Genomic DNA, 54929 nt, shown 5'->3' with positions numbered 1-54929 from the left:
GGCGCTGGCGCTGGCCAGCGAGGCGCAGGCCCAGGGGTTTACGTTGATGCTGGGCTGCATGCTCTGCACCTCCAGGGCGATCGCGGCGGCGTTGCCGCTGGCCTCCCAGGTGCGCTTTGCCGATCTTGACGGACCAACCTGGCTGGCGGTGGACGTTGAACCGGCGCTGCGCTTCAGCACCGGCCAGCTTCACCTCTGATCAGTCCAGCGCAGCAGGCGCGTCATCGCCTGCAAATAGCGCTCGCTGGCCTCATCGTTTGAGATCGGCGGCAACTCGGCGGTGATGCAGGGCAGGCCAATATCGGCGCACCAGCTGCCGAACGAGCCGGGCGTTTCGTAGCCGACGCTGCGCACCAGCGGCAAGGCAAACGCCCCGGCGAGCCAGTTACCCAGCGGGCTTTGGGTGGGATCCTCAATGCAGGCCAGCGGATCGTGAAACGACACTACCCAGGCCGGGTGCAGGCGGTGAATAAGCTGGCACAGGCTTTGGGTTTCCGGTTCTGAGCCCGGCGCATCACCCGCCAGTAGCACCACGTCCCGGGCGCTGGCGGCGCTGTTCCAGCGATAGACGGTCTCCCCGGCCCGCCAGTTAGCGGCGGGAAAGTTGCGGTTGAGATCGACCCCTTGGGCGTTGGCCCGCAGACCAAGCTGGCAGCCGTCGGGATTCACCGCCAGCACGACGTGGTGATGGCGCAGGGCAGGCTCAAGCGTACGCAACGCACAGGAGAGGGTGACAACAGCCGCGCTCTCGTCCCCGTGAGTGCCGGCGAGGATCAGCCCGCTCTCTCTGGAGGGAACGGGGGCGGGGAACCAGACAAGCGGCGCGCCGAGTCGCGAACGACCATAGTGCTCCATTACCGTAGCAAAAGCGCCCCGTTCGGCGCGTGGGCGTGAGGCGGTCATAGCAATCCTTTCAGACAGGGGATAAACAAAGTGTTAGGCAAAGCGCAGCGCTTTTCAAATTGTTTCATTCAGGATGCGAGCGAGGCAGTAAATATCACCTTATCTTGCTAAGCCGTTTGCATTTCTCCATGCGAAAACAAATAATTATCCCATCTTTTCTCTGGGCATTTGCTATAGGGTCATCTCATGAAATATCCCGTCTCCCTTCTTTGCGCTGCGCTGTGGCTATCCGGTCTCTCTTCACCCTCCTTTGCCGCAGACGTGCCTGCCGGAACCAGGCTGGCGTCGGAGCAGACGCTGGTGCGTCATATTAAAGATGAGCCTGCCACCCTCGATCCTGCTAAAGCCGTTGGGCTACCGGAGATTCAGGTGATCCGCGATCTCTATGAGGGGCTGGTAAACCAGAATGAGAAGGGGGAAATTATCCCCGGCGTGGCAACCAAATGGAGCACCAGCGATAACCGCAGCTGGACCTTTACCCTGCGCAAAGACGCCCGCTGGTCAGACGGCTCGCCGGTAACCGCCCAGGACTTCGTCTACAGCTGGCAGCGGCTGGTCGATCCTAAAACCACATCGCCTTTTGCCTGGTTTGCCGCGCTGGCAGGCATCGGCAATGCACAGAATATTATTGATGGCAAAGCTACGCCGGACACGCTGGCGGTGACGGCGGTTGACCCGCATACCCTGCGCGTACAGCTCGATAACCCGCTGCCATGGTTTGCTAACCTGGCCGCCAGCTTTGCCTTCTACCCGGTGCAAAAGGCCAATGTCGAGAGCGACAAAGCGTGGACCCAGCCGGGCAAGCTGGTGGGTAACGGGGCCTACGTGCTCAAGGATCGGGTGGTCAATGAGAAGCTGGTGCTGGAGCCTAACGCTCACTACTGGGATAATGGCAAAACGGTGATCAAATCCGTCACCTTTATTCCCATTAACCAGGAGTCGGCGGCAACCAAGCGCTATCTGGCAGGGGATATCGATATCACCGAGTCCTTCCCGAAAAACCTCTATCAGAAGCTGCTCAAGGATATCCCCGGTCAGGTCTATACCCCGCCGCAGCTGGGCACCTACTACTATGCCTTTAACACCCAGAAGGGCCCGACGGCCGATGCCCGCGTGCGCCTGGCGCTGAGCATGACTATCGATCGCCGCCTGATGGCAGAGAAGGTGCTGGGCACGGGCGAGAAGCCCGCCTGGCGCTTTACCCCCGAGGTGACCGCAGGCTTTACGCCCGATCCTTCAGAATTAGAGCAGTTGAGCCAGGCCGAGCTGAACGTGCAGGCTAAAACGCTGCTGCAGGCGGCGGGCTATGGGCCGAGCCGTCCGCTAAAGCTGACCCTGCTGTATAACACCTCTGAGAACCATCAAAAGATCGCTATTGCCGTGGCCTCAATGTGGCGCAAAAACCTTGGGGTAGACGTGAAGCTGCAAAATCAGGAGTGGAAGACCTATATCGACAGTCGCAACACCGGCAACTTCGATGTTATCCGCGCCTCGTGGGTAGGGGACTACAACGAGCCGTCCACCTTCCTGTCGCTGCTAACGTCCACCCACACCGGTAACATCTCCCGTTTCAACGATCCGGCCTATGACAAGGTGATGAAGCAGGCGGCGATGGAGCCGACCGCCAAAGCGCGCAACGTGGATTACAACGCGGCAGAGAAGATTCTGGCGCGGGAGGCACCCATTGCGCCAATCTACCAGTACACCAACGGGCGACTGATCAAACCGTGGTTGAAGGGCTATCCGATCAATAACCCTGAGGACGTAGCCTACACCCGGACGATGTATATCGTGGCGCACTAGCCGTTGCTGACTCCTGTCTGTAGATAGAGTCGATTAAATAAACTCCTCAAGCCAGGATGCAATATCCTGGGTTGGGAAGTTGTTGAGCGTTAGTCAAGAGGTACTCAACCGCATCGCCAGCGGGCTACGCTTGACGGGGCCTGAACGCGAACATCTGTTCATTCTGGCGTTTGGCCATCCGCCAGAGACCTATTTCACGCTCTCTACGGATATCACGCCGCGCCTGCAACGGGTGGTGGAGGCGTTTCGCTCTGACGTAGCGCGAGCGGGTGAATCGGCGGAAACGGCCAGCCTGATTGGCGAGCTTTCCCGTCAGAGCCATGAATTTGATGCGCTGTGGCGCAGTAACGATGTCGCCAGCCATGGGGAGGGTGTGAAGCGAATTAATCACCCGCAGGCGAGGAAGATAGAGCTGGAGTTTTCAACGTTTATGGTAGAAGGGCGGCCCGATCTCGCGATGTTGGTTTTTAACCCGGCCAATGAAGAGAGCCGCCGTAAAGTTGACGAGCAGGTAAGACAATCCTTGTCTTACGGCGGCGCTTCAGACCGCCATTACGCCGCCATCCACGAATAGCTCATCCCCTGCAACGAATCGGCTCTCGTCAGAAGCCAGGAACAGTACGGCGCTGGCGACTTCATCTACCTCACCCAGCCGGCCGAACGGTGCCATATTTTGGAAAACCTCTTCCATGCCGTCATTGGCTTGCAAGTAGCTCTGCATCGCCGGAGTAAGGATCATTCCCGGCGAAACCACGTTCACCCGGATGCCCCGCGCTTTCAGATCGGTGGTCCAGGTGCGGGCAAATGAGCGGATGGCGGCTTTTGTCGCGCTGTATACCGACAGGCTGCCGATGCCCTTGCTGCCCGCCACCGAACCGGCAAGGATCACCGTACCGCCGGTAGTCATTAGCGGAAGCGCTTTCTGCACCGTATAGAGCGTACCTTTGACATTGACGCTGAACACCCGGTCAACGTGGGCGTCGTCTATCTCATCAAGCGCTGCAGATTCAGAGATACCGGCATTGGCGAAAACGACATCGATCCGGCCACGCTCGTGTGCGATGCGCTCATAAAGTCGATCGAGGCTGGCAGGATCGGCGACGTCTCCCTGTATGCCAACCGCCCCGTGACCAATCTCCTTCACTGCGATATCCAGCGGCTCCTGACGTCGCGCCGTCACGTACACCTGCGCACCCTCTGCGGCAAAGCGTTTTGCTGTCGCCAGACCGATCCCGTCGCTGCCCCCGGTAATTACCACGACTTTATTGGCAAATTTTTGGCTCATTTCATCACCTTTTCATTAAGTGGAGGATTGTTCCACTTAATAAAGGGTAGTAGCCTCCGCTTAGCGTACAACCACGAGGGCACAAAATGGATAACGAAACGGGATTACGTGCCGATGCACAGCGCAACCGCGAGCGCATTGTTGCTGCCGCCGAAACGGTATTTCTTGAGCAAGGCGCAGGCGCGTCGCTGGAAGAGGTGGCCCGACGTGCAGGGGTTGGCATTGGCACGCTCTATCGGCGCTTTCCCTCCCGCGAGGTACTGCTGGCGGCTGCCTGGAATGTACGTCTTCTTAATTTTGCACAAGTGAGCCGCGCAGGAGATGACGCGCGCGATCCGTTCAGCACGATGTGCGCTTTTTTGGAAGGACTGGTGCGGAACACACAAATCTGGCGGGGGCTGGCGTCATCCCTTGGCACGGTTCTCCAGAGCGGTACGCCGGGCTGTATGGCGGTAACTGAGGAGGGGCGCAGACTGCTGATCCGCGGGCAAGAGGCCGGTTCCTTCCGGAGCGATATCACTTTTGACGATATTGTTTACATCGTCATCGCCGTTTCCCTGGCAGCTGAACAGGAGAATGCCTCAACAACGCGCATTGCCCATCTGGTCGATCTGTTCCTGAATGGGATCCAGGCGCAATAAATGCTTTGTCATGGAACGACCCTATACATAATCTGGCCCTAAAAGCGCCTGCCTGCAGGCAAACAATCAGGCAGCGTTAACCATTTTCACTATTAAAATCAAAGGCCTCTAACTCTATGGCATCATGGCTGCAAAAGAAGGTAATCTCTTGCTTATAGCGACCAAACAGCTCCCGTAACTGCTGTTGCGTACGGTGTCTCGTGCCGTTATCCATCGCCATCATCCACTGATAAAAACGCAGGCCGGGCGTACAGTGCGGTTTTTGCAGGTCCATTTCGCCGCGGTAGAACCAGGCGTCACCCCCATGCAGTAGCCACCCGTTTGGCTGGCTTACGGCAATACCTGCATGCCCGGTGGTATGGCCTGCCAGGGGGACGAGCAGGATCTCCGGGGGCAACCCTTGCAGGGCCGTAACCGCCTCGAAACCGTACCATGTTTCCCCCTGCGGTTTGTAGCCTGTCCAGCCAGATATCCCGCCCCACTGGCCGGGCCGATAGCGCTCGCGTGCCAGCCAGCTGTGCCGCTGCTGTGCGGTATCGATCTCTGTTTGCAGCAGGTGTATCCGTGCGTGAGGAAAATCCGTCAGCCCACCCGCATGGTCAAAATCAAGATGCGTAAGGATGATATGCCGGACATCATCTGCCCTGAATCCCAGCGCTTCTATACGCGAGCGGGCCGTCAGCATTTCCCGTCTTTGAATATTATTCATTACCCGGAAAAAGCCTGACAGCCGTTTTTCCGGCTGACGGACATCGTCCCGGCCAAACCCTGTATCAACCAGCACTAATCCGTCCCGGTCAGTTTCAATAAGCAGACAGTGGCATACCAAATGGGCAAACACGCCTTTACTAAAACCATCAAATAGTGCGCCGCCTACCGGACACATACACCCGCAGTTAAGATGATGAACTTTCATATTTTCCTCTCGGTTATGTGTGATGGCCTACTTAATCATGTTAGGACATACCTCTCTTTCTGCGCGAAGTATCGGTAGGGGCGATATCTGTTTGCGCCCCAGATGACAATATTGTCATCCTCCTGTCAGGTAGTCAGGACAACCGGACGGGTATAACAGCAGGGTGATTAACTCAGGAGAATTAAAGATGAAAAAGCCTATCGCTGCCCTGTCCCTCGCCATGCTGCTTGCTGCTCCGGGCGTGGCGCTCTCAGCCCAGCCAGCGGCGGTCTATGACATGACGCAGGAGCTTGGCAGCAAGCTGGTTACAGAGGCACTGTCTGTCTGTCATGGTATGAACCGTCAGGGGGTAGCGGCCGTCGTGGATCGTGGCGGAAACCTGGTTGCGCTGATGAGGGATGATAACGTGGGGCCGCATAATACGCAGGCTGCGTGGCGAAAGGCTTTCACGGCATTGTCGACGAAAACACCGACTAAACAGCTCGCTGTTAAGGCGCAATCCTCCCCGGACTCCGTTAACCTTAATACCGTTAATGAATTACTGCTGCTGGGCGGCGGCGTACCGGTTAAGTATCGCGGTCAGGTCATTGGTGCCGTTGGCATGGCGGGAACCGGGGGCGCAGAGTCTGACGACCAGTGTGGTGCCGACGCCATTAAAAAGGTATTGGACGAAAACCACCAGGAGTAACACCAGCAGAAGAGGAGACCGGCGGGCGAAGGGTTAGCTCGCCGGTGGGTGTTCCAAACGGGATTTTTATGACGAAGGCAGTTCCAGAACTTCTCCGCCTTCCTGCGCCAGGCGTGCCAGATAGCGCGATGCATCCAGGATCTGCCACGGGAAATAGAGGCCAGACGCGACTGGCGGCATGCCATCCAGGCCGATAAGCCGCTCAAGGAGCAAGGCTATCCCCATTCCCGTCAGCGGTGCCGCGCCGCCCGGATGCACGACCGCGTGTCGGGTGTGAAGGGCCTGCCCAGCGTGATCCAAACCAGAAATATCCAGCAGGATCTCCGTTGATAATGCGCCGCCTTTACGTCGGCTTGAGCTGACCCCCTGACCCAAGTCGAACTGAACGCTGCGCGCGCCGGTCGCGGCGGCCAGACCCGTCACGTCGATTGAGGAGAAGCCGGCGGCATGAATTTCAGTGCCGTCCAGCGCGGAGAAAACGGTTTTGGCATCATCGCCCTCGCGCCAGAGCCAGATACCCTCCCGGAGCGTGAGTGCCGCAGGCAGAAGGTGATTCAGATGTTCGAAATCTGCGGCCACCGCCGGACCGCCGGTATCCTCTTCATCAACCAAAGCACCAATGCGGATCTCCTCTACCTGGCTGAATGATTTCGCCAGATGGAGCGCAGGCACCGTGGTTGCGCCTACCAGCCACTCGTAGCCAAGCACGATCGCCGAGGCCGTTGGGGCATGCATAAAGCTGGCGATTTCCGGGGCTATCTCGAATATTCCCGACGAGATACTCAGATGCGGTACGCCGCGTTTCTGGGCGAAGCGGAGGCTGGCAAGGGTGTGATCCTTATAGAGAACGACCACCGCGCTGACGTTTTGCTCACCCAGGCCCAGATCGTCAGAGGCCGTGTCGATTACAACACCTTGCGCATGACCCATTTCTGCCGCTGCGCGCTGAGCCTTGCTAAGATCGCGTCCCCCTATGAGCAGAGGAACATCAGGATAAATGGCCTGTATTGCCCGAGCGGTCTGGTGACCAATAGCGCCGGAACCGCCCATTAACAGGATAGGATCGAATGACATAAGCGTTTCTCCTCGTTTACGTGACAAGCTACGAACGGCCAGGGATGCGGGCAATTACCTTGATTTCGAAATCAAATCCTGCGAGCCAGGTAACGCCAACGGCTGTCCAGTTTGGATAGGGAGGTTGTGGGAAAATAGCCTGTTTGACCTGCATGATCGTGGGAAACTGATTTTGTGGGTCAGTATGGAAGGTGGTGACATCGATAAGATCGTCAAAGGTGCAGCCCGCAGCCGCCAGCGTGGCCTTCAGGTTATCAAATGCCAGCTGCACCTGAGCAGCAAAATCCGGCTCCGGCGTGCCATCGGCGCGGCTTCCCACCTGGCCAGAGACAAACAGCAAATCGCCGGAACGGATCGCGGCAGAGTAGCCGTGCTCTTCATAGAGCGCATGGCGGCTGGCGGGGAAAATCGGTTCGCGCTGAATCATAGGGTATCCTTTACTTTTGTTCAGGGTGAAAAAAACGTAAAGCGCAGCACGGATATATGGTTTAATATACGCGGCGTATGTGAAATTAAGCACACATACGCCGCGTATGTCAAATAGATATGGAGAGGGTATGGTTGCCAAGCGACGCAGCGAAACGATGGAAGAGAACCGCGAAAAACTGATCGCGGCAGCGCGGAAATCCTTTGCTGAAAAGGGGTTTGCCGCTGCTTCAATGGATGAGTTAACCGCCAGCGTTGGGCTAACACGTGGCGCGCTCTATCACAATTTTGGCGATAAAAAGGGGCTGCTTGCCGCCGTGGTAGCTCAGATTGATGGTGAGATGGCAGAACGTGCCAGGGCTGATGCCTCTCATGCCAGCAACGACTGGGAAAGGTTGTTGGCCGAGGGCGTTGCCTACATCAAGATGGCGCTGGATCCAGAGGTGCGGCGCATCGTGCTGCTTGATGGCCCGGCGTTTCTGGGCGATCCTGCCCAGTGGCCTGGGCAGATTAGCTGCCTTGACGCCACCCGCCAGACGGTTAAAAAAATGCTTGAGGACGGCGTGCTTAAGGCCGTAGATGCCGATGCCGCAGCGCATATGTTAAACAGCGCTGCGATGAACGCGGCGATCTGGATCGCGGCCAGCAACGAGCCGGAGAGGGCGCTGCCGAAAATTATTGACGTGTTTACGCAACTGGCAAGTGGCTTACGCCAAAGCTCGTAAGAAGCATAATCATATTAAACACACACATGATGGCTAGAAAGTGCGTTGCTGACGTAGCGGTGAATCATTAACGCAGGTGGATCACCTACCGGGGGGACGTTTTCCGTTCCAAACCATACTGGATTGGCCGGGCAGACGGAGCCACAGATATAAGCTGGAATGCCTGCAAACGTGCCTGCTACCGGCCTGTGCACGTGGCCAGAAGACAGGGCGAGCAGCCTGTTTGGGGTATCTCGAATAAGCGCTTCCAGCTTGCCCAAACCTTTGCACAGGGTTTCATCCAGGGTCGGTATGCCGGAAGCGAATACGTGATGATGCATAAACAGCAGCGATGGAGAGTTTTCGGCGTCGCTAAATTGTTTATCCAGCCATGCGAGGTGGTCAGTCACATTACCATAGTCCTGATTATCCACCGTAGAATCCAAACCGATCAACCGCAGGCTGCCAGCGTCATGAATGAAGTGCAAAGCTTCCGTGGATGCATCATTTGTCCACGGACTCTCACCCCATACCGAACGTATCAGATGTCGATCGTCTGAGTTTCCCGGCAGTATCAAGGAGGGGTAACTCTGCTGATCTAAACGCGCCGCTATCTGTTTATATCCTTCAAGCCAGTGGTTATCCGTTAAATCACCGGATAGTACCAAAACATCCGGTTGCAACTGCGCCAGCCATGCAAGCACACGGTCAAATCGAGACAAGCAATCATTTTCAGGTGAGGCGTGAATATCTGAAACCTGCGCTATCAACATTGGTTTTTCCTTATCATGAGAGTCGGAACAATAGGCGGCTCCTAACACAGGCTCAGGAATTGGCTCATCTCATCACGGCTGGAAAGGCTAATCTGTTTTGCCGGACTGGCTTTTGCAAACACCGCCAGATGTCCCTGATAGCTGCTCGATCCCGTTCGCGTCTCATACGCGGCCGCCCAGTCCAGAAGCGCCGCAAAATCGGTCGCGGAGCCGCTGTTTCGTATTCCCCGGGCCTTGATATTATCTACGCATTCGGTGGGGGCAGGGGTTAGCCAGATAATATGCGTAGCGTAGGCAACAACGCTCTCGGCAATCCAGCCATAGACGCCCTCTATAATCCAGCGCGATTCACGCGCGATCGCCAGCGCGTCCTGCAAAACAGCTTCTTTTGCTCGAGCCTTACCGTAACCGCCTGGTTCCCAGTTAAGTGTGTCTAAATCCGTGACAGGCAGTGCGATCTTTTCTGCCAGTCGCATAGCCAACCAGCTTTTCCCCGATCCGCTATTGCCTATGATGAGCACACGTTGTATGTCACCAGGCATCGATCAGCCTTCAACCAGCGTAGTGTTAAATTCCAGGCCGGGCATCATCTGCGTAAGGCCGTCGGTGAGCATGTTGCCTGCGGCGTGCAGCGCATCAAGGGGCATCTCCGGCAGGCTTTCCAGAATAAACCACATCTCTCGATCGGATGCGCTTAGACGGGTGCGAACGCCCTGACGCCAGTTCCAACGGCGACAGGTTACGCCGATATCGTCACGCCAGATAACTTCCCCCGGCTCCGGCGACTCGGCGGTGGGCAAGCCCTCCTTGAAAGTATCGAACGTTTCCGTACCGTCGGCAATGACCAACCTCGGCAGGCCGCTGTAGGCAGCGAAATTTTCTCCGCCCACCGGCACAGCATAGCGCAGGCTAACTGCATTATAGAGATCGACAACCGGATCCAGCGCCGCCATGGTGCCGTCCCGCAGCACCCGCTTACGCAGCGCTTCAGCAGAGCAGGGTGTACGTTTGGGCTTGGCACCAAAGGCTTTGAACACCTCACTCCAGGCGTTCAGATGACTTTCTGCCCACGCGGGTTGACCGTCAAGCACGGCCTGACAGGCCTCTTTCAACGCTCGCTCCCCAAGCTGAATATCACCCAGCGGCGCGGCTTTCACATAGATACTTAACGCACGAAAGCCGGGAGCGATACGTGCCAGCTCCGGGCTGATTGACGGTAACGGTATGGACATCGCATAATCCTTTAATGACTGATTTATTCCATGATATCGACCGATGACCAAAAAAGTCAATATAGCGACCACAAGCGGTGCCGACGTTAGCACCATCAATCAAGCGGTTTCCCAGCGCATCAAGCTCTACCGCAGCCAAAAAAAGCTGTCGCTCGACGAGCTTTCGCGCCTGGCCGGCGTCAGCAAGGGGATGCTGGTGGATATTGAAGGCTGTAAGGCTAATCCCAGCATTGCGTTGCTGTGCAAAATTGCAGCGGCAATGAACGTCTCCGTTGCCGACATCGTGAACGTTGCCAGTGAACCGACGGTACATCTTATCGACCGGAGTGATATTCCCGTGCTGTGGCAGGGAGATAAGGGCGGAAGCGCGAAGCTGCTGGCGGGTACACGCGGGCCGGATATGCTGGAGCTGTGGCAGTGGGTGATGCAACCCGGCGAAGCGTTTGCCTCATCGGGCCATCCTGCCGACACCTGCGAGCTGCTGTTTGTCAACCGGGGCCAGCTCACGCTTCAGGTTGATGGACGTGATTATGTTATTAACGAAGGGTGCTCGGCGGTGGCCAGCACCGACCGGCCCCATGCCTATAAAAATAACACCCGCGACGCGATTGAATTCACCATGACGGTGTATGAAAAAAGCCGCTGATAGTGACCGGAAAATAATTAGCGTGTAGGCCCGGTAAGCGCAGCGCCACCGGGCTTGTATGTGTTCATCCTCGTAAATAAAGAGAGTGTTCAGTCTTGCCTGGCGGCGTCGCTGACGTCTGAGCCAACCCCTCTCCACCTTCCTGACCCAGAGGCGCAACCCTGGACAGAGGCGTGGCCCAGTGCCAAACCTGATTATGACCGGGTTAACAAACTTCTCAACAAGTCACCTGTAAACCAGCAGAACCTGCCAGGGAACCACCATAATTAGTAGGGATACACACATCTAGGAGACAATCATGAACGAGTTACCAAAGAACAATATCGACGAGTTCAAAACCCACTTTCATGGGAAAGTGATCCTTCCTGACGATGCCGGTTACGACGACGTACGCCAGATCTGGAATGCCATGATCGACCGCAAACCCGCCCTGATTGCCCGCTGCGTGTCGGCTGAGGATGTCGTCCAGGCTATCGAATTTGGACGTACAAACCATCTCCTTATCTCAATCCGAGGGGGAGGACATAATATCGCCGGTAATGCGGTATGCGACGACGGGCTGATGATCGATCTCTCGTTAATGAAGGAAGTGCTTATAGATCTGAATACTCATAGGGCCAGCGTCGAGCCAGGCTGCACGCTTAACGATTTTGATGAAGCAGCACAGGCTCATGGCCTGGCCACACCCCTGGGTATCAATTCGACGACGGGTGTCGCTGGCCTGACGCTCGGCGGCGGTTTCGGTTGGCTAAGCCGGAAGTACGGGATGACGATAGACAATCTGCTCTCCGTCGAGGTTGTTACGGCAGATGGCCGTCAGCTGCATGCCAGCGAAGCTGAAAATGCGGAACTCTTTTGGGGGCTACGGGGTGGGGGTGGCAACTTTGGCGTGGTAACTCGCTTCGAATTCCAGCTTCATCCTGTTGGACCGAACGTGCTGAGCGGACTCATCGTCTTTCCGTTTGAGCAGGCAAAAAGCGTTATCTCGCAGTTCGCCCGATTCACTGAGACGATGCCGGATGAGCTAAATGTCTGGATGGTCACGCGCGCGGCGCCTCCGCTACCTTTCCTGCCCGAGGAGGTGCATGGGAAAGAGATGGTTGCGCTCGCGCTATGCTATGCGGGCGACCCCAAAGAGGGTGAGAAGCTGATCGCGCCGCTGCGTGAGTTTGGCACCGTGCTCGGCGAGCACATCGGTGTACAGCCCTACGTTGCCTGGCAGCAGGCATTCGATCAGCTGCTGGTAAAAGGAGCTCGTAACTACTGGAAGTCACACAATTTCTCGCAGCTCAACGAGGGCGTTATCGATGCGATCGTCGAGTCCGCAGCAAAATTGCCGTCACCGCATTGTGAAATATTTATTGGGACAATTGGCGGCCAGACGGCCAGCGTAGCGCCCGACGCCATGGCCTACTCGAACCGGGATGCCAACTACGTAATGAACGTGCATGGTCGCTGGGAGACCGCCGCCGAGGATGAGCGCTGCATCGCCTGGGCGCGCGACTTTTTCGCAAAATCACAACCCTTTGCCAGCCGCGGAGCCTATATCAACTTCCTTACTCAAGATGAGACCGACCGCATTGCCTTTGCTTACGGTGCAACGTGGGATCGACTGGTAGAGTTGAAGAATAAGTACGATCCGACAAACCTCTTCCGGATGAATCAGAACATCAAGCCGGAATAGGCCAGGTAGCGCGCCTGACATAGCATTAAACCAATGCAAAACGTCAGGCGCAGTTCCAAATAGCTTTCAGGTAGTAGGGCATTTCCGGCAGGGTTTCCAAAATAAACCCCATCGCGCAACACCATATTGCTGATAAATGAAATATTAAAAAGTTATTTTTCAAAGGGGTGTCATATTTAATCTGCCTGGGGTTGATTCTTTGACGTTGGCACCGTTCCTATATCCCTCCGACTACTAATTTAAGCAAGGCTACACTCTATTTTAGGTTTGTGATTGCTTCTTATTATTAAGGAATCTTAGGGTTGCTCTGTATGATATATTTTGCTGAAAAATAGAGCAAATCGAGCGGGCATCTAACATATAATCCTGCTTTTACAGTAGTGAGTGGTACAAAATTCCACCTTGGTACAAATTGATATCACTTAACAGCAAACACATTATAGGTTAAGAATAGAGGTGAAAAAGCGTATTTCCGATGATATAAAGCTGTTATCTCCTGCTGATGTACTAGGGTGCTTTTTATGTTCCGAAATATGAGTGTGCGCACGTTCATAATGATATACTTGTTTGCTTCATTAGGGCTAATGAATATATTAGTGATAGCTCTCACAAAAAATAATACCCTGATGCTGCTAATTTGCGCGGTATCCGTTTTAACCCTTTCTTTTATGTGGCTATATCTTACAACCTATCTTGTCTCACCTATTAATACGGTGAAAAAAAGTATCGATGAGGTCACGGCGGGAAACCTGTCTGTGACAATCCCTGAGTTTGGCAACAACTGTGCGGGGCGCCTGATCCCCGGTATTAACAATCTTGCCAGCAACATCTCCACCCTGGTGCGTGAAATCCGTGCCTCCTCCCAATCTGCGATGGATCTCTCCGAACAGCTCGCTGCTCGCAGTACCGAACTGTCGGTGAAAACCGAGGAGCAGTCTGCGGCGCTTATCCAGACGGCGTCCAGCATGGAGCAGATGGCTGCCAGCACCAAAAATAACGCGGGTAATACCCAGCTTGCCAGCCAGCAGGCAGATGAGGCGACCCGCTGCGCACGTCAGGGGGGCGAGCTGATGACGCAGGTGGCGGCCAATATGCAATCCATTACCGACTGCGCGCGCCAGATGACGGAAATTATCTCTCTGATTGATGGCATAGCCTTCCAGACAAATATTCTGGCGCTCAATGCGGCGGTAGAGGCAGCGCGGGCAGGGGAGCACGGTAAAGGCTTCTCGGTGGTAGCCGGTGAGGTACGCCATCTTGCTCACCGCAGCGCTGAAGCGGCAAAAAGCATCAAATCACTGATTGACGTTACTGCGCAGAACGTCTCCCAGGGCGTCACCATCGTTGATGAGGCGGAGAAGAACATGCTTGAGATCGTCTCCGGCTCCGGACTATTGAGTAAGCTAATGGATGAGGTTTCCGTGGCGACGCTACAGCAGGAGAAGGGTATCGCACAGATCACCCAGGCACTCTCCGAGCTGGAACGCGTCACGCAAAGCAACGCCACGATGGTTGACGAGCTGGCTGGATCCTCCGACGTGCTTAAGCGTCAGGTGATTGAACTGCAAGGCAGAACGCGTAACTTCCGCCTGGCGGGTTCTGCGCCTGCGGGAAATTCACCTTTTCCCCTGCAAATTCAGTGTAATGGCTAATTTTCAGATTACTTACTGACGCCGCCCAGCTAGACTGTCACTATTAGCATGCTAAATGTGGAGGAGCCGTGGAGGCGATTAAGGGATCGGACGTTAACGTGCCGGATGCGGTTTATGCATGGCTGCTGGACGGCAAAGGGGGCGTAAAGCCGCTGGGCGATGATGACGTTATTGACGGTGACCATCCTTGCTGGTTGCATCTCAACTATACCCAGCCGGAGAGCGCCCAATGGCTGGCATCTACGCCGCTGCTGCCTAATAACATCCGCGATGCGCTGGCTGGCGAAAGCCTGCGCCCGCGCGTTACCCGTATGGGCGAGGGAACGCTAATCACGCTGCGCTGCATCAACGGCAGCACCGACGAGCGTCCCGATCAACTGGTCGCCATGCGTCTCTATATGGATGAGCGGCTGATTGTCTCTACCCGCCAGCGGAAAGTGCTGGCGCTGGACGACGTGGTCAAGGATCTGGAGGAGGGAACCGGGCCGGTGGACTGCGGCGGCTGGCTGGTGGACGTCTGCGATGCGCTAACCGATCACGCCAGCGAATTTATCGAAGAGCTGCACGATAAGATTATTGACCTGGAAGATAATCTGCTCGACCAGCAGATCCCGCCCCGCGGTTTTCTCGCCCTGCTGCGCAAGCAGCTGATTGTGATGCGCCGCTATATGGCTCCCCAGCGTGACGTCTATGCCCGGCTGGCCAGCGAGCGTTTTCCGTGGATGAATGACGATCAGCGTCGCCGGATGCAGGATATCGCCGACAGGCTGGGTCGCGGCCTTGATGAAATTGATGCCTGTATTGCCCGTACCGCTGTTATGACCGATGAGATCACCCAGGTCATGCAGGAGTCGCTGACGCGCAGAAGCTATACCATGTCACTGATGGCGATGGTCTTTTTACCCAGTACGTTCTTAACTGGCCTGTTTGGCGTGAACCTGGGCGGGATCCCCGGCGGTGAGTGGCATATGGGCTTTCCGCTGTTCTGCCTGATGCTGGTGGTGCTGATCGGTGGAGTCACGTGGTGGCTGCATCGCAGTAAATGGCTGTAAAATTTCACATTTTTAACAAAATATGAACATGGAAACGCCGTTTTATTTGCGCGAAATCAATAAACAAAAAGGCCAATCAGGGCAATATCTATCTCGCAGGTGAATGCAACGTCAAGCGATGGGCGTTGCGCTCCATATTGTCTTACTTCCTTTTTTGAATTACTGCATAGCACAATTGATTCGTACGACGCCGACTTATAATAGTCGGCTTTTTTTTGCCTCTTGTGCATCAGCTTCTACCCTTAAAGAGAGCGATGCCATCACCCGGAGGTAAAATATGTCCAGCCTTACCTTATTGAATCCCACTGACTCTCTGCCCGCCGATCCCGTGCCGACCGATCCGGTCCCGGTTCCTGAGCCTATTCCCCGGCCACAGCCGTTGCCCGATCCGCCGCCGAACGAGGAGCCGATTAAAATGTCGCGTTAAAGAGGCAGATCTGAGAGGATACGCGCCTGCTGACGTAGCCTTTTACCGCGAGAAAATATTGTGACCGCTTTTTCAACACTGAACACCCTGCCCACAGCCCAGCTCGATAATCTTAACGAGCTGGGTTACCACACCATGACGCCCGTGCAGGCTGCGGCGCTGCCCGCGATCCTTGCCGGTCAGGATGTGCGCGTGCAGGCAAAAACCGGCAGCGGTAAAACGGCGGCGTTTGGCCTGGGCCTGCTGCAGCACATCGATGCCAGCCGCTTTCAGACTCAGTCTCTGATCCTTTGTCCTACCCGTGAGCTGGCCGATCAGGTAGCGAACGAGATGCGTCGACTGGCGCGCTATATGCCAAATATCAAAATTCTGACCCTCTGCGGCGGCCAACCCTTTGGCGCGCAGCGCGACTCGTTGCAGCACGCGCCGCATATTATTGTTGCCACGCCGGGTCGCCTGCTGGATCACCTGCAGAAGGGCACCGTCAACCTCGACGCTCTGCAAACGCTGGTGATGGATGAAGCGGACCGGATGCTGGATATGGGCTTCAGCGACGCCATTGACGAGGTGATCCGCTTCGCGCCTGCATCACGCCAGACGCTACTCTTCTCTGCTACCTGGCCTGAAGCCATCGCGGCGATCAGCGGCCGCGTACAGCGTTCGCCGCAGACTATTGAGATCGACACCGTTGATGCGCTGCCTGCCGTTGAGCAGCAGTTCTTTGAGGTTTCGCGCCAGGGCAAAATCGGCCTGCTGCAGAAGCTGCTCAGCCAGCACCTGCCTGCCTCCTGCGTGGTCTTCTGCAATACCAAAAAGGACTGTCAGGAAGTCTGTGACGCGCTGAACGACGCAGGCCAGGAGGCGCTGGCCCTGCATGGCGATCTTGAGCAGCGCGATCGCGACCGGACCCTGGTACGCTTTGCTAACGGTAGCGCCCGCGTGCTGGTTGCAACCGACGTTGCCGCCCGTGGCCTGGACATTAAAGCCCTTGAGCTAGTAGTGAACTACGAGCTGGCATGGGATCCGGAAGTGCACGTGCACCGCATTGGACGTACCGCTCGCGCTGGTAACAGCGGCCTGGCTATCAGCTTCTGTGCCCCGGAAGAGGCGCAGCGCGCCAATATCCTTGCTGAGATGCTCCAGATCAAGCTGAACTGGCTGAACGCGCCCGCCAACGTCAAGATCGTGCCGTTGGAAGCGGAGATGGCCACGCTGGTCATCGACGGCGGTAAAAAAGCCAAGATGCGTCCGGGCGACGTGCTGGGTGCGATGACCGGAGATATGGGATTAAACGGGGCGGATATCGGCAAGATCACCGTGCATCCGGCGCATGTCTACGTTGCAGTGCGGCAGAGCGTTGCTCGCCAGGCGTGGAAGCAGTTACAGAGCGGTAAGATCAAAGGCAAGAGCTGCCGGGTAATGCTGCTGAAGTAGGGCAGAGAAGGGCAGGAATAGGGCTCTCCGGGGATCGTCCACCGGAGAGCCAGTGCGTTATTTCACTTCCACTACGTTGAGGCGCAGGGCATCCAGCGGCGTCTCGTCCTCTTCCGGCTGCCAGCCCGCGGGCTGCAACGGAATAGGTTCACGATCGAACGCCAGATCGCCGCCGTCTACCACTTCCGAACCGTGGGTAATGCCTTTAAAGTCAAACAGCGAGATATCGTTCAGGTGCGACGGCACCACGTTCTGCATGGCGCTGAACATGGTTTCGATGCGGCCCGGGTAGCGCTTGTCCCAGTCGCGGAGCATGTCGGCAATCACCTGGCGCTGAAGGTTTGGCTGGGAGCCGCACAGGTTGCAAGGGATGATCGGGTAGCCTTTAGCCTGGGCAAAACGCTCGATGTCTTTCTCCCGGCAGTAGGCCAGGGGACGGATGACAATATGCTTGCCGTCATCGCTCATCAGCTTCGGCGGCATGCCTTTCATTTTTCCGCCGTAGAACATATTCAGGAACAGGGTCTGCAAGATGTCGTCACGATGGTGGCCAAGGGCGATTTTGGTCGCGCCCAGCTCCGTTGCGGTGCGGTAGAGAATGCCGCGACGCAGGCGTGAGCAGAGTGAGCAGGTGGTTTTCCCCTCGGGGATCTTCTCTTTCACGATGCCGTAGGTATTCTCTTCGACAATCTTATACTCAACGCCTAACTGCTCGAGATAGGCAGGCAGAATATGCTCCGGAAAGCCCGGCTGCTTCTGGTCAAGGTTTACCGCTACCAGCGAGAAGTTAACCGGCGCGCTCTGCTGCAGGTTACGCAGGATCTCCAGCATGGTGTAGCTGTCCTTACCGCCGGAGAGGCACACCATGATGCGATCGCCCTCCTCAATCATATTGAAGTCAGCAATGGCTTCGCCCACGTTACGACGCAGGCGTTTCTGCAATTTGTTTAAGTTGTACTGCTCTTTCTTGTTAACTTCTTGATTTTGCGACATTTATTAATCACTCAAATCTTCAATGGGGCATAGACGGGACAAAACGAATTAAAACGCGAGCTTATCGTTAAGCATGGCCACCTGCTCAGTGTTCAGATCTTCAATCCAGGACGCGTATATCTCGTAAACCATCTGCGCGTTTTCGTGCCCCATCTGATTGGCTATAAAAGACGGGTTTGCGCCTGCGGACAAAAGCCAACATGCAAATGTGTGGCGTGTATGGTACGGATTACGGCGACGAATGCCAGCACGTTTTACACTGGCGTTCCATCTTGACCCGATACTGGACAATGAATAATAAGGCTTCTGCTTTCCCTTTGCTGGCCGGGGCATAAAAACGAAACGAAGTTGCTGCTTCTCAGTCAGGCCGTATTCACGATGATAGAAAACGATCTCTGTTTCAGGAAACCCGGTTGTCAGCTTCTTTTGTTCTTTCAGAGCATCCAGCGCTGGCGTTAGCAGCTGCAGTGTCCGGATGCCTGCCTGCGTCTTGGGTGGCCCAAACATTCCCAGGGTGTTCAGGTTCCTGGAGACGTTAACCGTACCCGCCTCGAGATCGATATCTTCCCATGCAAGCGCAGCGATCTCACCATGCCTGAGCCCGGAATACACAGCGAACTTCCACATATTATGGCTCTGGCCGCTCAGAGCTGACATTAGCCTGGCAAACTCCTCTCGCATCAGAGGATCCGGTTTGGGGTTGCTCTTCTGTAGCTTCTTGACGCCTTCAAATGCCTTGCTCTCAGTGAATCCAGATTTATAGGCAAAGCGCAGTAGAGAGCAAAGCAAAGAGATGTAATTATCGACCGTACGCACAGTTCGGCCAATTTTATTTGAGCGCCTGTCCAGAGGATACAGGGTTGAGCCATGCAGTAGCTCACTCCGGTAGCGAAGCACATCGTTATAGCTAATCTCCCTGATGACTGTGCTCTTCCCTATGACTGATTTAAGCGTTGATATCTGCGAGCCAGTTTTGCGCAGGGTGTTTGCACAGAGCTCAATTTCACGATTTTTTAGCCAGGTATCAGCGAGCTCGCCGAACGTGTTAATGATGAGCGTATTTTGAACGGTCTGCGCCTGCTTCGAGTCAGGAAAACGCGAGCGGTAATTGAACTGACCGAGGTTGATCTCGCTAACGACCAGCATGCGCAGCTGACCCGCTTTTTTGATGTTTGCAGGGGTGATAAGCCACCCCTTGAGTACTTCGCGACAACGCTTACCTTTATACATGAACCAGATCCGGATGCTTTGACCTCTTATCTCCACGCCCTTGGGCAAATCAGACATCCTATGCATCCTGAATCATTTGGTTGATCTTGGGGTAGTTGTACCAGGTAATGCCGCGCAATGTTTTTTCCCCTGATGGTGAGACGCGTTTAAAGTGCACGCCTTCAATCCAACACCCTTGACGATATTTTTCGATCTGACGGTTATCGAGGCCCGTTCTGGCAGTGAGCCTTTCCTCAACAACCCACTCTTCATTGAAAATTACTTGTGCCATATGAAGTACCTGGCGATCAGCACGAGTATAACTGTGCTGATCGCGCGTTGATGATATTTCGATATCAAGACATCCGACCGGCCAGGTGGCGCAACCGTCGCGCGCCGGTGATCGCCGTGGCCACGTAGCTGGCGCTGCGGTTTTGGACTTCCACCTTCACCTTCATTCCGTCGACCAGCACCGTGTATTCGCTACTGGAGGCCCGGCTGGCATAATCGCCGAACCGTTCTACATGACGCGCCAGCGCGGCATCGCAAGCCCGGCGCGCCATTGGCGATTCTTTCTTACTACGGTTGATTAGCCTCATTCAGCACGCTCCGGATCAAACACGTCCCAGCAGTTCCGTTCGATATTCGCCAGCAGCCGGCGATCCTCTACCTCAACCAGCGGGCGGCCGGTCAGCTCTGCGATTTGCTGGTTATTGTGCGTCAGCAGCAGCTTCAGCTCACTGATGCACCAGCGGGTTTGTTTATCGCTCATCACGTTACCGGGAGAGTTGCCCCTCCCGCCTCCCTTAGCTCACGTATTCCGGCTTCATATCGCCCAAGGTAATGGCGAACTGGTCATACAGCTCGTCGCTCAGGTGGCGCTTAACCGACACCAGCAGGCGCTCGGTCTCCGCGAAGCGCTCAACAGCATCCTGTTCGCCAGGCTGGGGCAGGGAGTTAATCGCCGCGTCAACCGCATTACGGTGCTTCACCAGGTGATAACGGCGCGTAGCCTTGTTCTTTAACTCAGTAAACAGCGCAGTTCCGAGTGCGTTTTTTGAGGCGTTAATTTCGTTGCCGACGCTGGTGGCTTGATCGAGAGTTTCAGCGGACTCAATTCGATCCCGGAAATCATCAGCCAGAGCATCAATATTGGTTGCCGATTCCTGCGCGCTGTGTGTGGTTGTTACGCCGTCACCTTTGATATCAGCCAGGCTCACGCGCTGGACGGATGACGGGTTGATCTCCTTCTCTGCGCGCTGCTCCACTTCATCCGGGCTGTAGACACCGAGGATGACCTCAGGGCAGTACAGGCGTGCCCAGTACTTCACTGCGAGGTAAGCGATCTGCTGCTTGGGTGCAGTTTTCCACAGCGGTGAGTTCCGGGTGGTGATGTCAGCCAGGTAGATGTCCTCGCCCCAGGTGATATCGGTTTCGCCGCGCAGGACCGCACCGACCCGGATAAACAGGCCAGATTCATCCCGACCATCTTTCTTGCCGGCGATCTTTTCCCAGTCGCCACCGTATTTGTAATGGAAGCGACCCACGATGGCGCTGGAGCTGGAGATAACCGCGTTTACCAGCTGTGCTTCGTAACCCAGCACGCCGTTGACCAAATGTGTTTTCTGCGCGACGGCGTAAGGGTTCATACCCCACTGCATAGCCTGCATGACGATCGCCATGCAGTCGGCAGGTTTCCCCGCCAGGTGCTTTGGTACAGTTACAGCAGACTTCGCCATCAGTTCGGCAAAGGCGGTCAGCTGGCCGAGCGCCTGCACGTTGAATACTGCGTTGCTGGCAGAAATGGTGTTAGGAGTCTGCTCAGCGGCGACAATATTGGTGTTTTGCATAGTCATTCTCTCCATTAAGCCAGGCGCAGCGCTTCAAGGCGGCGCAGGTCGAAGTCGTCAAGTTCATCGGTATAGTCTTCGGTGATCGGCGCAGGCCACTCTCCTGTGTCGAACCCGGTAGCGATAGCACGCATGGTTTTGCGATATTCCAGCATGCCCAGTTCCAGCAGCTCTGCAGATGCCTCGATAATGGCGATCCAGTGGTAGTTCTCGTCTTTGTTAACGAAAATCCAGAAGAACTGATCCAGCGCCGCGGTTTCGCAGTACATGGCCGCGCTCAGGTGATAGTCACGCATCCGGATTTCACGACGCAGGCGGGCTTTAAGCGCATCTGCTTTCACATCCCACATGCTTATAGTCTTGAGGTCGGCACCGATGCGGACGCCGTCCAGTTCGAGCTCGAGGTCCGGGCGCACGCGGATTTCTAAACCTGTCTCTTCGTCAATGCCGAAATAGCTGGTCTCTACGGCGCGGCTCGGATGTGTCAGCAGCATGCCGGAGGTCGGGTGCGCCAGTAATGCAGACTGAATGGCGCGTGCGGTCGCCAGCTGCTGGCGGTTCACCAGTACCTTTCCTTCCGGGTTGTCGCGCCAGGCGTCCAGCAGCTCGTCGGCGAATACGGCATCCGGGCGGACTGCCTTGAGCGCCTGGATCATGTCGGCTTTGGTACCGGACACTTTCAGCGGCGAGGGCTTCTGTGCTTCCTGTGCAACCATGTCAGGATTGACGATCGCCAGCTGCTCGATGAGTGCGTCACGGCTGCCGCTGGTTTTCGCCTGAGCGGGCAGGGTGGCGTTGAACTCTTTGATGCACGCTTTCATAGCCGTGGCGGTGAAGTTTTTATCGTCGCCAACAATCCGCTTAAACTCGGCTGGCAGGCCGACATAAGCGAGACCAATAGCCTCTTTGTCACCGGTTAGCGGCAGCGGCGCTGGCAGGGTGGCGTTATGCGCTTCCAGCAGTGCTTTTATATCGTCAGCACTCAGCAGCGGCGGTAGGCTGGCGTTGTATTCGTCGATGCAGGCGCGGATCGTCGCCGTGGTAGTGAGCGCCCCTTCAGGGATTTCCGGCTCGATGCTGAACTCGGCGGCCAGCGTCTCCGGCTGCAGCGCCAGCGCGTGCACCAGGTTGCCCATGTCGAGCACTTTTGACCGCTCCTTCTGGATGGTCTTAGAGACGTGGCGTGCTTCGAAATACATCAGGCTAACCCTGGCGTCTTTCACCATCGTGCTGCTGATGCCGTTTGCCGCGTGGTAAACGTCGTTCGGCAGACCCTCATAACGGCCCGGCTCAAAATAGGCTGGCCACTGCGGTTTTTCTTCTGGCTCATCCTGATGCACTTTTTCGGCATTTTGATGCGTGTTTTCGGCATTCTGAATCGCTTTTTCGACATTCTGATGCACGAATTCGTCGTTCTGTTGCAGATCTGCAGCGACGTCGCGTGCCAGTTCCGGAGCTCGGGCTGCCAGAATCTCCGCCGTGCTTAAACCGCCTGCTTGCGCAGTAACTGCATCAGCACCTTCGACCGCTGGTACCGTAGCACCAGCTTTGCCTTCGCTCTGGTCAGTCTCTTCCATCTGCACATTTACGACTCTCTCCGCTTCCTGTTTTGCGACCTCATTTGAGGGGGTATTGATGACCGGTTTTGATTTTTCACCCAGCTGGCCATCGATAGAGAGTATGCCGCTGCCGAGGTTCTGAACCTCAGGCTGTGCTGGTTCACCAGCGCTGGTATCTTCTGCAGCTGGCGCAACAGCACCAGGGGCGATCAGCAACGACTCTACCGCCTGCCAGCGCGCTTCGCTGTCGTCCTTCCCGGTATCAGGAATGAACGCAACTTCCTTGCCGTTATGGGCGATATAGCTGATCAGCTTTGGCGTCTCGTTATGGATGCCTTCCGGTGCATTACGGATCAGGACGAAAACGGCAGCACGTGAAAAGTCCAGAATGCCCGGCGTTTTGCGCAGCTGGGCACTCCATGAGCTCCAGGGCTCTTCTTTGTTGGCGATGATTTCTTTCGCCCGACGCAGTACGCCACCCGGGATCTCGTAGATGTTGTAATCCATCGGCAACAGGGCGGCCGCGATTTCAATATCGAGGGTATCGAGCGTATGTTTCAGATCCGGATTGCGATCGGTAGGGTTCCCGCCGCCAGCATTGTTGCCAGTATCAGTGCGCTGGATAGCTGTCTTGCCTGCTTTCTTAAGCCATTTAGCAGTGACACCATCACGATCAATTTTTTTGCCCGGTGCAGTGATAGATGAATTGCTGTTGTGTGCATCAATCCACTCTTTGAAGAACGAGACAAGCTGCGCCAGCTGAGGTGCCGGGCCTTCAGCTGTCCAGACAGACTGGACATCAATAAACAGATCCGCCAGGGTTTCAGGAAACACATGCTGCAGTTGGCGCAGATCATGATTACGGCAGGCCAGCAGCACGTTCTGCGGATAGGTTGCGTCCATGTCCAGACTGACACGAGTGATCTCGGCTTTTTGTTCGGCGCTCAGTTCATTGAACAAGCCAAATAGCCAGATGCCCAGTACACGCTGATCGTAGGTATAGTTCTGATGAATGGTTACATCGGTGTCAGTGGTACCGCTTTCTGCCGCCGGGGCCTGCTGGGTTTCAATCCACGACTGCACGATATGGTTTCGTCCATCCTCCGTAGCAATTGAGTATGCGCAGGCAAACTGACGAACCAGATCTGCGGTCATGCTATCCCGATAGCCTTCTGGCCATACCTGCCGGATTGCACGGATCACACCCGCAGTTACCCCGCCAGTTAAATTTAATACCGCCGGATCAGTTAGCGCGGCAACAACAATGCTTAAGGTTTCGCCGTTGTCTGCCAGTACCGCTTCTTTAACCTCGCTCAGTTGCTGACGGTCAATGTGCTGCTGGTCAAATAACCACGCGGCAGCAATCTGCTGAGGCAAGGAAAGCTCACGAATAGACGTCCACCCGTCATCCTTTCCGGCATCATCTTCATCATGTAGTTCAGAGGCAGGCAGTTCGCCGCTAAGCCAGGCCTCAACCAGCTGGGCGCGTTCGCTGGCTTCAGCTGCTACCCAACCTTTCACGAAAAGAGCGATGCGTTCGGCTTCGTGGCTCTGGTCCTGAGGGAATACCGCTTTTACCGCTTTGATCAGTTTCCATTCCACGTGCGCAGAAAGCTCACGGATTTCCGGGGTGTCTTCGATGGCCTGACGCAAGCCCAGGACGAAGCAGTTTTCATCCTTGAACTCCATTACGCCGATCTCCATGTGCTGCGCCAGAGTAATCTGGTCCAGCTCTTTATCGTGCATCAGATGGGCGATGAGGCGTTGGATCAGACGCAGGCGGGACAGTGGGCGAAGCTCTGCATCGGCAGCGGGCTGGGTTTCCATGTTCACCACCGGCGCAGCAGCTGCGCCAGCGTCGCCCGGTACCGGGCTCCATGAACGGCCATCTTCACCAAGGGTGTAGCGGTCGCACCAGGTATCATCCAGCACGCCTTCTTCCGGCAGATCATCCACGACATGCCAGTCGGTGCGCTGCGGCAGCTGGTGGTCAGCACCACGGCCAACAGCAATATCAGCGTCGTCGAGAATGTTGAGCATCTCGCGTTCGGCGCGAGAGTCGGATTTTGCAGAGAACCAGCAGAAGAGGTTTTTCTTCTCTGATTTCGCCTTGGCTTTAACTACAAACGCATATGTGTTCATTGCGTCTTAGCTCCTTTGGGTTGTAAGATCCCCGGCGCTGTATAAGCCGCCATTGACTGGGTGGTTTAAATTTCCGGTGTACTTTGGTCGGTCACCGGACGGAGAGCCCGCTTCGGCGGGTTTTTTCGTTACAGGGTCACGGCTGGCTGCTCGCCGTTACGGATGATGCGCTCTACTTCGAAACACTCGCCCGCAACATGCTGCTCAACGGCAGCCGCTTCACACTGGCGCTGGTCTTTATACACGCCCAGCACCACGTCCTGAAAATCGCCGTTGGTCATACCCACGGTCAGCACTAACGCGAATAACGTATTCATCAGTGCGTCCCCGCCGGCACCAGGTGCGGCTCAATGTTGCGGGCGGCATACGGGCGGCGAATGTGGCGCAGGTTGCCCTGCGGCTCGTGCCAGTAGGTGCCATCGGTGTAGTTAAACGAGACGAGCCAAGCTGCGCCGGTGCGCTGGTTACGCATTGCTACTGCTTTCCCGCTGTTTGGTACTGCCTGATTGGTGGTTGCCATTTCATCCTCCCGGTCTTTCCCGGCGTCAGAACGTAAAACCTGCTGCGTGTTGATAACTCCACCTCACCCGGTGCTTCGTATGCCGCCGGTAGCTACTGCGTGGGCTCCATGCCTTGGTGGTCGGTACTGCGTTTTGTTGAAGTGATATTAAGTCTCAGGCTTAACAAAAGTCAAGCCTGAGGTGTTAGTTGATTTAAGTTTTAGACTTAAATGGGAAAAGTGACGGCAAATTTCAGGCAAAAAAAATCCCGGCGCTAAGGCCGGGAATGAGGCAGGGATAGCTTTGAGATAGAGAACCTGTCAGCAGATACTACTTTAAGACAAGCTCGTTAAGCGCATCGATGATTTTTGCGACATAGGAACCAAACACGTAAGCACAGAATACGAAAACGACGCTTACTACAGTTCCTGCAGCTTTAATGGTTGATTTTAATGAGTTAATTCCATTTTCTATATTTGATAATCGAGAATCTATCGATTTAACATCTACCTTCAGTTCATCAATATCACGCCTGATATAGGTTACATCTGACTCAAGCTTAGCCACTCTAGCATGCATACCATCACCGCCATCACTACCGCCACCGTGACGATCACTATGAAACATTTCATTAGCTGCATCAAGTGATCCGTTGGGTAGAGATAGATATTTGCGCTCAGCCATCGATTTCTCTTCTCCATTCAGCTGAAATAGCAAAGCAAGATTTTTTGATGTCTATAACTTCCCAAACAGACTCAGGATTTGTATCTTTGAAAAGCAAATGTGCATCAATAAAATAGTATCCAGGGCCATTTGCAGTAAAGTTTTCAAAAACACACATATCAGCTACAAATTCACCGTTAGATCCCCATTGGGGTAAATATTTCAATACTCTACTTTCTTGCGATTCTATAGTAACATCTTGATTTTCATAGATAATATGAAACTCAATTGAATAGTTATCAATCCCATTGAATCCAATTACGCCAAAATTAATTGAAAGAGTTAGATCAGTGGGAAAACGTTCACACCTCAAACCTATTCCAGGAGTGGGATCTCCCACGACTACACCAGGCTCGATTAAACTTGAGTAAACATATGCAATTTTTGCATCGTTATCAGTAAGCATATAAAGTCCCTAATTTTATAGACTGGATGCTTTTTATCACTTCAATCTTCACTGAACTTGATCCGCCCTTTCATATACTTCTCATACAGCTCGTCAAGCTCCTTCAGACGGATAGAAAAAATGCGAAGCATGTTTTCCTGCTCTGCCTGCGGCAGCTGCCTATAAAGCTCAAGCATGCGCTGTTCATCTGGTTTTAATCCGTCCTTTTCGCCGACATCCTCACCCAACAACCAGGGCATAGACACGCCTGCAGCATCTGCGATCGCTAGGGCAGATTTCTTACTGATAACCCCTTTTTTGAACCAGCCGTTTACAGATTGCGGAGTAACCTGCGCAATCCGAGCCATGTCTGATTTTGTCATGCCGCGCCCGTTCAATTCACTAAGGCGTTCAACCAGTATCGGGTTTAGTAGTGATTTCTCTTTCATGTCCAAAAGAATAAGCCTTTTGCTTAAACTTGAAAATTCGTCTCAGGCTTGACAATTTATTAAGTCTAAGGCTTAATCTGTCCTATATTAAACCCGGAGACAACGATGAACGGATTAACAAAAGCAATCAAAACAGCGGGGACTGCATCAAAGCTTGCTGTCATGTTGGGCATAAAGCCAATGTCAGTAAGTCGCTGGAAAAACCGCTATCAAGGCATGGTACCAGCAGATCGCGTGCTGCAAATATATAGCGTTACAGGAGTCACTCCACATGAGCTACGCCCTGATCTTTACCCTAACCCAACCGATGGTTTGCCGAAGCAAGAGGCTTAATCATGCAAACACTTACTTTTCAACAGAGTATCCCATTTACACAGGCAGCGATGATAAATCGCTCTCAAGCCGTTGATACCTTGCCGGACCCCGGCGACATCCGCGACACAGTGCGCGCCTGGGCAGCAACAGCCGGGCAGGACGTTGTCGCCGCTCATATCGTGGATCAGTGGCGCAACTGCGGCGGGCAGGGGATCGAGTTTTCCGCAGATATCAGCCGCGCCCGGCAGAAATTATTCCGCTGGCTCGATAACCGTTTTGACACAGAAGACTGCCGGGAGCGGGTGCGCCAGCTGACGCCTGCGATCATGGCCGTTCTACCGCTGGAGCATCGCAGCGCGCTGATGGGCGGTGACTGCAAAATTACGCGCCTGGCGCATGCCGAGAAAGAAGTTGCAGAGGCCAAGCGGGCGGTGCTGCTGGACGCGCCCAGGCATCAGAAGCTGAAAGAAATGAGCGAAGGAATAGCTGCGCTTTTCAGGCTTGAGCCGGATCTCGCCGGGCCGCTGATGGCAATGGTCACAACGATGTTGGGAGGAATATGACAGGTATGAAAATGGTGAAAGCCGCGGTGCTCGAACACCAACGGCTTTCGGGTGCAAAAACGGTAGGTAATTGCGGAGAGCAGTATGTCAAACACCGCTGAAATATACAAATTCCCAGCGCCTCCTCCGGCGCAACAGGAGAGCCGTATGGCTGATCTGGAAAATGGCTATCTGCGTTTAGCCAACCAAATCCAGGACGCCTTATGTATCGTCGAGTTATCAGGGCGTGAATTCCGTGTGCTGAATGCGATCGTCCGGCTGACCTATGGCTGGTCAAAGAAATCAGACCGGATCGCCAACAGCCTCATTGCAGACAAAACGACGCTGAAGGTGAAGCACGTTTCTGAAGCCGTGCTGAGCCTCGCTTACCGAAACATCATTATCCTGCGCCGCATCGGGCAAACCAGATACATAGGGATTAATACCAGCCTGGATAAGTGGGCGTATACCAAGCCGAACTGCATGAAATGCCCGGTGGATTTCCCGTCCGCTGAAGCTGACACATGGGTAATTACCATCCCTGAAAACGGGGACAACTATCCCCAAAAACAGGGAAGAACATCCCTGAAAACAGGGACGGCTATCCCTGAAAAAGGGGATGGTGAAAATACCCCTCAAACCATCCCTGAAAACGGGGATGGTTATCCCCAAAAACAGGGAAAGGCATCCCCGGAAACAGGGAACACCAAAGACATTCTTTCAAAAACAAATATAAAAGATCTAACCCCCTCTAATCCCCCAGGGGGGAAGGTTAAGTTCGATCCGCTGAGCATACCGGTTCCTGAATGGCTGAATGCATCGTCCTGGAATGAGTGGGTCGCGTATCGCCGCCAGTCCGGCAAGCCCATCAAGACCGAGCTGACCGTCACCAAAGCGTTCAGCCTGCTGAAGCAGTGCCTGGACGAGGGACACGATCCGGTGGACGTGATCAACGCCAGCATTGCCAACGGGTACCAGGGTTTGTTCAAGCCTAAATTCGGCCTCAACGGTCGCAAGGCGGGCCGGGATGTGAATCAAATTTCTCAGCCAGGTAACGACATTCCAGACGGATTCAGGGGGTAGCTTGAAAAATATTATTGGTACCGGCAGCGCCCTTGAGCGCCTGAAGAAAATCATCCCGGCCAATGTGCAGCCAAAATTCCGCAATGCTCAGGAGTGGCAGGCATGGCAGCAGGCGGAGGGTCGCAAACGCTCTGAGGAAATCGACCGGCTGAACCAGCGGGCGCGATCAGAGAAAATTTTTGGACGGGCTGGCATACAGGCCCTTCACCGCAGCTGCTCGTTTGCAAACTACGACGTGTCATGCCCGGAACAGCGCCAGGCGTACAGCATGGCGAAAAGCTACGCCCAGAACTTCGGCGGCGGGTTCGCAAGCTTCGTTTTCAGCGGCGCGCCGGGCACCGGGAAGAACCATCTTGCTGCGGCCATTGGCAATCACCTGCTGGCAGCCGGGCACTCCGTTCTGGTGGTGACTATCCCTGACCTGATGCTGCGCGTCCGCGAGTGTTACGACGACGGGCAGTCTGAATCGTCACTGCTGAATGAGCTCTGCAGCGTCGATCTCCTGGTGCTGGACGAAGTAGGGATTCAGCGCGGCTCCAGCGGCGAGAAGGTGATCATCAATCAGGTTATCGACCGCCGGCTTTCAGCCATGCGGCCCGTGGGCATCCTGACCAACCTGAATCACGGCGAGCTGGTCACCACCCTGGGTGCGCGCGTTATGGATCGCCTCCAGATGGACGGCGGTATCTGGGTTAATTTCGGTTGGGCGAGTTACCGCAAAAACGTCAGCCACCTGCGTGTCGCGAAATGAGGTGACTATGAGCAACCGTTTAAAACCGAAACAGAAAGCCATCGTGGAGTTCATTGCGGCAAATGGACCGGCAACGCCCCGCCAGATCCGCAAGCTGCTCGGCTGCGACATCCGTGAGGCCTATGACCGTCTCAAGCGCCTGCGTATGGCCGGGATCGTCAAGAACATCGGCAAACCGAAGCATCCGGAATACCAGCTGGTGCAGCGCTGGCAGAAGAAGATCACACGAACCAGATCAGCACCTACAGCGCCAGCAGCAAAAGTAAAGCCGCCAGCGAAAGCAGTGCAACCAGCGCCTTCAGGGCCATCCATCGCGGACGTTTGCCGCCAGAACTGGCAGGGTTACGAAATTCATAAAATTTTTGGGAGTGCACGGGCATGAGTGAATTACAGAACAACAAAGAGCTGATCGCGGTTGGCCACGAGTTTGCTAAGGCGCTGAGCAGCGACACGCCAATCATCGAGATTGCAAAAATGATGTCTCGCCTGGCCGAACGGCTGGACTGCACAACAGCTGCGCTGCGTGAAAAGACAAAGCAGTGCGATGCGCTGACGGTGGATAGTGTGGCCCGTGCCGAAATCATCGGCCAGCTGGTCTGGCAGTACAGCGCCAGCGGCATCAAGCCAGTGCAGGGATCGCTAAATCCAGCCTCCGCGCTGCTGTTCGACGCGCTGGAGGTGCTGCGGCAGCCTGTGACAGCAGCAGCGGTTAACGAGCTGAAAGCGCAGGGCGTTGAAACGGCTGCGGCAACCTACCACCCGCTAGTGGTCACCGGCGGCAGCGATGATCCCCAGGAAAACGGGCTGTGTATTCGGGAAGACCTGCTGAGTATCGCCAGGAAGCTGCGCGCCGGGGAGGTTCAGCCATGAAATGGGGTCATAACGCACTGGCTCACGATCTGGCTGAGCATCTGCGCCAGAATACCGCCCGCATCGTCTGGGAGGACATGCAGCTCGGCCCAAGCGGTACCGCGCGCCCGGACGTCTACGCGCTGCCGTGCTCATTCAGCAAATTCTGCCCGGTGGTCTATGAAGTCAAAGTTTCTGTTTCAGATTTCCGCGCTGATGTGACTGCCGGTAAATTCACAAAGTATTTTGCGTACGCCAGCGCCGTAGTCTTCGCTGTGCCCGATGGGATGCTCAAGAAAACGGACATCCCTGAAGGCTGCGGGCTAATGGTTCGCAAAGAGGGCGGCTGGTATACGGTGAAAGGGCCAACTATGCGCCAGATCGACACGCTGCCCCGCGATGCCTGGGTGAAACTGGTCATCGACGGGATCCGCCGTGAAACTGAGCGCACCCGGTTATCTCTGCGCAGCGCTCCGGATTACGTCCATGAAACCCGGCTGGACCGGCGGCATGGGGAAGAGGTCGCCAGACTGGTCTCGCAAGCCTATAGCGCAAAAACCCGGCTCGAATCGGCTATTGAACAGCAGGAAAAGCGCCGGGCAGAAGTATTCCAGCAGACTGAGCAGGAAGCGCGCTGGCATCGCGAAAGTATGGAGCGGCAGGCCGAAAGCCTCAACAGGGCGCAGGCCGAACTGGCAGAAGTGCTGGGGCTTTCCGCTGATGCAACAGTGAATCAGCTCACCAGAGCGATCAACGAGGCTAGCTATCGGCTGGACCACGATTCGGAGATTCAGCGCCTGCGTGGGATCTTCATAAACATGGAAAAAATGCTCGCCAAAGCGAATGCGAAATTGCCGGGTGAGTCAGTAACGGAGGACGCAGCGTGAGCATTCGCCTTTACAACACTAACTGCTTCGATGTGTTACCTGTCATTCCCGACGGAAGCATAGATCTCGTTTGCGCTGATATCCCCTACGGCACAACACAGTGCCGGTGGGATTCTGTCCTCGATCTGCCAAGGATGTGGCGCGAGCTGTACCGGGTATGCAAGCCGAGCGCGGCCATCGTGCTTTTCTCCGCGCAGCCCTTCACCAGCGTGCTGGTCAGCAGCAACCTGAGCGACTGGCGCACAGAGTGGATCTGGGAAAAAGGTAACGCGACCGGCTTCTTGAACGCCAAAAAGCAGCCGTTGCGTGCGCATGAAAATATTCAGGTGTTTTATCGCCGCCAGCCGACGTATAACCCACAGATGACTGATGGCCACATCCGTAAAACCAGTAAGCGGAAGACCGTTAATTCAGAGTGCTACGGTAAGGCGCTGTCGCTGACCGAATACGATTCGACAAAGCGGTACCCGCGGGACGTTCAGTTCTTCTCAAGCGATAAGCAGACCGGGAATTTTCACCCAACGCAAAAGCCTTTGGCTCTGGTGAAATACATCATTGAAACCTACAGTAACCGCGGCGACGTGGTACTGGATTTCACGATGGGAAGCGGTACCGCGGGCATTGCCTGCCAGCAGACAGATAGGTCCTTTATCGGGATCGAAAAAGAGCCGGACATTTTTGAAGTGGCTTGCATGAGGATGGGTATTAGCCGAAAGGAGCGTGCTGCATGAACAATATCGACCCGCTCCTGCGATACGCTACCAGCCGCATAATTGAGCTGGAGCGCCTGCTGCTGGTGGATGTGCCGGAAACAGTCTGGCCTGCCGAGGTTGGACTGGTTTACGCACAGGTTGAAAGCGCCGGAGATCTCCCGGTGCACCACCAGCGCCGCCTGAAGTTCCACATCAACCGGATGTGGCTGGAGAAGATGCCGGTACCGGCGATCGTAACCGCTGCCCGTTCGCTGGCTATTGCCATGGAGAAATACGTGTGAGAGAAATTATCGTTGATAACTTTGCCGGGGGCGGTGGGGCCAGCACCGGGATAGAACTGGCCATCGGGCGCAGCGTGGATATCGCTATTAACCATGACCCCAACGCGGTGGCGATGCACAGCACCAATCATCCGGACACGTTGCATTACTGCGAGAGCGTCTATGATATCGACCCACGTACGGCGACTGCTGGCCGCCCGGTAGGTTTGGCCTGGTTCAGCCCGGATTGCCGCCACTTCTCGAAGGCGAAAGGCGCGAAGCCCGTTGAGAAGTCCATAAGGGGCCTGGCGTGGATCGTCATTCGCTGGGCGCTGGCGGTGCGGCCGCGCGTGATGATGCTGGAGAACGTCGAAGAGTTTAAAACGTGGGGGCCGCTGCTGGCTGCCGAGATGCGCCCTGATCCGGCGCGAGCCGGGGAGACGTTTGAGGCGTTCTGCGGGATGCTCTCCGGCGGCGTCCCAGCGGATCACCCGGCGCTGCTCGAGTGCTGCGAGTTTCTGGATATTCCTGCGGACGGTGAGCTGGCGAAGCAGCTGGTGGCCGGGCTGGGTTACGCTGTCGATTGTCGGGAACTGCGCGCTTGCGACTATGGCGCGCCAACGATTCGCAAAAGATTCTTCATGGTGATGCGCTGCGATGGCGTGCCGGTGACCTGGCCGGAGCCGACGTACGGTGATCCCAAGACGCCAGCGGTGCAGAGCGGCAAGCTGAAGTCATGGCGCACCGCGGCGGAATGTATCGACTGGTCTATCCCGGCACCATCCATATTTGACCGCAAAAAGCCGCTGGCGGAAAATACGTTGAAAAGGATCGCCCGCGGCATTCAGCGGTTCGTAGTTGATAGCGCATCGCCGTTTATCGTGAAATGTAACCACACCACCAGCAAAGGCAGTTATGACTGTTTCCGGGGCCAGGCGCTGGCGGATTCACTGCAGACGATTACCAAAAAACACGGCTATGCGATCGCCACGCCGGTTATGGCTCCTCTGTTTGCCGGGACCGGCGGATCGACATTCCAGATGAAGCCGCGTCCGGTAGAGAAGCCGTTCTTCACTCTGCTGACGCAGAATCGAACCAATGTCATCGAGCCCGTGCTGGCCCCTTTAATCGCCCGGCAGTTCGGTGCCAGCGTCGGCCACCGCGCCGACGAATCGAGCGCAACAGTCACTGCGGGCGGTGGCGGTAAATCGCAGCTGGTATGTCCAACGCTGATCCAGGTTGGTTATGGTGAACGTGTGGGACAAGCTCCTAGGGTACTGCAGCTGGACAACCCGCTGGGAACTGTTACTGCGGGCGGGAATAAATTCGCTGCGGTGAGCGCGTTCCTAGCTAAACACTACGGCGGGAACTATACAGGGCCGGGCGTCGGTCTTGATGAGCCAGCGCACTCGGTCACCACGGTAGATCATCATGCGCTGGTGGCCTCGCACCTGGTGAAATTGAGGGGCACCTGCCGGGACGGACAGCGCACAGACGAGCCGATGCCGACCATTACGGCCGGCGGCCAGCACGTCGGGGAGGTTAAGACCACCCTGGCCGTTGAGGCGTACGACCAGCAGCGCGCAGATGAGGTGTTGACGTTCCTACAAGAGTATTGCGGTGCGGACTGCGACGGGCTGGTGACGATCAGCGGCGTAGTTTACCGCATCGTTGATATCGGTATGCGCATGCTGCAACCAGCGGAGTTGTACCGCGCCCAGGGTTTTCCGTCCTGGTATATCATCGATCAGGATTACGCCGGAACGCGTTACGCCAAAGCCGCGCAAGTAGCGCGCTGCGGCAACGCCGTTCCGCCGCCGTTCGCTGAGGCGCTGGTGCACACAAATCTTCCGGAACTCTGTAAGATAAAAATTCAAGCAGCTTGAAAAGGCCTGACAGGGCCTTTTGAGGCTCAATAAAACAATCAATAGAAGGTTTTTAATTACATCTTTAAAGATTAAAGTAATGTTATATCATATCAATCACTGGAAGGTAGAGTTGTTTTAAATGAAACTGCAAATTTTAATTCAACATGAAAGATTCGGAATTTATGTGCAAGTGTACGAGATTTGATAGTTGTCAATTAGTTTGTTCTGATATAAATTCTTATGCTTGCGGATTAAAACTTTGTTAACAATAATGGTGTTTAAAAATGATTAGTAAAGAGCACTATCCTATAGAATCTTTTAGAATGACCGGCGTTCATGGCTACAAGGATATAGTTATGAATATGAAAGGTAAAACAACTGTCTTTGTTTCTGAAAATGGTGCAGGGAAAACTACAATTCTCAATGCATTAAGACTTGTTTTGGAACAGGATTATTTGAGTTTGATGAGAATTGAGTTTAAATCAATTTTTATAAAGATCTCAGATCATGATGAAATTGAAATAAAAAATGAACGCGATTCTCTGATACCTGTAGAAGATATCAAGTCATTTCTTAGTGAAAGATTTTCGTTAAATGATCCGTTTTGGGTTGAGCATGATGTTTTAAAATTTGCAAAGGGATTAATTTATTCTAAAAATAATGATCATTCTGAAGATTCTGTGGTAAATGAGATTTATAATGCTGTTAAATTTCCAAAGGAATATGTTGATCATTATCTTAAGGAACTAAAGGAAGTAATACTAAATAAAGTAAAAAAACAAGAGCAAGTCAATATCAAATGGCATTATGCAAGAAATGATGGATTTAAAGTTATAGTCAACGCACTGAGAGATGTTGATACGGTGTTTTTACCAACATATCGCCGGGTTGAAAAAAGTTTTGATACTGTAGTCCGAGATGAGAGAGAAATTTCCGGTAATAGGCTTTATAAAAAGAGAGGCATGAGATTACAGCGCGATGGAATATCTTATGGCTTAAAAGATGTTGAGGATGCTTTAAAAGGGTTAACTCTCGATATAGAAAGAACTTCTAACTTGGGGTATCGCTCATTAAGTGCTAAAATGCTCGAGGATTTAATTAAGTACGGCAATAACGACAGGATTTCCAAGGGGAAAAATGATCTCCCTTCAATCGAAGATCTGGAAAGATTTTTAAATCGAGTTGAAGAAACAGGCGCTACTATACGCGAAAGAAGAGCCTCTGTAACCAAGAAAAACTCGCTTATAGAGGCTTTAAAAAATCTCTATAATAAAAATGCAATCAAAGACATTACCTATCTAAATTATTTTTTGACGCAGCTCAATTCAGTTATTCAAGAAACTAAGGAGCAAGAATCCAAGATTGAAAGGTTCGTTGCAGTTTGTGATAAGTATCTTTCTTCTGCTGGTGATTCAAAATCATTAAAGTTTGACCCTCAGAGTCTTGAAGTAATTGTTAGGGATAGTCATACGGGAGATCGAATATCTTTAAATGATCTGTCCTCAGGAGAAAAGCAAGTCATCTCATTAATGGCAACTATATACTTAAGCGACAACTCCTCAAAAATAATATTAATTGACGAGCCTGAGTTATCATTATCAATCGACTGGCAGAGAATGATATTGCCAGATTTGAATGCTGGAGAGAATGTTAAACAAGTTATAGCTATAACTCATTCACCATTTATCTTTGATAATGAATTAGAATCATTCGCGACTTCTATGAAGGTTCGCAAAGGTTATGTCTCATGAGCGAAAACCTCTTAAATAATATGAAAAAAGAAATTTTCTCCAGAAATCCACTTAAGCAAGAAATTCTGCTGAAAAGTTCTTCTTTCGATAAAATTTTTGTTTTTGAAGGTGTAGACGATTATCCTGTATATGATGAGTGGATGAAGCGTAATTCCACTTACAACAACTCTGGACATTTAATTGCAAAAGGTAAAAAACAAATAATCGAGCTTTACGAACACGCTTTGGAAAAAGATGATCAAGAGATATTATCTGGCTGTTATTTCTTTGTAGATCATGATTATGATATTAATGAGCACAATTCCAAATGCATTGTTACTCTTTCTTGCTACTCTATTGAAAATTATATTATCAACTCTTGCTCAGTAAAGAGCTATTTAAAAGATGAGTTCAAGATGGATATTACTTGGTCAGACTTATTTGAGAAAGTTAAACATGATTTTGAAGCTGATTTGATTAAGTTTAATGAGTTGGCTAAGCAATTATGTAAGCCGTTATTTGTTAATCATAATATCAATGGTAAAGCTAAGTTTTATGACAAAATATCATCAGTTATTAATGTTGAGTATAAAAATATAAAACTGAAAGACGCTTCAAGAATAATAGGTTATGAGGTCGATGAAAAAAGCGCTGATGCTAAAAACTTGATCAAGTTATTTGAAGAATTACCATATGAAAGAGCAATTAAAGGGAAGTATCTATTCGAATTTATAAAATTATGGTTTTCTTCTTTGAAAATATATCTCTCTAGACATAAGGAATTGAGAATTACAAAAGATCCACTTATGTTAGAAAGGCGCAGGTTGGCTTGTGCAACGCCTGTACCTATAGAGCTTTTGAGATTTTCTTGATTATATTTAACCCGCTAAGGCGGGTTTGTTATTAGTGGGAGGTTATTTCTTTTTTATTCAGTGGGTTAACTATAGGGTAAGAAGTTGGCATAAGGTCTTTTACATGCTTAACAAGTTGATCATTCTCGCTATTGCGTGTACTGTTTATTTATACAGTAATTCCAGTGGGAGGGAGCATTATGCGTGTAGAAGTTACCATAGAGCGTACAAAAAAACTGCCGGACGGCGCTATGTCAGCACTTGAGAGCGAGCTATCAAAACGATTAAACAATCAGTTCTCAGGGTGCAAACTTACTGTGCGCCGCGCATCGACCGACAGCCTTAGCGTCATGGGCGGTGACAAAGATCATAAGAAAGCAGTAGAGACGATCTTGCAGGAAACCTGGGAAAGCGCTAACGACTGGTTTAACTGATTTGCGCGAGCTACGTTTTACGGCTGAACAGGGGGGTAATGTGGGTGACAGTGCTTTAAATTCATCAGACGCTGACTGGTATGACGTTGTCAGGCGGACTGATGGAGCAGTGATGTGTAGCTTTCCGGCGGGTGACCGCTTTCTGGTCTATCGCAGCGGCGGGATGATTTCCATGCGCCCGCTGCTGGACGAAGAAATAATTTTTACGCCAAATGCCGTTGTGCAATTCCTCACGGGTCTTGGCTATCGTATTGATGGCCCATCTGATAATATGATCTCATCGGTCTGAACAGCCGGTAAACCTGCTGCGCCACGGAGTGAACACCATGGCGCAATTACAACTCATCAAGCAGTCCTCAGGAATCCTGATCCCCGCTACGCCGGAGACCAGCGAATTTCTACATTCAAAATGCAAGCTTGGCGCGGTACTCGAGGCGGATTTCCGCCAGCTGCGCAATCCTGCATTTCACCGTAAATTCTTTGCGCTGCTTAACCTAGGCTTCGAATACTGGGAGCCTACCGGCGGGGCGATCTCCTCTAACGAGCGCAGGCTGGTCACCGGCTACGCTAAATTCCTGGCTGCGTTCAGCGGCAGCGAAGGCGCGCTGCTGGATGCAGCTGAGCAGTATTTGGTGCGCATCGCTGATAAGCGCGCCGGTAGCATCAGCATCTGCAAATCTTTCGACGCCTATCGTTCATGGGTGATCGTGGAGGCTGGTCATTGCGACGCCATTCAGTTGCCTGATGGCACCCTCCGCCGACATCCCCGCAGCATCGCGTTTGCCAGCATGGACGAGCTGGAGTTCCAGCAGCTCTATCGCGCAGCGCTCGATGTGCTCTGGCGCTGGATCCTCTCCCGCGCATTCCGCAGCCAGGCGGAGGCCGAGAACGCCGCTGCGCAACTGCAGCACTTCGGGGGCTGAGCATGACTAAGAAACCCCGCCGTAAGTGCGCAAATAACGATTGCCGTCAGTGGTTTCACCCTGCGCGGGACGGGCAGGTGGTCTGCAGTTACGAATGTGCCACCGTGGTTGGCAAAGAACAGGCCGCGAAGACCCGTGCAGAGGCGCAGCGCAAAGAATCCGCTCGCCAGAAGGCAACTGATAAAAAAGAGCGTGCCGCCTGGCGCCAGCGGAAGGCCGCGGTTAAACCGCTCAAACACTGGGTAGATCTGACACAGCGTGCCGTAAACGATATCTGCCGTGAAACCGAGCTGGCCGCCGGGAAGGGATGTATATCCTGCGGTACCAAAAAACCATTTGCCTGGCATGCCGGCCATTATCGGACTACTGCCGCCGCCGGGCACTTGCGCTTCACGCGTATCAACATCCATCTCCAGTGCGACGTCTGTAATATCCATAAATCGGGCAACATTGAGGCTTACCGCGCCGCGCTGGTGGAGCTTTACGGCGAAGAGACGGTTCAGGCTCTGGAAAGCAATAACACACCACATCGTTGGACGGTTGAGGAACTGAGAGAAATCAGGCTCACCGCCCTGGCAGATTTACGCGCGCTGAAAAAGCAGGTGGCAGCATGAAAACAGAGCTTATCGACATTCTCCGGGCGCGCTGGCAGCGCCTACGCATTTATCGCCGCCCGGGTTCGGTGCTGGTGGATTACCGCATTCTTCGCAACTTTATTCGTATTTACCAGATGGCAGGGACCAGGGCATGAACCTCGAAAACACCATAAAATACCACTTCGCTAAATCGACGATGATTAGCGACTCACCGCGCGCCACTGGCTCAGACTCGCTTACCGGCACAGATATCATGGCTGCCATGGGCATGACACAGGAACGCGCCGCGATGGGCTATAGCGCTTTCCTGGGCAAAATGGGGATCAGCCATAATGACCGTGAGAGGGCGATCACGCTGCTGGCCGAGTACGCACTGACCAAATGCGACAGCGTCGCGGCTCTTCGCAAGCTGGCCTCAGAGGTTAAACCACTGGTGATGCGCCAGCTGGCCATCTTCGCCTTTGAGGACTATTCGCGTAGTGCCGCCAGTGTAAAGCAGTGCGATTGCTGCGCTGGGGTCGGATTTATTCAGGCTGACGTGTTCACCAATAAATTTCGCAAACCGGAAGGGAAGATGACCGTATCCGGGATGGTAAAGGTCAAAGAAACCGTTAATGTTCTCTGCAAAAAGTGCAATGGCACCGGTCAGAATAGCGCAGCGTGCAGCGTCTGTCTGGGCCGCGGGAAGGCCGTCAACAAGGCGCTGACAGAAAAGCAGGGTATGCCAGTTCTGGCTGACTGCAAGCGCTGCAGCGGGCGTGGTTATGAGCGGATCCCTTCGACAGAGGCGTATGCAGCTATTTGCCAGATTACAGATGCCATCACCCTCGACACCTGGAAAAAATCGGTTAAGCCTTTCTATGACCAGCTCATTACTAAGTTTGACATTGAAGAAGCATGGGCCGAGAAGCAGCTTAAGTTGATAACCAGATAGAGCTCATTAAAATAGTCTGCAATTTTATCGTGGGCTATTTACTTTTCCCGAATCTGTGTTAATTTCTTTCTAACGATGGGTTACTGCCTTCGTTTAAAGCCCTGCGGTTAATCCCGTGGGGCTTTGTCGTTTCTGGCAGTCTGTGTTTTTCGGCATAAGTTTTTACTGGTTTTTTTACGCAAGCTGCAATAGATGCAAAATAGCATGGGTAAACAACTTAGAGCGGGAAATGGGCGTGAGACTATAGAAACTTCTTACAACCAATGAGGTTAATGTCATGAAAGCTCAGTTTTTCACTCCTAAATTAGTTGCACTAATCGCTCTCGCTGCTCTTGCCCAGCTTGCACCAATAGATTGGCTGACAGCCATCAAAGATGCGTTTGGGGATTTCGTAGTAGCGAATCTCTAACCCAATTAGTCGATTCTTTATCAAAGCCCTGGCAAATGCCGGGGCTTTTTTTCTTTCAGGTTCCCGGAAACTTCCACCATCTGCTTTGTCGTTAAGCATCCGGAGAGCATGACCCCTTACTACATATAGCACCCCGAAACCTATCGGAGGTGAGAGCATGTTACGCATGGAAAAATTAACCACTGGCATTGCCTACGGAGCATCGGCGACGAACGCCGGGTACTGGAGCCTGCAGCTGCTTGACCAGGTATCACCATCGCAGTGGGCGGCCATTGGTGTGCTCGGCAGCCTGGTCTTCGGGCTGCTGACGTATCTGACGAACCTTTACTTCAAAATCAAAGAGGACCGGCGGAAGGCCGCCAGGGGGGAATAGTGGCTGACAAAGCAAAGTTAAGCGCCGCCGTTCTGGGGCTAATCCTCGCCGGTGCCTCGGCACCCGTTATCCTCGATCAGTTCCTGAACGAGAAAGAGGGCAACAGCCTGAACGCCTACCGCGACGGCTCCGGAATCTGGACTATTTGCCGTGGTGCCACGCTGGTGGATGGCAAGCCGGTTCGCCAGGGTATGAAGCTGACGCAGGCCAAATGCGATCAGGTAAATGCCGTAGAGCGCAACAAAGCGTTGACATGGGTAAATCGAAATATTCGCGTGCCGCTGACCGAACCACAGAAGGTCGGGATCGCCTCGTTCTGCCCGTACAACATCGGGCCGGGTAAGTGCTTCCCCTCGACGTTTTACCAGCGCATCAATGCCGGTGACCGTAAAGGGGCATGCGAGGCAATCCGCTGGTGGATCCGTGACGGCGGCAAAGACTGTCGGCTAACGAAGGGGCAGAAGAATGGTTGCTACGGGCAGGTTGTGCGTCGTGATCAGGAAAGCGCGCTGACATGCTGGGGGCTTGATAAATGAAAATCCGCTACGTGATCGCTCTTTGCGCCGCGCTCTGCGGTTTAACAGGTCTTACCTGCTGGCGCTTCGGCTGGTACGCCCACGCTGATCATATCAACGCTATGGCTGCCAAAAAGAAAGACAAGGCCGAGAAAGCAATCCAGAAAGGCGATCAGAAAGCTGCCCAGGCCAGTGACGAGGGCCGGATTATCTACCGAACCATAACCCGCGACGTGGTGAAATATGTCCAGGATCCGAATCGTACCGTTTGTGCTTTTGATGATGAGTCTGTCCGGCTGCGGCAGCGCGCTATCGACGCTGCCAACTCCATCAGCGGATTTGATGCAGCCCCCGTGCAAGGGAAGTGATGCTGGTGCAGATAGCGACGCCGATCTGCAGGCGGACATTGAGACGGCAGAATGCCTGCGAGAACTGCGACTGGACAAGTATCGCTGGCAGGCATACTACCGTGCTATCAACTAAGATAGACACTCATTAAACGAACTATTGCTTCTCTTAAAATCTCTTCTCCAATTAGAACTAATACGGATATTAAAATTTCTTTTGTTTTATTTAACATGAACCCTCTGATTGTTGGCTAACAATGAGTAGGGATTCTCTTCACTATGTACTTTGGCACGTTAGTCCCAATCAAATCTTTCGCAACGTTACATCATGCATCCATTGGGCGCCTATGAAAGTGATAACTGCGCCGTCTGAAGCACCTTGGGAAAGTGTGCGGTTAGGTTATGCGGCATCGCTCAAGAATTAACAGCATGGCAATATCCATCGCTGATTTAATGACCTACCCTGACCGTGACCAATTTAAGCGGAGGGGATATGAAACAGCCTTTGGATTTGAACAAAGTGGCAGTGTGGCAGCTTACGTTCCGGTTCTCGACGGCAACGGATCCTGACGGCCAGGGCATCCACTTTGTGCGGGCGCTGGAGAATGAGTCAACGCGCCAGCGGTATGACCGGATTTTTGATGAAGTGGATGCAGAGCTGCGCACCGATTATGGCGATTACCAGTTTCAGGGCTGCGACATCAGACCTGCGATCATGAAAGATAATTAACTTTTATTGCAGTTAAGATAGGCCTAACGTAATGCCTGTTTTTTGTTGGAGGGCAGTCATGGTTTTCTTTTTAGTGTGGGAATGCTACACGGAAGATTGGAGCTTAAGGGAGAAGGGTAACTACTTCTTAAGGACCGATGAGCTGGGGCAATTAGACCTGCTAGTTGCAGAGTTTGAAGAAGCTATGGCTGACGCCAGAGACATTGATCCAAAGTACTTCGTGGTTACAAGCTGTCAGCAGGTGCAACAGAGTTAGAGCCAGTTTCTATGCAGATGAAGCCTTCATTACAGCAGGCATTCACTGAGTGCCTGTGATAATGATTCTAGCTACAATAGCTTTTTCGCTTATGGAGAGGTGTATGGACGCTGATATCATTTCCTTAGAGACGATGATTGCAACAAAAGATGCAGCGTATTGGGCGTTCTGGTCGATGATTGGAACATGGATTTCCGGGATAGCGACTTTTTTAGCAGTCTGCGTTTCTTTGCACTTAGGGTTGAGAAAACCTAAAGCAAATATCAGTTGCAGGATTGGAGAAGCGGTCAGTTTCATTGGACCTTATCAAAAGAGAGGTGTATCAATTGTTGTAACAAACCTTTCTCTCAATACAGTGAAAGTTACTTCTATCAACTGGGACTTCAAAAAAAGCGTAACATTCTTTCAACCTTTCATTTCACCTATATCAATGCAATTACCTCAGAAATTAGACTATGGCGAACAGGCAACATTTTGGATTGATCTGGACGGTAATTCAGAATGGATAAAAAAAATAGCAGAAGGATTAAGAGAGCAAGGGGCAGATCCCAAAGAGTTTAGGTGTGTGGTTAGTGTGACCACTGGTGAAAGTTTTACGTTTGAAATAAATAAGTCGTTGTTAGATAAGATTGAAAATAGCTTTCAACTAATCACCTAACACTACTATTAAGTAAAATTATTGAGCCACACGCATCCGCTGATGGCTTTTTTATTGCCACTCCAATGCTTACCGCTAGTGGGCATCGTAATGGCTTTAACCCAAGATAAAGAACACGGCAAAACCGGACTGGGGCATCGAGAAGGTTTACTGTGCTGGTTTACAGCAGTCGACCAGCTGAACAAAGCATTTTTTATTACTCAGATTATAGAGTGATAGGATGATTGATAGTCGCGAATGGTGAGGGGTGGGAATAACGCACACCCCACGAGACATGCATCACAAAGAAATGAGTTTTTTTAATGAAGCTGATTTAATGATTGATCCAAAAAATATCTGTCCGATTCTTTCAAATTCAAAATTTACTGGTTTATTGGTGCCTGGCAAACCTACATGCATTTGACCTTGAGTATCAAAATAGTATGTTTCGATAGCTAATGTCTTTTCCTCAACCTGGCTTGAGAAACGAACTTCCGCTACAGGGAGATTATCTAGGAAAACAATTCGACAGGTTGACCAGCATCCAAAACGCAATGCCGGAATGCTAAAGTTGAGTTCTGAGTTTTCCTTAGTTTCAATCAGAAATTGACTTTGCAGATGTCGACTCTCACTCCAGTGCTCATGAACCTCCTGCTTGAAGTCTGCTACCTTTTTTTCAAGATATGCACGGTAGTCTTTAAGTCCTGAAATTACATCACCGACAGTAAGCTCATTCATATAACACCTTGATAATTGGATAATAAATGGCACTCGCCGACTACCAATAGATGTCCTGTCGCCGATGCCTCATCGATTTGAATAACTAATATCGCCTTGTTTATTGGAATATTCCAGAGGATTTTATGGCAAAACCGGACTGGGGCGAGCTTCAGCAGCGGTTCCTGTCCGATCATGCCAGCACCGGCATTTCCCCAAAAGATTGGTGTGAAGCGCAGGGACTGAACTACGCAACCGCCCGACGTCATATCAAAAAGCCCTCTGCGCAAAGTGCGCAGAAAAAAGTGCGCAGTGCGCAAAAAGAAAAGTGCGCAGATGTGCTGGTGGATAGCGAGCTTTCCGCCCAGCAAAAGCGCTTCGTTGCTGAATACCTCATAGACCAGAACGCCACGGCCGCCGCCTCAAGGGCAGGTTACAGCGATGCAAGTTATGGTCGTCAGCTCCTCACGATTCCTCACGTTGCGCAGGCTATTGCGCAGCAGCAAAAGGCCTCCCTGATGCGCACACTCGCCAGTGCTGATGAAGTGCTGGCGCAGATGTGGCAGCTCGCCACGTTTGATGCGAATGAGCTCTCGCAATACCGCCGTGGTGCCTGCCGCTATTGTCATGGCTTCGGCCATAACTACCAGTGGCGCGATATGGTGGAGTTTGAAGAACATCGGCTAACAGCGATTGAGAAAAAGGGTAAAGAGCCGGTAGATGTTGGCGGCTATGGCTATGACCACAACCGGGAACCTAACCCGGCGTGCCCGCGCTGCAATGGTGACGGCATCGGCCAGTCCTATTTTGCTGATACCCGCAAGTTGCCTCCTGTTTCCCGTCTGGCTTACTCCGGTATCAAGCTCGGCAAGAATGGCGTTGAGATCACCGCCATCAGTCGGGAGCGGATGTATGAGGCCGTGATGAAGCGGCTTGGCCTGGCGGATAGCGCGTTCGCGCAGCAGCTGCAGCAGATCGAAATCGAACGCCGCCAGCTGGAAGTGGAAAAACTCCGCAAAGAGCTCGCTGCCGACCCGGAAGATGAGGTACCGCTGCCCGTGGCAATCAACATCAACGTCGCGGATGCCCGCGTAAGGAACGACGATGACGGGGATATCGCCGACCCTTAACGTACCGCAGGCGCAGTTTCTGGCGATGCCGCACAAGTTCAAGGCTTACGTTGCAGGATTCGGTTCTGGTAAGACTTGGGTGGGCTGCGGTGGCATCTGCAAGGGGATGTGGGAGCACCCCAGAATCAACCAGGGCTACTTCGCGCCGACCTATCCGCAGATCCGCGACATCTTCTATCCGACAGTGGAGGAGGTGGCGTTTGACTGGGGCCTGAAGGTCAAGATCAACGAGAGTAACAAAGAGGTCCATTTCTACGCCGGGCGGCAGTATCGGGGCACCACCATCTGCCGCTCGATGGAAAAGCCGGCCACGATCGTCGGTTTCAAAATCGGCAACGCGCTGGTGGACGAGCTGGACGTAATGCCCGCGTTAAAAGCGCAGCAGGCCTGGCGGAAAATCATCGCCCGTATGCGCTATAAGGTAGATGGCCTGCGTAACGGCATTGACGTCACCACCACGCCGGAAGGGTATAAGTTCGTTTACCAGCAGTTCGTCAAAGCAGTGCGCGACAAGCCTGAGCTGGCAACCCTGTATGGACTCGTACAGGCCTCAACGTTCGATAACGAAGCGAACCTGCCTGATGACTATATTCCCTCGCTGCTGGCGAGCTATCCGCCAGAACTGATTAAGGCCTACCTGCGCGGGCAGTTTACCAACCTGACCAGCGGCACCATTTACCACCAGTTCGATCGCCGGCTGAACAACTGCACAGATGAAGAGCAGCCGGGCGAGCCGCTGTTTATCGGCATGGACTTCAACGTTGGCAAGATGGCCGCCATCGTTCATGTGAAGCGTGACGGACTGCCGCGGGCGGTGCGGGAACTGGTGAAGGTCTATGACACGCCAGCGATGATAAAACGTATCCAGGAAGAGTTCTGGCGCTACGAGGGCGGCTGCTACGTCGCCAGCCGCCAGATCTACGTTTATCCGGATGCCTCCGGCGACAGCCGCAAATCTAACTGCGCCAGCCTGACCGATATTGCTCAGCTCAGAGAGGCAGGGTTTAGCGTGATGGTCAACGCTGCAAACCCACCGGTGAAAGACCGCATCAACTCGATGAACGCCATGTTCTGCAACGCGCTGGGCGAACGCCGGTACCTCGTCAACGTTCAGCGCTGTCCGGTCTATACGGAGTCGCTGGAGCAGCAGGTGTGGGACAAAAACGGCGAACCGGACAAAAAAGCAGATAACGACCACCCCAACGATGGTGGCGGGTATTTCATTGTGAAGGATTACCCCATCGTCAAGCCGGCATACTCAATCACCATGGATACCACCTTCTGATATGGCTAATAACGACATCACCTGGGTTCGTCCTGAACACCGGGCGGCCAGCGCTGCCTGGAAGAAAATCAGGGACTTCTGCAAAGGCGCAGAGGCGGTAAAAGATCCAGGCAATAACTACCTGCCTTTCCTCGACCCTACTGACAAGAGCATGCGTAACCGCAAGCGCAATGAAGACTACCTGCAGCGGGCTGTCTTCTACGCGATTACGGGCAATACCAAAATCGGCCTCCTCGGGCTGGCCTTCAGAAAGGATCCGACCTTTTCCGCGCCGGAGAAGCTGAGCTATCTGCTGAAGAACGCCGACGGCGCTGGCACCAGCATTTACCAGCAGTCGCAGCTGGTGACCGAGAACGTGCTGGAGGTGGCCCGCGACGGGCTCTATGTCGATTACGCAGAGGGCAGCGGCCAGGCCATCATTCTGCGTTATCTGGCCGAGAACATTATTAACTGGCGCACGAAGCGCATTAACGGACGCGATCAGCTGGTGCTGGTGGTGCTGCGGGAATGTGTAGAGAAGGAGGACGGCTACGCGTTTAAGGATGAGGTCCAGTATCGCGAGCTTGCGCTTGAAGAGGGCCGGTTCATCTGCCGGGTGTGGCGCCGCAGCGCGGATGCCGGTTCCGCTGCATACGCTGTTACCAGTGAATACCAGCCGAAGCCCAAAGGCAAAGACAGCTGGGACGAAATCCCGTTCACCTTCGTCGGCGCACAGAACAACGATCCTGCCATTGATGATTCTCCGCTGGCTGCGCTGGTGGAAATCAACCACGGTCACTACCGGAACAGTGCTGATTACGAAGACAGCGTGTGGTTCTCCGGCCAGGTTCAGCCGTACATGACGGGGCTGGATGAGGGTTGGCGCGATCACCTGGAGAAGAAGGGGGTCAAAATCGGCTCCCGCTCGCCGCTACTTCTGCCCCGGGAAGGCAGCTTTGGTTATGCCCAGGCGCAGCCCAACATGCTGGCGAAGGAAGCGATGGACAGCAAGCGCGACTACATGGTGCAGTTGGGTGCCCGGCTCATCGAGCAGAATGCGGCGGTGAAGACTGCAACGCAATCCAGTAGCGAGCAGACATCGTCCACCTCTGTGCTGGGTATTTGTGTGTCGAACGTATCGGAGGCCTACTCGCAGGTCATCGGCTGGTGCGCGAAGTATCTGGGCGTCGATGAGCAGCAGGCGGCCTACGCGATCAACCAGGAATTCATTGCTAAGGTCGCCGAGTCCGGCATGGTAACCGCCATTGTGAACGCCTGGCAGTCCGGCGCAATCCGCGACACTGATATGGTCCGGGCGCTGCAGAAGCTTGACCTTATCGACCCGGCAGACAGCCCGGACGACATCATTGACGAGCTGCGCAACCCTAATCCCACCCTGATCGGCGGTAACAATGGCAACGGTAAATGACCAGCTTCGTGATGAAGCCATAGCGCACACCGTCTGGATAAGCCGTTACAGCACTGGTGTGGCAAACCGCATGGTTAAGCTGCTGAATGACAGCGACGCCGAGCTTACCGCACGGCTGCTGGTAGCGATGGACAGCCTGCCCACCAGTCAGTTTACGGTCAGCCGGCTGGAAAGCCTGCTGGGGAGCGTACGCGAGCTTAACCAGCAGGCAATAGCGGGTATGCAGACCAGCCTGGCGGATGAGCTCCTGCAGCTGGCCGGGCATGAGGCGGGTTACCAGCTGAGCCTGTTTGACGCGCTACTGCCGCAGCAGGTGAAAGAGCGGCATCCGCTGCAGGGCATCACGCCTGAGCAGCTTCACGCGGCGGCTATGGCCCAGCCCTTTCAGGGGCGATTACTGAGCGAGTGGGCTGATAATCTGGAAGCCGACCGCATGGCACGTGTTGTCAATGCAGTGCGCCGCGGCTACCTGCTGGGTGACGCCACGGAGACGATTGCCCGGCAGGTTCGCGGGATCGCCAGCAAAGGCTATAAGGACGGCGCGCTGCAACTCAGCCGGACAAACGCCGCCAGCATTACCAAAACGGCAGTGAATCACCTGGCAGCGACGGCACGAACCAGTTTCGCAGAGGCCAATGGCGATATCCTGCAAGGCAAGCAGTGGCTCTCCACGCTGGACAACAAAACCACGCCGACATGCATCATCCGTGACCGCCTGCGTTATACACTGGACAATAAACCTGTAGGCCATAAGGTGCCGTACCTGCAGGGGCCGGGGAAAATTCACTTTTGCTGCCGCTCCACAGAGACGCTGATTACCAAATCGTGGCGTGAGCTCGGGATCGACAACGACGAGATGGATGAAGGTACCCGCGCCAGCATGGACGGGCAGGTGCCGGCGGATACCACCTATCTGGACTGGCTGGCCCGGCAGTCGCCGCAGCGTCAGGATGAGATCCTCGGGCCGGAGCGGGCCGCGCTTTACCGCAGCGGCGAGCTAAAGCTTGGGGAGATGTTCACGGACAAGGGCGAATGGATAAGCCTGGCCCGCCTTAAAGCGCTCAGTTGATCCCAAAACATTTTTCACTTACGGCTGCCTCCGGGCGGCCTTTTTTATTGGGCGAGGCCCATAACATCCCAAGGGGAAATCATGTTAATCCGAAATATGCTCCTGAAATACTACGCACCAGAAGATGATGGACAGGGCGGCGGGGGCGGGGGCGGCGGTACCGAAATTACGCCAGAAATTCAGAAGCTGATTGATGATCAGGTTGCTGCTCAGGTGACCGGCTTGAAAACCAAAAACTCCGAGCTGCTGGGCACCATCAAGCAGCAGAAAGACAACCTTTCCCGCTTTGAAGGAATCGATCCTGATGCGGTTCGCGGGATTCTGCAGCGTTTTTCCGACGACGAAGAGGCAAAGCTGATCGCTGCCGGAAAAATTGACGAGGTACTGGATAAACGCACCGAGCGCCTGCGCGCTGATGTCGATAAGCAGATCAAAGCGGCCAATGACCGCGCGGACAAGGCTGAAGCCTTTTCCGGCAAATTCCGGGATCGTGTACTGGGTGATGCCATCCGGGCGGCAGCATCAAAAGCTGGCGCGCTGGCGGAAGCATCCGATGACCTGATCCTGCGTGCCAAAGGCACATTCCAGCTCAACGACGAAGGCGAGGCCATAGCAGTTGATGCAAATGGCGATGTTCTGTTCGGCAAAGACGGCAAAACCCCACTAAGCCCGCTTGAATGGGCGGAGTCGCTCAAGGAGACGGCACCGCACCTGTTCCCGCGCGCTGAAGGTACCGGCGCCGGCGGTCACAAGCCAGGCGGTGGTGGCAGTCAGAAACGTTCAGAGATGAGCGCCAGCGAAAAGGCGGACTATATCCGCAAGCATGGCCAGCAGGCCTTCCTCAAACTTCCGAAATAAGAGACTTACTCAATGGCAACAACTGTAAATAACGATCTGGTCATCTATGACGATCTGGCCCAGACCGCTTTTCTCGAGCGCCGCCAGGATAATCTTGAGGTGTTCAACACCTCTTCCAATGGCGCGATCCTGCTGGATAACGAGCTGATTGAGGGTGATTTCCGCAAGCGCGCTTTCTACAAGGTAGGTGGCTCCATCGAATCGCGTGACGTGAACTCCACCGGCAAGGTAAATGGTAAAAAAATCGGTGCAGGCGAAGCGGTGTCCGTTAAGGCACCGTGGAAATACGGCCCGTATGAAACCACTGAAGAAGCCTTCAAACGCCGCGGTCGTACGGTGGATGAATTCTCTGAAGTGATCGGTGTTGATGTGGCTGATGCCACCCTGGAAGGCTACGTGAAATATGGCCTGAAGGCGTTAACGGCGGCGATCGGGGCGAACGCTGAAATGGTGGTGACCGCCGACATCGAAACCGACGGGAAGAAAACCCTGACGCGCGGCCTGCGCAAATACGGTGACAAATTCAACCGCGTGGTGCTGTTCGTCATGCACTCCGCCACCTACTTCGACATCGTGGACGAGGCGATCGCCAGCAAGATCTATGAAGAAGCTGGCGTGGTGGTGTACGGCGGCCAGCCGGGCACCCTGGGTAAGCCGGTGCTGGTGACCGATACCATGGACGCTGCCGCCATTCTGGGGCTTGTGGCCGGTGCGGTGACCGTGACCGAATCGCAGGCACCGGGCTTTCGCTCCTACAACATCAACGATCAGGAAAACCTTGCGGTCGGCTACCGTGCTGAAGGTACCGTAAACGTTGAGCTGCTGGGCTACAGCTGGGACACGGCTAAAGGCGAGAACCCGGATCTGACTGCCATCGGCACGGCCGGTAACTGGAAAAAGCATTTCACCAGCAACAAATCCACTGCGGGTGTGCTGATCAAGCTGGGTGCTGCATCGGGGGAGTAACCCTGTCAGCGGATAAAACCTCCGCAACTGCTGACAGTACCGATGCGGTTACCTTTTCCCTGAAATACACCCGTAACGGCGCGGGCGTGTCCGGAGCAGCTGTCGCCTGGTCGTCTACTGGCGGCACACTGAGCACTGAGGGATCGCAGACCGGCTCTGCCGGTGGTGCCACGGTGAAACTCACCTCCGATACCGCCGGAACATTCACCGTGACGGGTACGGTTGATGGAGTGGCACAAACCAGTGAAGAAATCACTTTCACTGCCGCTGCCGGAGACTAACTGACGGGGCGCAAGCCCCGCTTCTTTGGGTGCAACGATGATCATTACCGATATCACTTCACCGGCCATGAACAGCTACGCAGGCGAGGGGGATTTGAGAGCCTTTGCGGATCTGCGCGACATCACGCTGCCGGAAAAGATCGCGCCATTGCTAATCCGGGCGATGGATTACCTTGAGGGGCTGGAGTGGGCTGGCTGGCGAAGCGAACCAAAGCAGCCGCTGGCGTGGCCGCGCACGGGCATCGAACTGGACGGTTACGAACTGCCCGCAGGTGAGGTGCCGCGTCAGATTGTTACTGCGCAGTGCATGCTGGCGGTCGAGGCGATGGATGGTGATCTGCTGGGCAGTGTGCGTGAAGCGGCTGTGAAGTCCGAGCGCGTGGAAGGAGCCGTAACCACGACGTATGCCGTCGCTGACGGCGAAGTGTTCAGACCGTCTTACCCGGCGGTGATGGCTTTACTCGGCGAGCTGGCTGGTGGTCGTGGCTATGCCGTAAACACCTTTGCGGAGCGTGCGTAATATGCCTGTTAACTATTCTCGCATGAGAGCTACCAGCACGCGCCTGCTCACTGAGAACGGCGCGGTGTACCCGGTAAAGCGCAAGGGCACAGTAACGGTCACCGGCGGCGTTGAGCATCGCGAACCGGATAAGACCTTCACTGCCATCGGCGTGCGGACTGACTATAAACCCGGCGAAATTGACGGTACGGTCATCATAAACGGCGACACGCGCATTGTGTTTACTGCTGATACCGAGTTGCGCACCAGTGACATGGTGGAGGTGGACGGCAAATGGTACCGCATTGAAAAGCCCAACCCGGTTAAGCCGGGCAGACTGTTGCTGTGCTACCGCGCGCAGCTGAGGGCATAGCATGAGCGACAACAACGCCTTTACAGCCGCTATCACGGCATTCGTTGATAAAGCCAAAACTAACCAGGAGGAAGTAGTGCGCGCCGTGGGGATTAAGATCCTGGCGCGGCTGGTGCAGATGTCGCCTGTGGGGAACCCTGAACTATGGGCCATTAACAAGACGGCGGCTGCCTATAACAGTGCAGTTGCAGAGCACAACCAGATGCAGATGGCCGATCCGGCTAACCTGACCAAAACAGGGCGACTCCGCAAGGCGGAGCGGGTTAACGACAGCATGGATATTAAGGCACCGCCCGGCTACACCGGCGGGCGTTTTCGTGGCAACTGGCAGGTCTCATTTGATGCGCGCACTACCGACGAAACGGGGCGGGTTGATAAAGCTGGTCATCTGACGATCGCTGCAGGAAATGTCACGCTGGGCCTGTTTAAAGTCGGTGTGCGGGATATCTACTTCTGCAATAACGTCCCGTACGCATACCGTCTGGAGATGGGGCATTCCAGCCAGGCGCCCGGAGGCATGGTGCGCATCACCGCCGCCGAGTTCCAGCGGTACTTCAGCGAGGCAGTCAGCGAGGTTAAAAATGATACCGGACATCACAACGGCGCTTGAGGCCATGCTGGGTATGTGGGCGGACGGCGAGGGCGTGCCGGTGGCGTGGGATAACATTCAGTTCGACCCGCCAGCCGACGGGCTGTATCTGATCTCCCACGATATGCCCGCACAGCCCTACAGCATCGATCTGGCTGGTGACTGCCGGGTCTACCCCGGCGTGTATCAGGTAACCGTCGTCGCGCCAGCTGGTGGTGGCAAATCACAGGCCAGAGCGCTGGCCCGCCGCGTCGTCGGGTTGTTCCCGGTGAACCAGGAGATACCCGGCGACGGCTTTACCGCCTGGGTGACTTCACCGCCTGCCATCTTCCCCGGCATACCGGACGGCGTGTCTTACTCCATCCCTGTCAGCATCAACTACCGGGCTGATATCTCAGCCTGATCATCCCCACCGGCGCTGCCGGTTTTTTATTTCTACATGGAGAGAATCCCTATGGGCTTCGCACTACCCAATGGCGCCACGGTATTCGTCGGCTCGAAACTCGCCACGCCTGTGGCAGTGACGGGCGTAAGCAATGCCGCAGGCGCTGTCTTTACCGTTGCAAACGGCCACGGCCTCGCTGTGGGCGATGTGGTACTGGTTTCCAGTGGCTGGGCGCTGATTGACAGCCTGGTGGTCCGCGTAACGGCGCAGACGACCACCAGCGTGACGATCGGGGTGATCAACAGCACCGATACCAATCACTTCCCGGCTGGCTCGGGTGCTGGTTCACTCAGCAAAGTGGCGGAGTGGACTGAAATCCCGCAAATCACCGAGGTTGCACAGTCCGGCGGCGACCAGCAGTACACGCAGATCCAGTTCCTCGCCGATGACCGCCAGCGCAACCTGGCGACCTACAAGGCGGCCAAGTCGCAAAACATCACGATGGCGCATGACTCTACTTTGCCGATTTACAGTGTGCTGTCAGCTGCCGATCGTTCCGGCGATACGCTGCCGCTGCGCATGTACGTGCCGAAAGCAAAGGAAATGCGCTACTGGTCGGCAAAGGCATCATTCGATCCTATGCCGACAACCGCTGTAAACAACGTCGAAACGGTGCAGCCAGCTTTTGCCATTCAGTCCCGTGACATGACGTTTTACAAAGACGCCGCCCCGCAGGCGGCAGCCTAACCCAGCCCGTTACAGGCCCGACAGCGGGCCTTTTTTATTGCCGAGGAATACATGGCCACTAAATTTCAGCTGCAACCTAAACCCACGTTTAAAGCCGACGTGACTATCCCGCGTGCCGGTGACGATGACGGGGTAATTACCTTCACCTTCCGCCACAAGCCGATCAAGGAGCTGGCCGCGCTTGAGACGATGGAAGGCAAAACCGCCGTCGATTTTCTGGTAGAGATCACCGAAGGCTGGGCGCTGCCGGACGCGTTCAGCCAGGAAAATCTTGAGGTGTTGCTGGACAACTATCCCGGTGCGATGAAAGCAATCGTCAGCACCTATTACCGCGAGCTGACGGGTAACCGTGAAAAAAACTGATAGCGGTTGCCTCGGCGTTTTATACGCCTGAACCCTCCACCGAAGACCTGGCCGCGTTTGGCCTGAGCGCTGATGACTACACCGAAGAAGAGCAGACCGTTGAGGTATGGCCGGACGTCTGGCCCGCGTTCGCTGTTTTCCAGTCGATGGGCACGCAATGGCGCACGGGCATGGGCGGCATCACCGGGCTGGATTACAACGTGCTGCCCTGGCTGATGAAGCTGAACGGCGTGGAGGATGAGGTAACCGCGTTAATGGATATCCGCGTGATGGAAAGCGCGGCGCTGAAGATTGTCCATCAGGGGGCGTAATGTCTGATATTGCAACGATTTCGCTCCGAGTGAATACCGCCGAGCTGGAGCGCGGGAATAAGGCGCTGGACGATTTCCAGCAAACTGCGACCGGAGCTGCCGGTAAGGCTAATGATCTCAACAGCGTTTTCCGTACTGGTATCGATCATCAGAAGAAAAATGCTGACAGCCTTAAGCAACAGCAGCAGGAGCTGCAGAACCTGCTGAATAAAATCAGCCCCGTTAACCGGGCCATGAACGAGCTGGAGACTCTTCAGGCGTCGCTGGCGGGCTTTCGCGCAAAGGACATGCTGGGCGATGATGACTACAGCCGCTTTAACTCCGTGCTGGAAACCACCCGCAACAAACTCTTTCAGGTCATGGAGGCAGAGACCGCCGAAGGGCAGGAACGGTTAAAGCAGGCGCAGGAGACGCAGCGCGCCACCGCCGCACAGGACAGCTTCCTGAAGTCGATCACCGACCAGGCGGCGACATTCCGTGCCAGTAAAGCGGACCTGGCCGAGTACCGGGCGGCGCAAATGGGGATCGCCGAAGAGGCCGCCCCGGTTATTGCGCGGTTGCGCGAACAGGAGCGCGCTGTTCAGCAGGAGGCTGCCCAGCGCCAGATTGCCGCCAGCCAGTCCCGGATGGTTAAGCAGGCCATTGCTGAAATGGAGGCAGCGGAAAGGGCCGAGGCGGCGGAACTCCGGCGCAACCAGAATATCCGCGAATCGTTCATCTCTTCGCTTCAGGACCAGGCCAATGCAATAGGTAAAACGCGGACTGAAATACTGGAAATGAAAGCGGCGCAGCTGG

At 54.2% G+C, this 54929-nt stretch carries 71 protein-coding genes and 1 pseudogene (2 of these 72 cut by a window edge); 51 read left to right on the top strand and 21 right to left on the bottom strand.

Annotated elements, in window-relative coordinates:
- Positions 1-199, top strand: the final stretch of a protein-coding gene (gene ycjG, locus NR795_RS07600; RefSeq protein ID WP_257757797.1) for an L-Ala-D/L-Glu epimerase. It extends 767 nt beyond the left edge of the window; only the last 199 of its 966 coding nucleotides appear in the window; its start codon lies off the left edge, out of view; the stop codon is at positions 197-199.
- Here ycjG and mpaA read toward each other — a convergent pair.
- Complete coding sequence (gene mpaA, locus NR795_RS07595) at positions 190-903, bottom strand: murein tripeptide amidase MpaA (RefSeq protein WP_144814962.1); 714 nt, start codon at positions 901-903, stop codon at positions 190-192. The two genes, ycjG and mpaA, sit on opposite strands and share 10 nt — an antisense overlap.
- 186 nt (positions 904-1089) lie before the next feature.
- On the opposite strand from mpaA, the gene NR795_RS07590 reads away from it, so the two are divergent.
- Complete coding sequence (locus NR795_RS07590; RefSeq protein ID WP_257757796.1) at positions 1090-2706, top strand: ABC transporter substrate-binding protein; 1617 nt, start codon at positions 1090-1092, stop codon at positions 2704-2706.
- A 91-nt stretch (positions 2707-2797) separates the two neighbouring features.
- Positions 2798-3280, top strand: a pseudogene (locus tag NR795_RS07585) (hypothetical protein); the annotation flags it as partial.
- On the opposite strand, the gene NR795_RS07580 reads toward NR795_RS07585, so the two are convergent.
- Entirely contained in the window at positions 3248-3991 is a 744-nt protein-coding gene (locus NR795_RS07580) for an SDR family NAD(P)-dependent oxidoreductase (protein WP_144814970.1), read from the bottom strand. The pseudogene NR795_RS07585 and the gene NR795_RS07580 sit on opposite strands and share 33 nt — an antisense overlap.
- An 86-nt stretch (positions 3992-4077) precedes the next feature.
- On the opposite strand from NR795_RS07580, the gene NR795_RS07575 reads away from it, so the two are divergent.
- Entirely contained in the window at positions 4078-4632 is a 555-nt protein-coding gene (locus tag NR795_RS07575) for a TetR/AcrR family transcriptional regulator (RefSeq protein ID WP_257757795.1), read from the top strand.
- A 76-nt stretch (positions 4633-4708) separates the two neighbouring features.
- Here the strand turns inward: NR795_RS07575 and NR795_RS07570 are convergent, their stop codons facing one another.
- Positions 4709-5548, bottom strand: coding sequence for an MBL fold metallo-hydrolase (locus NR795_RS07570; RefSeq protein WP_257757793.1), 840 nt, complete (start codon positions 5546-5548; stop codon positions 4709-4711).
- Positions 5549-5735: 187 nt separating this feature from the next.
- Between NR795_RS07570 and NR795_RS07565 the strand changes: the two genes are divergently transcribed.
- Positions 5736-6236: a heme-binding protein gene (locus tag NR795_RS07565; RefSeq protein ID WP_257757792.1), complete on the top strand. Its 501-nt coding sequence runs from the start codon at positions 5736-5738 to the stop codon at positions 6234-6236.
- A 66-nt stretch (positions 6237-6302) separates the two neighbouring features.
- On the opposite strand, the gene NR795_RS07560 is transcribed toward NR795_RS07565, so the two are convergent.
- Positions 6303-7310 (bottom strand): NAD(P)-dependent oxidoreductase, encoded by a 1008-nt coding sequence (locus NR795_RS07560; protein ID WP_257757791.1) that lies wholly within the window; start codon positions 7308-7310, stop codon positions 6303-6305.
- A 28-nt stretch (positions 7311-7338) separates the two neighbouring features.
- Complete coding sequence (locus NR795_RS07555; RefSeq protein WP_144814984.1) at positions 7339-7737, bottom strand: RidA family protein; 399 nt, start codon at positions 7735-7737, stop codon at positions 7339-7341.
- Between the two features lie 130 nt (positions 7738-7867).
- Between NR795_RS07555 and NR795_RS07550 the strand changes: the two genes are divergently transcribed.
- A complete protein-coding gene (locus NR795_RS07550) occupies positions 7868-8461 on the top strand; it encodes a TetR/AcrR family transcriptional regulator (protein ID WP_257757790.1) in 594 nt (197 codons plus the stop codon).
- A 14-nt stretch (positions 8462-8475) separates the two neighbouring features.
- Here the strand turns inward: NR795_RS07550 and NR795_RS07545 are convergent, their stop codons facing one another.
- The 3 genes from NR795_RS07545 to NR795_RS07535 all read right to left on the bottom strand — a co-directional run bounded on the left by NR795_RS07545 (position 8476) and on the right by NR795_RS07535 (position 10445).
- A complete protein-coding gene (locus NR795_RS07545; protein ID WP_257757789.1) occupies positions 8476-9213 on the bottom strand; it encodes a metallophosphoesterase in 738 nt (245 codons plus the stop codon).
- Positions 9214-9254: 41 nt separating this feature from the next.
- A complete protein-coding gene (locus NR795_RS07540; RefSeq protein WP_257757788.1) occupies positions 9255-9590 on the bottom strand; it encodes a hypothetical protein in 336 nt (111 codons plus the stop codon).
- Between the two features lie 168 nt (positions 9591-9758).
- On the bottom strand, positions 9759-10445 hold the full coding sequence (locus NR795_RS07535; RefSeq protein WP_257757787.1) for a B3/4 domain-containing protein: 687 nt from the start codon (positions 10443-10445) through the stop codon (positions 9759-9761).
- A gap of 43 nt (positions 10446-10488) precedes the next feature.
- Here NR795_RS07535 and NR795_RS07530 point away from each other — a divergent pair, with 43 nt between their 5' ends.
- The 6 genes from NR795_RS07530 (at position 10489) to dbpA (ending at position 17340) form a co-directional block, all read left to right on the top strand.
- The gene (locus tag NR795_RS07530; protein ID WP_257757786.1) at positions 10489-11091 is read left to right on the top strand and encodes a helix-turn-helix domain-containing protein; all 603 of its coding nucleotides are present in this window, start codon (positions 10489-10491) and stop codon (positions 11089-11091) included.
- A gap of 298 nt (positions 11092-11389) precedes the next feature.
- On the top strand, positions 11390-12775 hold the full coding sequence (locus NR795_RS07525; protein WP_257757785.1) for an FAD-binding oxidoreductase: 1386 nt from the start codon (positions 11390-11392) through the stop codon (positions 12773-12775).
- Between the two features lie 521 nt (positions 12776-13296).
- Positions 13297-14427: a methyl-accepting chemotaxis protein gene (locus NR795_RS07520; protein ID WP_257757784.1), complete on the top strand. Its 1131-nt coding sequence runs from the start codon at positions 13297-13299 to the stop codon at positions 14425-14427.
- Positions 14428-14495: 68 nt separating this feature from the next.
- Complete coding sequence (gene zntB, locus NR795_RS07515) at positions 14496-15479, top strand: zinc transporter ZntB (protein WP_144815005.1); 984 nt, start codon at positions 14496-14498, stop codon at positions 15477-15479.
- 277 nt (positions 15480-15756) lie between these two features.
- Positions 15757-15906: a hypothetical protein gene (locus NR795_RS07510; protein ID WP_186370524.1), complete on the top strand. Its 150-nt coding sequence runs from the start codon at positions 15757-15759 to the stop codon at positions 15904-15906.
- A gap of 60 nt (positions 15907-15966) precedes the next feature.
- Positions 15967-17340, top strand: a complete 1374-nt coding sequence (dbpA, locus tag NR795_RS07505) for an ATP-dependent RNA helicase DbpA (RefSeq protein ID WP_144815010.1) — start codon at positions 15967-15969, stop codon at positions 17338-17340.
- Positions 17341-17397: 57 nt separating this feature from the next.
- Here the strand turns inward: dbpA and ttcA are convergent, their stop codons facing one another.
- From ttcA to NR795_RS07445, 12 genes are all read right to left on the bottom strand, one after another.
- Positions 17398-18333, bottom strand: coding sequence for a tRNA 2-thiocytidine(32) synthetase TtcA (gene ttcA / locus NR795_RS07500; RefSeq protein ID WP_144815012.1), 936 nt, complete (start codon positions 18331-18333; stop codon positions 17398-17400).
- A 48-nt stretch (positions 18334-18381) separates the two neighbouring features.
- Positions 18382-19620 carry a site-specific integrase gene (locus NR795_RS07495; RefSeq protein ID WP_257757783.1) on the bottom strand — a complete coding sequence of 413 codons (1239 nt, stop codon included), beginning with the start codon at positions 19618-19620 and terminating at the stop codon, positions 18382-18384.
- 1 nt (position 19621) lies between these two features.
- On the bottom strand, positions 19622-19834 hold the full coding sequence (gene xisR, locus NR795_RS07490; protein ID WP_042394195.1) for an excisionase family protein: 213 nt from the start codon (positions 19832-19834) through the stop codon (positions 19622-19624).
- A 64-nt stretch (positions 19835-19898) separates the two neighbouring features.
- Positions 19899-20141 carry a DUF4060 family protein gene (locus NR795_RS07485; protein ID WP_257757782.1) on the bottom strand — a complete coding sequence of 81 codons (243 nt, stop codon included), beginning with the start codon at positions 20139-20141 and terminating at the stop codon, positions 19899-19901.
- On the bottom strand, positions 20138-20314 hold the full coding sequence (locus tag NR795_RS07480) for a hypothetical protein (RefSeq protein WP_257757781.1): 177 nt from the start codon (positions 20312-20314) through the stop codon (positions 20138-20140). Before NR795_RS07480 ends, NR795_RS07485 begins: the two co-directional genes overlap by 4 nt.
- 34 nt (positions 20315-20348) lie before the next feature.
- A complete protein-coding gene (locus NR795_RS07475) occupies positions 20349-21392 on the bottom strand; it encodes a RecT family recombinase (RefSeq protein ID WP_257757780.1) in 1044 nt (347 codons plus the stop codon).
- 14 nt (positions 21393-21406) lie between these two features.
- Positions 21407-25093, bottom strand: a complete 3687-nt coding sequence (locus NR795_RS07470) for a PD-(D/E)XK nuclease-like domain-containing protein (protein WP_257757779.1) — start codon at positions 25091-25093, stop codon at positions 21407-21409.
- A 128-nt stretch (positions 25094-25221) separates the two neighbouring features.
- A complete protein-coding gene (locus NR795_RS07465) occupies positions 25222-25410 on the bottom strand; it encodes a YebW family protein (protein WP_257757778.1) in 189 nt (62 codons plus the stop codon).
- Positions 25410-25613, bottom strand: a complete 204-nt coding sequence (locus tag NR795_RS07460; RefSeq protein ID WP_257758303.1) for a hypothetical protein — start codon at positions 25611-25613, stop codon at positions 25410-25412. Before NR795_RS07460 ends, NR795_RS07465 begins: the two co-directional genes overlap by 1 nt.
- Positions 25614-25923: 310 nt before the next feature.
- Positions 25924-26277 carry a hemolysin XhlA family protein gene (locus tag NR795_RS07455; protein WP_257757777.1) on the bottom strand — a complete coding sequence of 118 codons (354 nt, stop codon included), beginning with the start codon at positions 26275-26277 and terminating at the stop codon, positions 25924-25926.
- Positions 26270-26722, bottom strand: a complete 453-nt coding sequence (locus tag NR795_RS07450) for a hypothetical protein (protein ID WP_257757776.1) — start codon at positions 26720-26722, stop codon at positions 26270-26272. Before NR795_RS07450 ends, NR795_RS07455 begins: the two co-directional genes overlap by 8 nt.
- A gap of 41 nt (positions 26723-26763) precedes the next feature.
- Complete coding sequence (locus NR795_RS07445) at positions 26764-27150, bottom strand: helix-turn-helix domain-containing protein (RefSeq protein ID WP_257758279.1); 387 nt, start codon at positions 27148-27150, stop codon at positions 26764-26766.
- Between the two features lie 105 nt (positions 27151-27255).
- On the opposite strand from NR795_RS07445, the gene NR795_RS07440 reads away from it, so the two are divergent.
- The 24 genes from NR795_RS07440 (at position 27256) to NR795_RS07325 (ending at position 43174) form a co-directional block, all read left to right on the top strand.
- A complete protein-coding gene (locus tag NR795_RS07440) occupies positions 27256-27483 on the top strand; it encodes a helix-turn-helix domain-containing protein (protein ID WP_257757775.1) in 228 nt (75 codons plus the stop codon).
- Between the two features lie 2 nt (positions 27484-27485).
- A complete protein-coding gene (locus tag NR795_RS07435) occupies positions 27486-28028 on the top strand; it encodes a toxin YdaT domain-containing protein (RefSeq protein ID WP_257757774.1) in 543 nt (180 codons plus the stop codon).
- A gap of 84 nt (positions 28029-28112) precedes the next feature.
- Entirely contained in the window at positions 28113-29090 is a 978-nt protein-coding gene (locus tag NR795_RS07430; protein WP_257757773.1) for a replication protein, read from the top strand.
- A 1-nt stretch (position 29091) separates the two neighbouring features.
- Positions 29092-29841 (top strand): ATP-binding protein, encoded by a 750-nt coding sequence (locus NR795_RS07425; RefSeq protein WP_257757770.1) that lies wholly within the window; start codon positions 29092-29094, stop codon positions 29839-29841.
- A 7-nt stretch (positions 29842-29848) separates the two neighbouring features.
- A complete protein-coding gene (locus NR795_RS07420) occupies positions 29849-30223 on the top strand; it encodes a hypothetical protein (protein WP_257757768.1) in 375 nt (124 codons plus the stop codon).
- Positions 30220-30711 (top strand): hypothetical protein, encoded by a 492-nt coding sequence (locus NR795_RS07415; protein WP_257757767.1) that lies wholly within the window; start codon positions 30220-30222, stop codon positions 30709-30711. The genes NR795_RS07420 and NR795_RS07415 overlap by 4 nt, the downstream gene beginning before the upstream one ends.
- Positions 30708-31577 (top strand): MmcB family DNA repair protein, encoded by an 870-nt coding sequence (locus NR795_RS07410; RefSeq protein ID WP_257757765.1) that lies wholly within the window; start codon positions 30708-30710, stop codon positions 31575-31577. Before NR795_RS07415 ends, NR795_RS07410 begins: the two co-directional genes overlap by 4 nt.
- Positions 31574-32308 carry a site-specific DNA-methyltransferase gene (locus tag NR795_RS07405; protein ID WP_257757764.1) on the top strand — a complete coding sequence of 245 codons (735 nt, stop codon included), beginning with the start codon at positions 31574-31576 and terminating at the stop codon, positions 32306-32308. Before NR795_RS07410 ends, NR795_RS07405 begins: the two co-directional genes overlap by 4 nt.
- Before the next feature lie 5 nt (positions 32309-32313).
- Positions 32314-32571, top strand: a complete 258-nt coding sequence (locus tag NR795_RS07400) for a hypothetical protein (RefSeq protein WP_257758278.1) — start codon at positions 32314-32316, stop codon at positions 32569-32571.
- Positions 32568-34436: a DNA cytosine methyltransferase gene (locus NR795_RS07395; protein WP_257757763.1), complete on the top strand. Its 1869-nt coding sequence runs from the start codon at positions 32568-32570 to the stop codon at positions 34434-34436. Before NR795_RS07400 ends, NR795_RS07395 begins: the two co-directional genes overlap by 4 nt.
- 266 nt (positions 34437-34702) lie before the next feature.
- Entirely contained in the window at positions 34703-36169 is a 1467-nt protein-coding gene (locus tag NR795_RS07390; protein ID WP_308219170.1) for an AAA family ATPase, read from the top strand.
- Entirely contained in the window at positions 36166-37020 is an 855-nt protein-coding gene (locus NR795_RS07385; protein ID WP_257757762.1) for a DUF4435 domain-containing protein, read from the top strand. The genes NR795_RS07390 and NR795_RS07385 overlap by 4 nt, the downstream gene beginning before the upstream one ends.
- 179 nt (positions 37021-37199) lie before the next feature.
- Positions 37200-37433 (top strand): DinI-like family protein, encoded by a 234-nt coding sequence (locus tag NR795_RS07380; RefSeq protein WP_257757761.1) that lies wholly within the window; start codon positions 37200-37202, stop codon positions 37431-37433.
- A gap of 40 nt (positions 37434-37473) precedes the next feature.
- Entirely contained in the window at positions 37474-37722 is a 249-nt protein-coding gene (locus NR795_RS07375) for a hypothetical protein (protein ID WP_257757760.1), read from the top strand.
- A 37-nt stretch (positions 37723-37759) separates the two neighbouring features.
- Positions 37760-38356 carry a DUF1367 family protein gene (locus NR795_RS07370; protein ID WP_257757759.1) on the top strand — a complete coding sequence of 199 codons (597 nt, stop codon included), beginning with the start codon at positions 37760-37762 and terminating at the stop codon, positions 38354-38356.
- A 2-nt stretch (positions 38357-38358) separates the two neighbouring features.
- Entirely contained in the window at positions 38359-38970 is a 612-nt protein-coding gene (locus NR795_RS07365) for a recombination protein NinG (protein WP_257757758.1), read from the top strand.
- Complete coding sequence (locus NR795_RS07360; protein WP_257757757.1) at positions 38967-39107, top strand: YlcG family protein; 141 nt, start codon at positions 38967-38969, stop codon at positions 39105-39107. The genes NR795_RS07365 and NR795_RS07360 overlap by 4 nt, the downstream gene beginning before the upstream one ends.
- Positions 39104-39886, top strand: coding sequence for an antitermination protein (locus tag NR795_RS07355; protein ID WP_257757756.1), 783 nt, complete (start codon positions 39104-39106; stop codon positions 39884-39886). Before NR795_RS07360 ends, NR795_RS07355 begins: the two co-directional genes overlap by 4 nt.
- Positions 39887-40163: 277 nt before the next feature.
- The gene (locus NR795_RS07350) at positions 40164-40295 is read left to right on the top strand and encodes a hypothetical protein (protein WP_257757755.1); all 132 of its coding nucleotides are present in this window, start codon (positions 40164-40166) and stop codon (positions 40293-40295) included.
- Positions 40296-40452: 157 nt separating this feature from the next.
- On the top strand, positions 40453-40668 hold the full coding sequence (locus NR795_RS07345) for a class II holin family protein (RefSeq protein WP_053271627.1): 216 nt from the start codon (positions 40453-40455) through the stop codon (positions 40666-40668).
- Complete coding sequence (locus NR795_RS07340; RefSeq protein WP_257757754.1) at positions 40668-41204, top strand: lysozyme; 537 nt, start codon at positions 40668-40670, stop codon at positions 41202-41204. The genes NR795_RS07345 and NR795_RS07340 overlap by 1 nt, the downstream gene beginning before the upstream one ends.
- Positions 41201-41551 (top strand): hypothetical protein, encoded by a 351-nt coding sequence (locus tag NR795_RS07335; RefSeq protein ID WP_257757753.1) that lies wholly within the window; start codon positions 41201-41203, stop codon positions 41549-41551. Before NR795_RS07340 ends, NR795_RS07335 begins: the two co-directional genes overlap by 4 nt.
- Positions 41552-42023: 472 nt before the next feature.
- A complete protein-coding gene (locus NR795_RS07330) occupies positions 42024-42260 on the top strand; it encodes a hypothetical protein (protein WP_257757752.1) in 237 nt (78 codons plus the stop codon).
- A gap of 359 nt (positions 42261-42619) precedes the next feature.
- Positions 42620-43174 carry a hypothetical protein gene (locus tag NR795_RS07325; RefSeq protein ID WP_257757751.1) on the top strand — a complete coding sequence of 185 codons (555 nt, stop codon included), beginning with the start codon at positions 42620-42622 and terminating at the stop codon, positions 43172-43174.
- A 279-nt stretch (positions 43175-43453) separates the two neighbouring features.
- On the opposite strand, the gene NR795_RS07320 is transcribed toward NR795_RS07325, so the two are convergent.
- Complete coding sequence (locus NR795_RS07320) at positions 43454-43891, bottom strand: hypothetical protein (RefSeq protein ID WP_257757750.1); 438 nt, start codon at positions 43889-43891, stop codon at positions 43454-43456.
- Positions 43892-44016: 125 nt separating this feature from the next.
- Here NR795_RS07320 and NR795_RS07315 point away from each other — a divergent pair, with 125 nt between their 5' ends.
- The 15 genes from NR795_RS07315 to NR795_RS07250 all read left to right on the top strand — a co-directional run.
- On the top strand, positions 44017-45000 hold the full coding sequence (locus tag NR795_RS07315; RefSeq protein WP_257757749.1) for a terminase small subunit: 984 nt from the start codon (positions 44017-44019) through the stop codon (positions 44998-45000).
- Positions 44975-46285 (top strand): terminase large subunit, encoded by a 1311-nt coding sequence (locus NR795_RS07310; protein WP_257757748.1) that lies wholly within the window; start codon positions 44975-44977, stop codon positions 46283-46285. Before NR795_RS07315 ends, NR795_RS07310 begins: the two co-directional genes overlap by 26 nt.
- A gap of 1 nt (position 46286) precedes the next feature.
- Entirely contained in the window at positions 46287-47693 is a 1407-nt protein-coding gene (locus NR795_RS07305; RefSeq protein ID WP_257757747.1) for a DUF4055 domain-containing protein, read from the top strand.
- Complete coding sequence (locus tag NR795_RS07300) at positions 47677-48762, top strand: phage head morphogenesis protein (protein ID WP_257757746.1); 1086 nt, start codon at positions 47677-47679, stop codon at positions 48760-48762. Before NR795_RS07305 ends, NR795_RS07300 begins: the two co-directional genes overlap by 17 nt.
- An 81-nt stretch (positions 48763-48843) precedes the next feature.
- Positions 48844-49620: a hypothetical protein gene (locus NR795_RS07295; protein ID WP_257757745.1), complete on the top strand. Its 777-nt coding sequence runs from the start codon at positions 48844-48846 to the stop codon at positions 49618-49620.
- Positions 49621-49632: 12 nt separating this feature from the next.
- Positions 49633-50586, top strand: a complete 954-nt coding sequence (locus NR795_RS07290) for an Ig domain-containing protein (protein WP_257757744.1) — start codon at positions 49633-49635, stop codon at positions 50584-50586.
- Positions 50511-50867, top strand: coding sequence for an Ig-like domain-containing protein (locus NR795_RS20695; RefSeq protein WP_374544250.1), 357 nt, complete (start codon positions 50511-50513; stop codon positions 50865-50867). The genes NR795_RS07290 and NR795_RS20695 overlap by 76 nt, the downstream gene beginning before the upstream one ends.
- 37 nt (positions 50868-50904) lie before the next feature.
- On the top strand, positions 50905-51387 hold the full coding sequence (locus NR795_RS07285) for a DnaT-like ssDNA-binding protein (protein ID WP_257757743.1): 483 nt from the start codon (positions 50905-50907) through the stop codon (positions 51385-51387).
- Between the two features lie 22 nt (positions 51388-51409).
- Entirely contained in the window at positions 51410-51739 is a 330-nt protein-coding gene (locus NR795_RS07280) for a hypothetical protein (RefSeq protein ID WP_374543951.1), read from the top strand.
- A gap of 1 nt (position 51740) precedes the next feature.
- Positions 51741-52349, top strand: coding sequence for a hypothetical protein (locus NR795_RS07275; RefSeq protein WP_257757741.1), 609 nt, complete (start codon positions 51741-51743; stop codon positions 52347-52349).
- Positions 52321-52731 (top strand): DUF4128 domain-containing protein, encoded by a 411-nt coding sequence (locus NR795_RS07270; protein WP_257757740.1) that lies wholly within the window; start codon positions 52321-52323, stop codon positions 52729-52731. The genes NR795_RS07275 and NR795_RS07270 overlap by 29 nt, the downstream gene beginning before the upstream one ends.
- Before the next feature lie 51 nt (positions 52732-52782).
- Entirely contained in the window at positions 52783-53460 is a 678-nt protein-coding gene (locus tag NR795_RS07265) for a phage tail protein (protein ID WP_257757739.1), read from the top strand.
- A 51-nt stretch (positions 53461-53511) separates the two neighbouring features.
- Positions 53512-53823, top strand: a complete 312-nt coding sequence (locus tag NR795_RS07260) for a phage tail assembly chaperone (protein WP_257757738.1) — start codon at positions 53512-53514, stop codon at positions 53821-53823.
- The gene (locus tag NR795_RS07255; protein WP_308219178.1) at positions 53820-54134 is read left to right on the top strand and encodes a DUF1799 domain-containing protein; all 315 of its coding nucleotides are present in this window, start codon (positions 53820-53822) and stop codon (positions 54132-54134) included. The genes NR795_RS07260 and NR795_RS07255 overlap by 4 nt, the downstream gene beginning before the upstream one ends.
- Positions 54134-54929, top strand: partial view of a phage tail tape measure protein gene (locus tag NR795_RS07250; RefSeq protein ID WP_257757737.1) — the start only. It continues 2660 nt past the right edge of the window; the window shows 796 of its 3456 coding nt (coding positions 1-796); it begins with the start codon at positions 54134-54136; its stop codon lies off the right edge, out of view. The genes NR795_RS07255 and NR795_RS07250 overlap by 1 nt, the downstream gene beginning before the upstream one ends.

Source organism: Pseudescherichia sp. L3 (assembly GCF_024656065.1).
Taxonomy (GTDB): domain Bacteria; phylum Pseudomonadota; class Gammaproteobacteria; order Enterobacterales; family Enterobacteriaceae; genus Pseudescherichia.
The sequence above is the reverse complement of the archived record's forward strand: the minus strand, read 5'-3'. Positions and strand labels throughout refer to the sequence as shown.

Coding starts and splice junctions, on each gene's coding strand:
- NR795_RS07315 (WP_257757749.1), top strand. CDS start 44,017: ATGGCAAAACCGGACTGGGGCGAGCTTCAGCAGCGGTTCCTGTCCGAT.
- NR795_RS07465 (WP_257757778.1), bottom strand. CDS start 25,410: ATGAATACGTTATTCGCGTTAGTGCTGACCGTGGGTATGACCAACGGC.
- NR795_RS07360 (WP_257757757.1), top strand. CDS start 38,967: ATGAAAACAGAGCTTATCGACATTCTCCGGGCGCGCTGGCAGCGCCTA.
- NR795_RS07325 (WP_257757751.1), top strand. CDS start 42,620: ATGGACGCTGATATCATTTCCTTAGAGACGATGATTGCAACAAAAGAT.
- NR795_RS07520 (WP_257757784.1), top strand. CDS start 13,297: ATGTTCCGAAATATGAGTGTGCGCACGTTCATAATGATATACTTGTTT.
- NR795_RS07440 (WP_257757775.1), top strand. CDS start 27,256: ATGAACGGATTAACAAAAGCAATCAAAACAGCGGGGACTGCATCAAAG.
- NR795_RS07525 (WP_257757785.1), top strand. CDS start 11,390: ATGAACGAGTTACCAAAGAACAATATCGACGAGTTCAAAACCCACTTT.
- NR795_RS07320 (WP_257757750.1), bottom strand. CDS start 43,891: ATGAATGAGCTTACTGTCGGTGATGTAATTTCAGGACTTAAAGACTAC.
- NR795_RS07580 (WP_144814970.1), bottom strand. CDS start 3,991: ATGAGCCAAAAATTTGCCAATAAAGTCGTGGTAATTACCGGGGGCAGC.
- NR795_RS07550 (WP_257757790.1), top strand. CDS start 7,868: ATGGTTGCCAAGCGACGCAGCGAAACGATGGAAGAGAACCGCGAAAAA.
- NR795_RS07310 (WP_257757748.1), top strand. CDS start 44,975: ATGACGGGGATATCGCCGACCCTTAACGTACCGCAGGCGCAGTTTCTG.
- NR795_RS07590 (WP_257757796.1), top strand. CDS start 1,090: ATGAAATATCCCGTCTCCCTTCTTTGCGCTGCGCTGTGGCTATCCGGT.
- NR795_RS07305 (WP_257757747.1), top strand. CDS start 46,287: ATGGCTAATAACGACATCACCTGGGTTCGTCCTGAACACCGGGCGGCC.
- NR795_RS07385 (WP_257757762.1), top strand. CDS start 36,166: ATGAGCGAAAACCTCTTAAATAATATGAAAAAAGAAATTTTCTCCAGA.
- NR795_RS07380 (WP_257757761.1), top strand. CDS start 37,200: ATGCGTGTAGAAGTTACCATAGAGCGTACAAAAAAACTGCCGGACGGC.
- NR795_RS07260 (WP_257757738.1), top strand. CDS start 53,512: ATGGCCACTAAATTTCAGCTGCAACCTAAACCCACGTTTAAAGCCGAC.
- NR795_RS07575 (WP_257757795.1), top strand. CDS start 4,078: ATGGATAACGAAACGGGATTACGTGCCGATGCACAGCGCAACCGCGAG.
- NR795_RS07430 (WP_257757773.1), top strand. CDS start 28,113: ATGTCAAACACCGCTGAAATATACAAATTCCCAGCGCCTCCTCCGGCG.
- NR795_RS07330 (WP_257757752.1), top strand. CDS start 42,024: ATGAAACAGCCTTTGGATTTGAACAAAGTGGCAGTGTGGCAGCTTACG.
- NR795_RS07270 (WP_257757740.1), top strand. CDS start 52,321: ATGATACCGGACATCACAACGGCGCTTGAGGCCATGCTGGGTATGTGG.
- mpaA (WP_144814962.1), bottom strand. CDS start 903: ATGACCGCCTCACGCCCACGCGCCGAACGGGGCGCTTTTGCTACGGTA.
- NR795_RS07470 (WP_257757779.1), bottom strand. CDS start 25,093: ATGAACACATATGCGTTTGTAGTTAAAGCCAAGGCGAAATCAGAGAAG.
- NR795_RS07445 (WP_257758279.1), bottom strand. CDS start 27,150: ATGAAAGAGAAATCACTACTAAACCCGATACTGGTTGAACGCCTTAGT.
- NR795_RS07290 (WP_257757744.1), top strand. CDS start 49,633: ATGGCAACAACTGTAAATAACGATCTGGTCATCTATGACGATCTGGCC.
- NR795_RS07530 (WP_257757786.1), top strand. CDS start 10,489: ATGACCAAAAAAGTCAATATAGCGACCACAAGCGGTGCCGACGTTAGC.
- NR795_RS07365 (WP_257757758.1), top strand. CDS start 38,359: ATGACTAAGAAACCCCGCCGTAAGTGCGCAAATAACGATTGCCGTCAG.
- NR795_RS07545 (WP_257757789.1), bottom strand. CDS start 9,213: ATGTTGATAGCGCAGGTTTCAGATATTCACGCCTCACCTGAAAATGAT.
- NR795_RS07460 (WP_257758303.1), bottom strand. CDS start 25,613: ATGGCAACCACCAATCAGGCAGTACCAAACAGCGGGAAAGCAGTAGCA.
- NR795_RS07485 (WP_257757782.1), bottom strand. CDS start 20,141: ATGAGGCTAATCAACCGTAGTAAGAAAGAATCGCCAATGGCGCGCCGG.
- NR795_RS07450 (WP_257757776.1), bottom strand. CDS start 26,722: ATGCTTACTGATAACGATGCAAAAATTGCATATGTTTACTCAAGTTTA.
- NR795_RS07480 (WP_257757781.1), bottom strand. CDS start 20,314: ATGAGCGATAAACAAACCCGCTGGTGCATCAGTGAGCTGAAGCTGCTG.
- NR795_RS07510 (WP_186370524.1), top strand. CDS start 15,757: ATGTCCAGCCTTACCTTATTGAATCCCACTGACTCTCTGCCCGCCGAT.
- NR795_RS07455 (WP_257757777.1), bottom strand. CDS start 26,277: ATGGCTGAGCGCAAATATCTATCTCTACCCAACGGATCACTTGATGCA.
- NR795_RS07345 (WP_053271627.1), top strand. CDS start 40,453: ATGTTACGCATGGAAAAATTAACCACTGGCATTGCCTACGGAGCATCG.
- NR795_RS07295 (WP_257757745.1), top strand. CDS start 48,844: ATGTTAATCCGAAATATGCTCCTGAAATACTACGCACCAGAAGATGAT.
- NR795_RS07350 (WP_257757755.1), top strand. CDS start 40,164: ATGAAAGCTCAGTTTTTCACTCCTAAATTAGTTGCACTAATCGCTCTC.
- xisR (WP_042394195.1), bottom strand. CDS start 19,834: ATGGCACAAGTAATTTTCAATGAAGAGTGGGTTGTTGAGGAAAGGCTC.
- NR795_RS07495 (WP_257757783.1), bottom strand. CDS start 19,620: ATGTCTGATTTGCCCAAGGGCGTGGAGATAAGAGGTCAAAGCATCCGG.
- ttcA (WP_144815012.1), bottom strand. CDS start 18,333: ATGTCGCAAAATCAAGAAGTTAACAAGAAAGAGCAGTACAACTTAAAC.
- NR795_RS07560 (WP_257757791.1), bottom strand. CDS start 7,310: ATGTCATTCGATCCTATCCTGTTAATGGGCGGTTCCGGCGCTATTGGT.
- NR795_RS07565 (WP_257757792.1), top strand. CDS start 5,736: ATGAAAAAGCCTATCGCTGCCCTGTCCCTCGCCATGCTGCTTGCTGCT.
- NR795_RS07335 (WP_257757753.1), top strand. CDS start 41,201: ATGAAAATCCGCTACGTGATCGCTCTTTGCGCCGCGCTCTGCGGTTTA.
- NR795_RS07280 (WP_374543951.1), top strand. CDS start 51,410: ATGAGAGCTACCAGCACGCGCCTGCTCACTGAGAACGGCGCGGTGTAC.
- NR795_RS07555 (WP_144814984.1), bottom strand. CDS start 7,737: ATGATTCAGCGCGAACCGATTTTCCCCGCCAGCCGCCATGCGCTCTAT.
- NR795_RS07415 (WP_257757767.1), top strand. CDS start 30,220: ATGAGTGAATTACAGAACAACAAAGAGCTGATCGCGGTTGGCCACGAG.
- NR795_RS07535 (WP_257757787.1), bottom strand. CDS start 10,445: ATGTCCATACCGTTACCGTCAATCAGCCCGGAGCTGGCACGTATCGCT.
- NR795_RS07355 (WP_257757756.1), top strand. CDS start 39,104: ATGAACCTCGAAAACACCATAAAATACCACTTCGCTAAATCGACGATG.
- NR795_RS07435 (WP_257757774.1), top strand. CDS start 27,486: ATGCAAACACTTACTTTTCAACAGAGTATCCCATTTACACAGGCAGCG.
- NR795_RS07410 (WP_257757765.1), top strand. CDS start 30,708: ATGAAATGGGGTCATAACGCACTGGCTCACGATCTGGCTGAGCATCTG.
- NR795_RS07300 (WP_257757746.1), top strand. CDS start 47,677: ATGGCAACGGTAAATGACCAGCTTCGTGATGAAGCCATAGCGCACACC.
- NR795_RS07275 (WP_257757741.1), top strand. CDS start 51,741: ATGAGCGACAACAACGCCTTTACAGCCGCTATCACGGCATTCGTTGAT.
- NR795_RS07285 (WP_257757743.1), top strand. CDS start 50,905: ATGATCATTACCGATATCACTTCACCGGCCATGAACAGCTACGCAGGC.
- NR795_RS07475 (WP_257757780.1), bottom strand. CDS start 21,392: ATGCAAAACACCAATATTGTCGCCGCTGAGCAGACTCCTAACACCATT.
- NR795_RS07570 (WP_257757793.1), bottom strand. CDS start 5,548: ATGAAAGTTCATCATCTTAACTGCGGGTGTATGTGTCCGGTAGGCGGC.
- NR795_RS07370 (WP_257757759.1), top strand. CDS start 37,760: ATGGCGCAATTACAACTCATCAAGCAGTCCTCAGGAATCCTGATCCCC.
- NR795_RS07265 (WP_257757739.1), top strand. CDS start 52,783: ATGGGCTTCGCACTACCCAATGGCGCCACGGTATTCGTCGGCTCGAAA.
- NR795_RS07420 (WP_257757768.1), top strand. CDS start 29,849: ATGAGCAACCGTTTAAAACCGAAACAGAAAGCCATCGTGGAGTTCATT.
- NR795_RS07390 (WP_308219170.1), top strand. CDS start 34,703: ATGATTAGTAAAGAGCACTATCCTATAGAATCTTTTAGAATGACCGGC.